The organism is Thermovibrio guaymasensis (assembly GCF_003633715.1).
In the GTDB taxonomy this organism is placed as follows: Bacteria; Aquificota; Aquificia; order Desulfurobacteriales; family Desulfurobacteriaceae; genus Thermovibrio; species Thermovibrio guaymasensis.
The window spans coordinates 1-57,362 of sequence record NZ_RBIE01000005.1; the positions used below are offsets into that span (position 1 = coordinate 1).

The window sequence follows — 57,362 nt, forward strand, 5'->3', positions numbered from 1 at the left end:
CCATTCCGAACTCGGAAGTTAAGCCCGCCAGCGCCGATGATACTGCCCGCGGGAGCGGGTGGGAAAGTAGGGCGGTGCCAGGCTTTTTTTATTTTCGTTTATAATTAAAAATTATGGCTGCTAGATTAATCACGCTATTCCTTCTTTTATTTCTCTTTCCTCTTAAAGCTTTTCCTCTTTCCCTCTATTTACCCTATAAGTATCCAGGGACTGTAGGCTACTTTAAGCTTGATTCCGATCTACCGGCAAAAGCCGTCTTAGGCTACAGGGGAAGAAAATGGTTTTTTAGAAACTTAAAGGGAAGTAAGGAGCTTTACTTTTCTATTCCCTATTTTGTCAAAGGGAATTTTACTTTGACCCTATATCAGGGGGATAAGAAACTGTTCCTCAGGACTTTTCCCATTTGGAAAAAGAGGTATAGGATATCAAGAATATGGGTAAAGGAGAGGCCTTTAAGGGGAAAGCTTTTAGAGAGGGTGAAGAGAGAGGGTAGGCTTTTAAGGAAAGTTCTTTCTGAGATAACTCCGAAGAAATTTAAAGAAACTCATCTATATCCACCCCTTAGGAGGCTTATCGTTACGACTCCTTTTGGAGCAAGGAGGATAATTAACGGTAAGAGGCGTTCAATTCATTGGGGAACAGATTTTAGAGCTCCAAGAGGTACTCCTGTTTATGCTTCTCTTTCTGGGAAAGTCGTACTTGCTCGGAACTTATACTTTACTGGAAATACTGTTATTATTGATCACGGATTAGGAGTTCACACCCTTTACGCCCACCTTTCAAAAATTAAAGTTAAAGAAGGTCAATCTGTAAGGGCCGGCCAGGTTATAGGAGAGGTCGGTTCAACTGGAAGGAGTACCGGACCTCACCTTCATTTTGGTTTTTACGTTCAGGGAGAGAGGGCTGATCCTATGATCGTTCTTAAGGAGAGACTTCAGTAGTGAGGGAGCTTTGAGAAAGGCAGTTTTCTTAGATAGGGATAATACTCTCATTTACGACCCAGGTTACATTCATGAGGTAGATAAGGTGAAGCTTCTTGATGGAGTAGGTGAAGGGTTAAAGCTCCTGAAAGAAGCAGGCTATTTATTAATTGTGGTTTCAAATCAGTCGGGAATAGGGAGAGGTTATTTTACAGAGAGAGAGTTTTGGGAAGTTAACTATAGACTTCAGGAGCTCCTTGAACACTTTAATGTCCAGATAGATGATTTCTTCTTCTGTCCCCACAGGCCTGGTGAAGGCTGCAAGTGTAGAAAACCCGGGACCCTTATGGTGGAAAAGGCCGTTGAAAAGTGGAAAATTGATGTGAAAGAGAGTTTTGTAATAGGAGATAAGGACATTGACGTTGAGCTTGCTTTTAGGGCAGGCTGTAGAGGGGGTATAAAGGTGGGAGTGCCTTGTTTTGAGAACTTCTTAAAGGCGGCTAGTTTTATAGTGGGGGAAAAGTGAAGCTTTACAGTAAGATAAAAACGAGGCCCGAAGATTTTGTAGTTGAGGAAGTTCCCCTTTTAAAACCGGAAGATGAGGGAAAGTACCATTTATTAGAACTTAAAAAGAGAGATGTATCCACTCTTGAAGCTTTAAGGATTATCTCCCGCCTTGAGAAAATTCCCCTTAAGGATATAGGTTTTGCAGGTCTTAAAGACCGTTACGCCGTAACTACCCAGTACTTGACAGTTCCTGTTGAGTATTCCCTTGAGGAGTCCTGTTACAAAATCGTTAGGAACAGGTGGGTGAAAGTTGATAAGGTCAACTTTGATAAGGAGATGGGCTTCTGCATTAAGCCTATTGGGAAAGTTAATAGGCCTTTAGGATTGGGGGATTTAAAGGGTAATAAGTTTACCGTGGTTGTAAGGAACTTTGAGAAGAACTTAAGGGAGAGGTTTTACAGGAACTATGAAGTGGTAAGGAGGTACGGTTTTCCAAACTACTTTGGAGAACAGAGATTTGGAAGCGTTAAGAGTAGGGATGATTTTGTTTTGAGATACCTTCTCAGAGGGGACTTTGATGGAGCTCTTAAGAGCTACTTTTTCGGTAAATCCCAAATTGACTTTTGGGGAGACTGGAAGAAGTTGTATAAGACTCTTTCTCCTGCTCTTGAAGAGTATGAGAAGGACCTCATAAGAGGACTTATGAGAGGCCTTACTCCTGAGAAAGCCTTTAGGATCCTTCCTAAAAACGTTAGACTTATGTTCAATTTTGCATTTCAGAGCTTCCTCTGGAATGAGTTTTTAAGGGAGTACGTTGAAGAGAAGTATCCCTTCGTTAGAGTTCCTTTCATAAATAAGTGGAAACTTTCTTACTTTTTGGAAGTTTACGATGTTGATTACCTGATTCAACTCCAGATTCCCTATACTGGTAGGGAGTTTCGGGTTAATGATGAAGTTTTAAAGGGCATAATGAAAAAGGTTTTTAGGAAGTACGGAATTAAAGAGGAGTGGTTTGACAAGGAAGTCGGTGGAATTATTGTTATGACAGATGGTTTAAGAAAAGCCGTTGTCTTTCCCGAAGGGTTTAAGATTTTGGAGAAGACGAAGAGGAGCATGAAGTTAACCTTCACGCTCCCACCAGGTTCATATGCAACTGTTCTTTTAAGGTTCTTACTTAAAGGTAAGATATGAGGGATTGAGCGTTATCTTCGGCTAGTATGTAGCTTTCAATTAACTCCTCTTTGCTGAGTTGGGAGAGGAGAGGAGGTAATTGTACGTTGTCGCCTTTTTCTAACTTATCGTAGACTTTCATAAGCTGCTTTACCTCTTCCTTAAGTCTTCCAAGTTTACTTTCAGGGTCGAGGAGACCGTAAATAACGGTTTCTGATACTCCGGCCCTTTCAAGGAGCTCTTTAATTTCATCTCCTACTTTTTCCCTGACGGGCTCAAGAATTCCGACCATGTAGGCTTCATCTTCGTACTCTGGGAAAAGCCTTTTTGCTAATTCTCTCATTAAGAAGGCAAATTTTAAGATTTCCTTAATTTCTTCCTTATTTGCTTTTTTTAGGAAAGACGAGGTTAAGAGGACAAATATGTAATCTTTTAAGTTCCTGTATCCTAAGTAAGCTATTGCTTGAATTATTGATCTAATTTCCTTTCTGAGTCCAAAGTAGGGAGAGTTTATAAACTTTAAAAGCCGTGCAGAGAGGTTAGGGTCCATGCTTATTATCTTAGCTATCTCTTCAAGCTCCTCACCGTCAAGGAGAGCTCTTATTAACCTTAGCATAACCTCCCTTTTTAGTTCTAAGCTCTCAATCTCAGACATGGATCCTCCTTTAGCTAAAAATTCTGGGTTCATTATAGCAGGTCAATAATCTTTTCGGCTTCTAAGGTTGCGCTTAGACAAATGTTTATTAAAAATTCTTTTTTAAACTTTTCAGTTTTTACGGAGATTTCAACTTCTTCTTTGTTGTTTAGTTTTTCACAGTAAGGAAGGAGCTTCTCCGCAAAAACTCTTAGGATTCCTAGAGGGCTTTTAGGGTCTTTGAGACCTTCAATTACAACTTTTGACACGTTCGCTTCCTTAAGCATTTTTAAGGTTTCCTCTTTATTTTCTTTATAAATAGGCCATAAGATTCCTACCATGAATGCCTCTTCTGCAAGTTCTGGCACACTTCTTTGGGCTGTTAATTTCATTATATAAGCAAAAGTAAGAAGTTTTAATATCTCCTCTCTAGGCTTATTTACTAAAATGGATGAGAGAAGAATTGAGAAGGCCACTTCCCTCAGTTTCCTGTATCCTAAGTATGCTACCGCGTCCTCAATAGAATCTATTTCTCTTTTTAAACTAAAGTAGGCAGAATTGACGAATTTAAGTAATTTAGCAGTGAGAGCTGGATCGGTAGAGATTATTTTGGATATGATTGAGAGTTCCTCCTCATCATTTAGAGCCTTAATTAACCTAAGGATGGTTTGCCTGTTGACTTTTTCCTCCATTTTGTTCTCCCAGCAAAATTAACAGGTTAGTTTTGTGTAGAAAAATCCATCTGTATCGTTTTTATGTGGAAACAGCCTTAATCCCCCATCCTTAAATTGATGTTTAAGTTCTTTAGGTAGGTTATTAAACGGTAAAGTTTTAAAGCCTTCTTTGAGGGCAAATTCCAGGTTATTTTCTCCCTCCTCCCTCTCTAAGGAGCAAACACTAAATAGAAGTTTCCCCCCTTCTTTTAGTAGATCCTTGGCTGCTCTTATTAGGCGGCACTGGACTTTCTGATTGTGTTTTATGAGCTCTATTGACTTGTTCCACTTACCTTCTGGGTGGCGCCTTATTACTCCAGTTGCAGAGCATGGAGCGTCAATTAAAATCCTGTCAAAACTCTTGTAGTAGCGTTTTATAAAGTCCTCATCCTTAGAAATGTCGGTTACAACTAGTTCCAGGTTCTCTACTCCCAACCTTTCGGCGTTTTTCTTTAACAGGTTCATTCTCTCTGGATTAACGTCAACTGCGACTATTTTCGCTCCGTTTTTAGTCAATGAGGCTATTGCAGTTGTCTTCCCTCCAGGTGCTGCTCCAACGTCCAGAATTAGTTCTCCCGGTTTAGGCTCTAAAAGGTAAGCTGCAAGGTATGAGGCAGGGTCTTGGATGTAAAAATAGCCCTCTTTGTAGCCTGGGAGCTCCTCAATTAAAACCCTACCCTTAACCCTAATCATATCTGGGATGAAAGGGTGAGGCTCAACTTCTATTTTCCTTTCCCTTAACACTTTTATGAGTTCTTTTTGGTCTATCTTTATCCTGTTTACCCTTAAAAAGAGGGGAGCTACCCTGTTTAGTCCTTCAAGGAGAGGTTGGAGCTCCTCCTTTCCATAAAAGTTTTCCCACCTCTTAACCATCCAGGTTTCAAAGGAGTAGAGTGTAGAGATCCTTTCGTAGTAGTCCTCTATCCTTTTAACTTCCCTTTTATAGTCAAATCCTACGAGCTTTTTTGAGACGGCGTTAACAAACCCTGCAGATTTCCTGTTAAGGAGCCTCTTTACTGCTTCTACAGTTTCATTTACTGCAGCGTAGGGAGGAACTCCCGTAAAGAAGAGTTGGTAGGCGATTAACCTTAGGGCATTTCTGACTATTGGACACTGTTTCTTTAACTTCTTTCCGGTTGCTCTCTCAACCGAGAAATCAAGAAGTTTTAAGTAGCGGACTGTTCCAGCGGTTATTTCCCTTATGAAGGCTCTATCTTGGGGATCAACCCCTGAAGTCTCCTTCTCTAAGTGCTCCCTTAACTTTTTGTCCTTCTCAAAGAGAGTTAGGATTTTTATTGCCTTTGCCCTTTCACTCCAGCCAGTCAACTTCTTCAAAGAGTTCCTCCCCTTTACTTACTGTCCTCTCTACAATCTCGGCAACCTCTTCAGGACTCCTATTTGTAGTGTCAATGTGAATTACTCTTTTAAAGTTTGGATTCTCAAAGGCTTCAGTTGCTATTACTGCTAACCTCTCTGCCTCTACGTTTTCCTCAACTTTCCTTTGGGAGTATGGCCTCTCCTTTAACCTTTCTCTAACAACTTCCGGCTCTGCCCTTAAAATTACAAGGTAATCTACAGGTATGTAGTGAGCAACTAGACCTTCTGCTATGAAACTTTCCTTTCCCTCAAAGAACTTCCTGAGTTTCTCAGGTTCAACCTCGTAAGCGTTCCTTTCTTTATCGTAGGATGAGTAAAGCCTCTCTTCTCTGATTAGCTTGCTCAGGTTATATAGGGGGAGGTTTAACCTTTTGGACAAGATCTTTCCTACAGTTGTTTTACCTACTCCGGGGGTTCCTGTAATTCCTATTCTCAATTTACCCTCTCAGAATTTCCTTTTTAACAAAATTAGCCTCTCTTCTGGTAATATTCCAGTTAACAAGGAGGTTAAGGAGGCTCCCTTGCCTAAGAGAACCGACCTAAAGAAGATTTTGATAATTGGTTCAGGGCCTATTGTTATAGGTCAGGCGGCTGAGTTTGACTACTCTGGAACTCAGGCTTGTAAAGCTTTAAAGGAAGAAGGTTATCAGGTAGTACTTGTTAACTCAAACCCTGCAACTATCATGACAGACCCCGACGTTGCCGATAGAACCTACATTGAGCCTTTAACCGTTGAGGTCCTTGAAAAAGTTATTGAGAGGGAGAGGCCGGACGCTCTCCTTCCGACAGTTGGAGGACAGACTGCCCTTAACCTTGCAGTTAAACTTCATGAAGCAGGTATACTGGAGAAGTACGGAGTTGAGCTCATTGGGGCAAAAGTTGAGGCTATAAAGAAGGCCGAGGATAGGGAGCTCTTTAAAGAGGCAATGCTGAGAATCGGCCTTGAAGTTCCCAAGAGCGGAGTTGCCCATTCCCTTGAAGAGGCCATGGAAGTCCTTGAGTACGTCGGCCTTCCTGCAATTATCCGTCCTGCATTTACCCTCGGTGGAGAGGGTGGAGGAGTTGCCTACAACGTTGAGGAGTTTAAGGAGATTGTTCGTAAAGGGCTTGCGGCTTCTCCTGTAAGCGAGGTCTTGATTGAGGAGAGCGTTTTAGGCTGGAAAGAGTTTGAGCTTGAGGTAATGAGGGACCTTAACGATAACGTTGTGATAATCTGTTCTATTGAAAACTTTGACCCGATGGGAGTTCACACTGGAGACTCAATTACAGTAGCTCCTGCCCAAACTTTAACGGATAAGGAGTATCAGCTCTTAAGGGATGCGGCAATTGCAATAATAAGGGAGATTGGCGTAGAGACCGGGGGTTCAAACGTTCAGTTTGCAGTTAACCCCGAAAATGGAAGGTTCATCGTAATTGAGATGAACCCGAGGGTTTCCCGTTCTTCAGCCCTTGCTTCAAAGGCCACAGGTTTTCCAATTGCAAAGATTGCTGCAAAGCTTGCAGTTGGCTATACCTTAGATGAGCTTCCAAACGATATTACTAAGAAAACACCGGCCTCCTTTGAGCCAGCGATAGACTACTGCGTTGTTAAGTTTCCAAGGTGGGCCTTTGAGAAGTTCCCCGAAGCAGACCCTACCCTTACGACCAGAATGAAGTCTGTCGGTGAGGTTATGGCCATAGGCAGGACCTTTAAAGAGGCCCTAAATAAGGCCATTCGTTCCTTAGAAATCGGAAGGTACGGTCTAAGTTTAAGGGGGGCTTCTGAGGTTTCAGATTCTGAGCTTGAGACAAAGCTTGCAGTTCCAAACGCCGATAGGGTTTGGTTTATAGCTGAAGCCTTTAGAAGGAATTGGAGCTTAGATAGGGTCTATGAGCTAACAAAGATAGACCGTTGGTTCCTCAACAACCTTAAACAGCTTATTGAATTAGAAGGGGAGCTTAAAAAACACACTATAGAAACTCTCCCCTCTGACCTTTTAAAGTGGGCTAAGAAATGGGGCTTTTCAGATAGGGAGATTGCCAATTTAGTAGGAGCTACTGAGAAGGAAGTTAGGGAGAAGAGGAAAGAGCTATCTCCGGTTCTCTACAAGACGGTTGATACCTGTGCTGGAGAGTTTGAGGCTTACACCCCTTACTACTACTCAACTTACGACGGTAGAGAGTGTGAGGCCAACCCTACTAACAGAGAGAAAGTTATAGTCTTTGGTTCTGGGCCAAACAGGATCGGTCAAGGAGTAGAGTTTGACTACTGCTGCGTTCACGCAGTTTGGGCTTTAAGGGACTTAGGGTATGAGGCCCACATGGTTAACTGTAACCCTGAGACCGTCTCAACTGACTACGACACTTCCGATAAGCTCTTCTTTGAGCCTTTAACCCTAGAAGATGCCCTTAACGTTGTTGAGAAGGAAAGACCGCTGGGAGTAATTGTTCAGTTTGGAGGTCAAACTCCTTTAAAACTTTCAGTTCCCCTTGAAAGGGAAGGGGTGAGGATCCTTGGAACTTCATCTGAAAGTATTGATATTGCAGAGGATAGGGAGAGGTTTAGGGAGTTACTCAACAAATTGGGCTTAAAGCAACCTCCTTCTGGTATTGCCCGTTCCCTTGAGGAGGCTGAGAGGATTGCCCAGGAGATTGGATTTCCAGTTTTAATGAGGCCTTCCTACGTTCTCGGCGGAAGGGCGATGAGGATCGTTTACTCTCTTGATGAGCTCCGCCAGTACATGGCTGAGGCAGTGGAGGTTTCTGAGGAAAAGCCGGTTCTGATAGATAAGTTCCTTGAGGATGCTGTAGAGTTTGACGTTGATGCTGTTGCTGACGGGGAGAGCGTTGTCATTGGTGGAGTGATGGAGCACATAGAGGAGGCTGGAATCCACTCTGGAGACAGTGCCTGCGTCCTTCCAACTTTCTCAGTCAGTAAAGAGGTTATTGAGGAGATTAAGGAGATAACGAGGAAAATAGCCCTTGAGCTGAAAGTTAAGGGTCTTATAAACATTCAGTTTGCAGTTAAGGATGATGAGATCTACATAATTGAGGTAAACCCGAGGGCTTCAAGGACTGTTCCTTTCGTTAGTAAGGCTACAGGAATTCCACTTGCAAAAGTTGCCACAAAGGTTGCAATGGGTAAAACCCTTAAAGAGTTGGGAGTTAAAGAGGTAGAACCAAAGTACTACTCCGTTAAAGAGGCAGTCTTTCCGTTTGACCGCTTTCCAGAGGTTGACCCTGTCTTGGGTCCTGAGATGAAGTCAACCGGTGAGGTTATGGGAATAGATAAGGATTTAGGAGTTGCCTTTTATAAGGCTCAGCTTGCAGCAGGTTCAAGGCTACCCCTTGATCCAAACTGCGGTAAGGTCTTTATAAGTGTCAAGGATAAGGACAAACCGAAGATTTACGGAATTGCAAAGAAACTTTCAGATATGGGCTTTAAGGTAGTTTCAACTGAGGGAACTTACAGGTTCCTAAAGGAGAGGGGAATTCCCGTTGAGCTTGTCTATAAGATCCAGGAAGGAAGGCGTCCCAACGTTGGAGACCTTATAAAGAACGGTGAAATCTGCTTGATAATAAACACCCCTACTGGAAGTAAATCAAAGAAGGACGCCTACAGTATAAGGCGCTTGGCTGTTAACTATAAGATTCCCTACTATACCACTGTAAGAGGGGCTCAGGCAGCCGTCATGGCAATTGAGTCTATGAGGAGAGAGAGGTTGTGCGTTAAACCACTTCAGGAGTACTACGGAGGTAAATAATGGCTGAAGAGAAAAAGGAGCAGCAACCTCAGGTTATTGTTGGAAGTATGCCCTACAGGGTTTCAATGGCTGAGGTTGATGCCTATGGAGTAATGTACTATTCAAGGTTCTTTGAGCTCTTTGAGAGGGGAAGAACAGAGCTCTTTAGGGCTTTAGGTATTGAATACAGAAAGGTTTTACAGCAGGAAGGTGTTTTAATGCCGGTTGTTGAGGCTGCTTGCCGATACATGGCGCCTGTGGTCTATGATGACCTTATAACCCTTGAGACTGCGATAACTAACATCGGAACAAGGGGAATAAGGTTTGATTATAGAGTTATAAGGGATGGGGCCGTTCTGGCCGTTGGATTTACCCAGCACATCTTTATTGACCCTCAGGGAAGGCCGGTTTCCTATGGAAAGAAAGTCTTTGAAATCCTTAAAGAGAAGGGGATAATAAAGGAAGGAGAGCTCCAGGATAAACCCCAGGAAGAGGCAAAGGAAGACATATCTAAGAAACTTAAGAAGCTCATTGTTGAGAGGGTTGAGGAGAGTAAACCTTCATCGGAGGATAACTAATAGGGGGCTTTGCCCCCTTTAACCAACGATAAATCTTATAGAGAATAGCTCTTTAAAGTCGTCTTTTACCTTGAATGATATTCTCTTCCTGATTCCTACTTTTCTCAAGTTTGAGTTTAAATCTTCAGTTATTGCGTTCGTTCCTCCTGTTCCGTTGAAGGTGAGGAACTTTACTCTACTTCCCTTTGGGATTTTGAAGGTCTTGCTGTCTGAAACTGTGACTTTCCTTCCGTTTATTAGGAGCTCTGCACTGTAGTAAACTTTCGGCTCTAGAAGTTCTTCAACGTTTTCAATTACCCAGTCTAAGGAAGGTTCTGTTTCAACTCCATGAACTTTAAAGAACTCCCTTAACATAAGGAGGTGAAACCTTACTTTGTGGTAAAGGTCAGGTAGCTGTTTTGATACCTCAAGGCACACTGCAGGGACGGAACACTCTTTGAGGCAGAAGTAGGTTAGTGATTTCCTCTGTTCAGGGTGTTTTGTGTTCTTACTAAAGGTGTGGGTGTTAAATACCGGTATTTTCCACTTCCTACGTTTAATTAACCTGTTTACCCTCTCTGAAACTAACCTAACTTCCCTTCCAAGCTCTATCTCGCCGTACCTCTCCTCGTCTATTACGATACATTGGCCCCAAGCTTTAGGGTTTAAGGAGTGGAAGCCGAATCCATCGTGTAACGTGAGGAGGAGGTCAGGTTTGTAGTCCTTGATTAGGCTTTTAAGCCTTTTAACTGCCGGATAGTCAGGGTCTTTAGGAGAGATAGAGGCGAACTTCCTGTTCATATCCCCATTGTAGCCCCTTTTGTTTGTAAGGATTGAGACGAAGTTTGTTCTTGGGGCTACTAAGATTTCCCCCTTCTTTACTTTGAGGTTCCTCAAAATCTCTGCTGCCTTGTAAGCTCCCGGTTCGTTCCCGTGGATTCCTCCAACTACTAAAATTCTTCCTCCCTTTTCCTCTCCGGTTATTAGACTTTCCTGGAAAGGTAAGGGAGGAAGCTCTATAACAGCGTTTACCCTACCTGCTAAAGCTTCTTCCCACTTTAAAATGGGTAAAAAAGAAGCAATTCCAAGGAGTTTTATAAATTCTCTTCTCCTATAATTTTCCATCTGTTCCCCTCTTTAATTATATAGAGGACTTTGTTGCTTATAGACCTGTAGTTGTTTGAATCGTATTTTACTTTTAACCTTACTACGTAGAGGTTTCCAAACTTTAAGAGCCTACCGTCCTTTACAGCCGTAATGTCTGAGAGCTTTATCCTTATCCACCTCTTGTGCCTTGAGATCCTTTTTTTATACCTTTCCCAGCTTCTGTAGTCTCCTCCCTTCCACACAAACTCCTTTGAGTAGCAGTTTAAGTAGGGTTTTATATCGCTGGTAGTTCCTTCCCAGGCTTTTTTCCAGTGGAGAATAAAGTTTAATATAGACCTCTGTTCTTTCAGGAACTCATTTCTTGAGGATAGTGATAGTTTTGAAACTATTACGACGGGCGTCCTTTTAGGGACTATTAGCCTTTTAACTTCCTTTAAGTATTCATTTTTTAAAACTATGCACCCGTTGGTGCTATGGGGAGGGCGGTTAGGGTTATTTGTTCCGTGTATCCATATTCCGTGGCCGTCCTTCTTTAGGATTTTCCTGTCTATGATGTTTGGATAGTTGAGGGGAAACGCTCCAAGCCCGTAGATTGGCGGTAAGTGAGACTTCCAGTAGAGGGGGAAGTAGATTCCTTCAGGGGTTCTTAGGTCCCCCTCTTCAAGCTTGTCTCCCGGCCTCTTTCCAGTTATACAGGGGAACTTCCTAACGATGAAGGGAGCTCCTTTAACCATCTTTACTACGTAAAGAACTTCGTTTGTCTTGTCAACGACTATTGCCGGTAGGTCCTTAGGGAGTTCCAAAATGTTCGTTATCAACTTTCCGCTGTAGAGCTTATCTATGAGTTCCTTAACTTTCCTGTCCTCTCCAGAGTAGCTCAGTAAAAGGATTTCAAGCTTAATCTTTTCTTCCTGAGGTAACTTCTCTATTTTCCTGGAGAGTTCGTCAGGGGATATCGTTCCTATCTCAGATAGGATTTGATTCAAGGTCTCACTATGGGCACCTATAAAAGTAAAAACTACTATGAGCAGTAAGTTTAAAATAGTTCTCATTCTTTTCCCCCTTGCCTTAGCTAGAGGGCTATTTTAAAAAATTTTTTCTAAATTCAATTGTACTTCACGTACAAATTAATTAAATTTAGTGTAAACCTGAACTAATAGCATGGGGAGGTTGTTTTGGAGCTCTCTTTTGAGTTTTCCATAGATTCTTCGGAGAAATTTCCTATAGTTAGGCGTCTTGAGACTGAAGCCTTTTTTTCAAAGCTACTTTCTCTCATAGAAGGCAGTAAAGGGCTTTCCCTTGAGCAGTTCAAGAAAGAGCTATCCAAACTTCTAAATTCCCTGTGGTTAGTGGAGGAGGAGAGTTTCTTCGTTTCTGAAAGTATAGAGGGAGAAATTGAAAAGGTAAACTTGTGTAAGCTTTCCTTTAAAAAGAGGGGAAATTCCCTAGAAGTTGAAATTAAGTTTGAATTAGTTGTTGGGGGGAATTCTTTAGAGTTTAGGGGTGTTTTCATTACGTCAAAGTACCTAAACGGTGATTTACTCTTTAAAGCTTTGAAAGAGGGGAACGAGGCCGATTTTGTTAAAGAACTTATATCTCAAGGGGAAAAGTTTGCCGTTTTAGTTGTTGATATTCAAGATTTTTCAAAGATAAACGATGTTTTCGGTATAGTTAACGGAGACAAAATTCTGAACGATGTTTTGAGGCGTTTAAAACATAAGTTTGAAGGTGAAAAGTGTAAGGTCTTTAGATCCTACTCAGACAAATTTATACTCGTTTGTAAAGATGGTAGAAAGGATATTTTGAATTTTGTTGAAGAGGTCCTTTCTGTCTTTAACCATCCCTTTGAGGTTAAAGGGGAAAAGGTTTATCTATCTGTTAATGTAGGGGTAGCCTTTTTCCCAGAGCACGGCAGGAACGTAATATCAAAGGCAGAAATAGCCCAGAGGGAAGCTTTAAAGAGAAAAAGGCCTTTTTTAATCTTCTCTGCAGAACTTGATGTTCCAAACAAGGTTATTGAAATTCTGACTAAAGTTAAAGATGACTTAAATGAAGGAAGGATTGAGGTTATCTTCCAGCCAAAGGTGGAACTTCAGACTTTTAAAATTGTTGGTGCTGAAGCTCTAATGAGATGCTCAGTTCCTCCTGCTGATGCGATTCCAGTAATAGTTGAGTACAGTCTTATGTACGATGTTGGAAGAAAGATTCTGGAAAAATCCTTTTACTACACAAAGCTCCTTGAGGAAAAGGGCTTTGGGGTTCCTATTTCTGTAAACATTTCATACGTTCAACTTGCAGATAGACAGTTTGTTCGCTTTGTTAAAAAACTCCTTAAGAAGTTCTCTCTTGAGGGGAATAGGTTCATTTTTGAGATTACCGAGTCGGAAGCCTCCCTTGATGATGAATGTATAGTAGAGACTATTTCCCAGTTGAGGAAGATGGGGATAGGAATCTCAATAGATGACTTTGGTATGGGATACTCTTCCCTTTCAAGGCTGAAGCTTTTAAAGGCTTGTGAGTTAAAAATTGATAGGGCCTTTATCAAGGACGTTGACAAAGACCCGGAAATTCTCGGTATTGTAAAGTTTGCCGTTGATGTAGCTTCGCTTCTTTCCATGAGAACCGTTGCCGAAGGTATAGAGAGGAAAGATCAGGTTCCAATTTTGAGGAGGGTAGGATGTAGTGAAGGGCAGGGATTTCTCTTTTCCCCACCCGTTGAGTTTAGAGAGTTTGTGGAGCTTTTAAAGAAAGGATATTTAAGGCCAAAGGGAGTTAAGTAATTGAGGAGATTTCCCTTACAATCTCTTCAACGTCATCTTTCCTAACTTCCTTCCTTGTGGCAAAGTCCTCAACCCTTCCAGAGAGCCAAAAGAGGTACTTGGCGCCTTTAAAGTCCTTCCTCACTTTTCCCCTCATTACTGGTCTAAAGTAACCTATTGGCCTGCTCCAGAGAGTAACGTCTTCTGAACCGCAAACTTCACACTCTGTTTTCCTTCCGACCATCTTGTGGCCACAGGAGTTACATGTTGTTAAAAAGGGAGTTTTTGTTAAGTATTGAATTGGAAAGTTCTTTATTATTGAAAAGATTAACCTTTCCTGTTCTTCAGGCTTCATCTCCTCTGCGGTGAACAGGTGCATGATACTTCCGCCTGTAGCGTAGCTCTGGAAGTGAGAGTTTACGTCAATCTGCTTAAGGAGATCTCCTTCCTGAAAAGGAGCTTGAAACCCTGATGTTAGGAAGACCTTGCCACTATTTGGATCTCCGTTTACAAAGATTCTGGCTTTAACTCTCTTCTTACTAACAGTATTCATCTTCAACCTCCACCCTTTCAAAGAGATCTTCCCCAAACTTTGTTATTGCTTCCTTAACGAACAGGTTCAGGTAGGGGTCTTTAGAGATTTCTGGTTTCCTTTCGCCGTTGAGTATCTCTGCAACTGCGTTTGCAAAGGATATGTCCTTCTCTGCCATTTTGCAGGCAGCGTTTTCGCTGGGTGCGTATTCCAGGGAGTAGAGGACCCTGTCCTTTTCCATGAACTCGTGGAGTTTTTTATACAAGTACTGAGCAATCTGATGGGCGTAGTCCTTTGCCTCTTCGTTAAAGAGTCCACCTTTAAAACCTGCATTTACCATTCCTTCGTGGACTCCAACTACCGAGAAGATGTTAAAGAGCGATTTATCGTCCTTTTGGTAGAAGGAAAGGTAAGGAAAGAGGTCGTTCCAGTGTTTTCTTAGCCACTCTCTCTTCCTCTGGAGGGCTTTTGCTCCAACTTCCATTGTGTAATCAATCATCCTCTTTAAGAACTCAAAGTCGTCTTTTGCTAAAAAGAGGAGCCTGTTCATATTAATTGCGTAAACTCCTACTCCACCGACGCCGCTTCCAGAGTGAAACGGGTTTGAGCCGGTTACTGCCTCTACCTGGGAAATGTCAAAGAGCATTCTACAGCAGTTACTGTAGATCATTCCCTCGTCAAAAGGTTTTATGAATGGGTTTTTCTCTTTGTACTTTGAAGGTTTTGTGAAGGGTTCCTTAAGGTAGTTCTGAACGTAGAACCCTCCGAAGAATTCGCTCTCTTTAAGCAGTAGTTTCCAGGCTGGGTTGTTGCTGTCAAAGTCTTCAGTTATGTTTACCGTTATCAGCGGGAAGGTGAACGGGTTTCCGTCTGCATCTCCCCTTCTCATTGCCTTTATAAAGGCGGTGTTGATCCTGTCAAAGTAGTGGGAAGGGATTTTTTCATAGGTTATATTCAGTAATTTTCCTGCGTAGACTACCGGTTCGTACCTCAGACGGCTGTTTGGTTTTCCAAAGTCAAGTGTAATGTTTGAAAATGGAGAGTTTCCACTTCTAAATGGAAGGTTTATGTTGTAGAGGAATTCCTGCCACAGGTTTTCAAGCTCATAGTCGGAGTAGCTCTTCTTTCCCTCTTTTTCCAAGTAGTACAGGTAACCTGCAGCTACGGTTGATAGGTCGTTAAGGGAAGTAGCTCCGGAAACCTCCTGAGCTATGAGGCATATTAAGTTTGCACACTGCATAAAGAGAGTTTCCAGTCTCTTTGGAGGAGCCGCCTTCCTTTCGTTCTTTGCGTTGCTTTGAAGTCCATGGTATGCAATGTCCTTTGCGGATAATCCTATACAGTAAGCAGATAGCCTGTAGGTCTGGTGGTGGTATGCCCACCCCTCTTCATGGTGTATTCTCACTGGAAGGCCTTTATAGATAATGTCAAATAGGTAGTCTTTCATTACTTCGCCAACTACAACGTGCTCAAGGACGGGAACTCCTCTAACGAAGTTAGCGTTGTTCCTTGAGATGTCGTCGTTGTCTATGAAGAGCTCTATCAGTTTGAAGTACTTGTTCATTACTCCTCCACGGGGTAGAACGGGTTAACCTGATGTGGAAAAGATTTTAGCTCCTTCCTTATCAGCTCAATTTCTGATTCGGTAAGGAGAGGGTATTTAACAGTTCTGAAGATGGTGTAAGGCAAAGTGTATCTCTTTATTATTTCTATTGTAATTCTCAGTTTCTTTGAATAGTTATAAACTGCCGAAGGTTCTAAATCTTCTCTTGAAAAGAGAATCCTCATAAAGCGTTTTAGCTGGTCGGGGGTGTAGTCATCTAGGAGTGGAATTTTCACGTCAACGGCTAGTCCATCTATTAACCTATTTTTTATCAGTTTTTCAACCCTTTCTGGGCAGGTTCCGTTTGTATCAACCCTCACGGGGAAGTTTTCTTCCTTGATTACTCTTAGCCCTTCTTCAAGCCTATCTTCTAAGGTAGGTTCTCCTCCTGAAACTATTACCAGTTCCACCCCTAGGAGTTTTAGCATTTTAAGTTTTTCCCTCAGTTCTTTTTCGGTGAAGAACTCTTCTTCTCCTTTGAAATAGTGACGGTTGTGGCACTGGTAGCAGTTGAGGTTGCACTGGTGAATCTTTGTATAGAGGGCTGCTGAAAAGACGCCGGGATGGTCTTTAAAAGTTGTTGGAATTTCAACCTTCAGGAAGGGAGTTTCCATTTTCTCTCTCTCAAAAAGTTCATAAAGAATAATAGTGAGTTCCTGAGAAAAAGTGGAGGCCGGGAGGCCTCCCCGGGAGGATGGTCTTGTTTGTTATTGTTTTTCTTCCCTTAACTTAAGGGCAAGTTTAATCAGGTTCCTTAAAGCCGGAATTACCTCTTCCCATCGCCTCGTCTTAAGTCCGCAGTCTGGGTTTACCCAGAACTTCTCTTTTGGGATTACCCTGAGCGCTCTCTTGACTATCTCTTCCATTTCCTCAACTGAAGGTACGTAGGGGGAGTGGATATCCCAGACTCCAAGGCCTATTTGCCTATCAAAGTTAACCTTTTCAAAGGCCTCCACTATGTCGCCCTTAGAGCGGGTTGCTTCAATGGATATAACGTCAAAGTCCATCAAGAGTATGTACTCTATAATCTCGCTAAACTCAGAGTAGCACATGTGGGTGTGGATTTGTGTTTCAGGCTTTACGGAGCTGTGGCAGAGTCTGAAGGCTTTAACTGCCCAGTCAAAGTACTCTTTCCACTCCCTCTTCTTAAGGGGTGCCTTTTCCCTTATTGCCGGTTCGTCTATCTGGACGATTTTTATTCCCTCTTTCTCGTAATCTGCTATTTCATCCTTAAGGGCAAGGGCAATCTGGTAGGCAACCTCCCTTAAGGGTAGGTCCTCTCTCACAAAGCTCCAGGCTATTATTGTAGTTGGGCCGGTAAGCATTCCCTTTACAGGCTTTTGGGTTAAACTTTGGGCAAAGCCAATTTCCTTAACTGTCATCTGGCCGTCTCTCTCTACGTCTCCGTAGATAATCGGAGGTCTATAGCACCTGGTTCCGTAGGAAATTACCCAGCCGTTGCCGGTTGTCGCAATTCCCTTCATCTTTTCTGCAAAGTACTCCACCATGTCGCTCCGTTCAAACTCACCGTGGACCAGAACGTCAAGGCCGAGTTCCTCCTGAATCTGAATTGCCTTTGCTATTTCACCCCTGATGAAGGTGTCGTAGTCCTCCTGGGAGAGTTTCCCCTTTTTCCTTAAAAGCCTTATCCTTCTAACTTCTTCCGTTTGGGGGAATGACCCTATTGTTGTTGTCGGAAAGAGGGGGAGTTTCAGAGCTTCCTTCTGAACTCTCTCCCTTTCAGGGTAGGCCGGTTTCCTTATGAAGTCCTCCTCTTTAAGGGCTGCCACCCTCTCCCTAACTCTTTCAATTCTTCCGAAGGGGATTTTTAAACCTTCTACCCACTCCTCTGCTCTCTCAGTTTCCCCTTCTAAGACTTCGACCAGTAGGTTTAGCTCTTCCAATTTCTCCTGAGCAAAGGCGACTTTCTTTAAGAGTTCCTCAGGAAGAGTTGCTCCGGAAAAGCTTACCGGCAGGTGGAACAGGGGGGCTGCGTTGGTTATTACGGTATTAAACTTCCATTTCAGCTCCTTTAATTTCTCAGCCGTTTTAAATAGGTCGTTCCTCCATACGTTTCTCCCGTCAACTACTCCCGCAAAGAGCCTTTTATCGCTCTCAATCTCCCTTAGCTGTTTTAAGTTCTCTCCACCGTCGTGGATTAGGTCAATGCCGATTCCCTTGACTGGAAGTTCAAAGAGTTCCTTTAGATTATCTATACTGCCGTAGTAGGTAAAGAGGTTTACTGGAATTCCCGTCCCTGCAAGCTCTTCGTAGGCCTCCTTTAAAACTTCCCACTCCTCCTTTGAGAGCTCCAGAGCAAGTGCAGGCTCGTCAACGTGGAGGCTTTTAAACTCCATCTCTTTAACGAAGCGGGCCGTTAGGGCTGCAACCTCTTTAACCCTCTCTTTAAATTCCTCTTCCTTGACTCCCCTGGAGAGCTTTACAAAAGTGAAAGGTCCAATTATGTAGGCGTTTGAAGATCTCCTTTTCCACTTTGGGTAGGGAAGGTCTGAAAGGGATAGTTCCTTTCCGGTGAAGTCTGGGACGAGGTAGTGGTAGTTAGTGTTAAACCACTTTCTCATGTGGAGGGCATTTTTCCCTCTACACAGCTCAAAGTACTCTTGAAGGGACTTTGCAGTGTAGAGACCGAAGAGGACTGCCTGGTCAACCATGTGGTCGTACAGCGTCATCTCTCCGGTTGGATGGCCGTCAACTTTACTGTAGGCTTCTTCCCTCTTCCTGTCTAGCTCCTCAATTCCCTTAAGGAGTTCCTTTTCAGAGAGCTTTCCGTCCCAAAAGCCCTCTACCAGTCTTTTGAATTCCCTGTTTTTCCCCAGTCTGGGGAAACCGTAAGCGTAGGTTTTCATTTTTCTACCTCCTGCGGCGTTTTTTTAAACGCCTGCAGGCGGTTCTTGAAGCGGGAAAAAGAGGAGGCAAAAGAGAAAAAAAAGCCCCTTCTTCTTTCCCGCGTCCCGAACCCCCGCAGGACGCGAAGGGGCAGGTGTTTCACCTGCCCATCTCGGGCCGGTCTCCCGGCTCGCAGGCTTTTTGAAGCTGTAAACCTTCCCAGGGTGGAGGCCTTTAACCTTTCCACCCCAGTGGTTTACAGCCCTTTATTAATGCCTGCTCACGGTTGCGAGGACAGCGCCGGACTTTCACCGGACTTCCCGTTCACCCGAGACAGGCTAATTTTAGGAAAATCTTCCCGTTAGGAAAAGGGAAGTTTTCTGTAGAGCTTTTCAAGCTGAAGCCAGAAGAAGGCCATTAAGCCAACTATTGCTATTATTTCCTAGAGGAGGAAAGAATCCGACATACTCTTTCCTCACAATTAGGTTAGCTCTTTAGATGATCCTATCTATTTTGTCGTAAAACTCCTCAAGGATGTACCAGATAAAACCAAAGAAGACTATTAAGAGGAACAGGTCCCTGAGGCCCAACGTTTCCCCCCGCTGTTATTTTGGAATTTTGCGCGTATAATAATACCACAACTATATAGGATGGGGTCTAGTTTGGAAGTTAAGGTAGAGGCAGGTAGGGTCTATATTAAGTTAAACTCTGAGGAAGAGGCTTTTATAACCTTTGGAGTAGACGACGAGAAAAAGGTGTTGGTTGTTAGTACTACTTACGTTCCTGAAAGCCACAGGGGTAAAGGAATTGCAGGTAAGTTAACTGCCAAACTCGTTGACTATGCCCAGGAGAACGGTTATAAGATCTATCCTCTCTGTTCCTACACTCTCAAGTACCTCCAGAGGAACAGGCCTGATCTTCTAGTGGAGTAGTTCATGGAGGTTGTTGTAACTACCGATAGAAGGCCTACTCCCGAGATGATAGCTGAGGCCCAAAGGCTTTCTTCTGAGCTTGGAGCTCCCTTAGTTAAGCGTCGCCACAGGACCCTTTCATCTATAAAGAGGGAGTATAAGAGGCCGGTCTTAGTTGTTGGAAAGGACCTTAACCTAACCCTTCACACCCTTAAGGGACAGAAGCTCTTCTTTCACCCCGGTCTTTTTAAGATCAGGCTGATTAACTACCTTGAAAGTGGAAAGGAGTCAATGGTTGAGGCTATGGACTTAAAGGAGGGTGAGACTGTCCTTGACTGTAACCTCGGCCTTGCTCAGGACGCACTCATGGCTGCCTTTGTAAGTAAAATGCCTGTGGTCGGTCTTGAGAAGGAACCTGTAATCTATGAGATTGTTAAGAGGGGGCTTGAGACCTTTAAGCCTAAAGGGAGGTTAAAGGTTGCAGAGTTTGCCTACTCTCTAGTTAGGCCTGTTCTAGCCGATAACTATCAATTCCTAAAGGCCCAGCCTGATAAATCTTACGATATCGTCTATTTTTCCCCGATGTTTGTAAAGCCAAAGTGGAAGGACGGCGTTATGATGCCCTTTAGGGAGGTTGCTCCGAAGGACTTCGTTTCCCCGGAAGTCCTCAGAGAAGCTGAAAGGGTTGCAAGGAAGAGGGTCGTTATAAAGGTAAACAAAGGTGTTAAGGAGCTCTTTCCTTTCCTCTCCGACTACTTATCTCTTCCTTCCTCAACCAGGATTGAGTACCTCTATAAGGAAGTTTAACTTCTTGATAATAGAGGTTAAATGTTGTATTCCCCTTTGAAGGAAGCCCTGTGGGTCCTAAGGTTTTTTTCTTTCTTTGGTTAAAAATCTTTTCTTATTTAAGAAGATAAGTTTTGCACTTTAGTTCAAATGTTTAATATGGGTTGTAAATCAGCCCTTTCAAACGGACTGCCTTGAGTTTTAACCCTTTACAGTAGTTAAATACTTCTATCTTCAGCAGGGAGGAGTGATGAATAGGATTACCGTGGTAAAGAGGAAAGGAACTAGAGAACCTTTAAACATTGAGAAGATCAGAAAAGTTATTAACTGGGCTGCTGAAGGTTTAGATCTCAATCCATTGAAACTTGAGGCAAAGCTAAAACTTCACTTCTTTGATGGAATTACGACGCGTCAAATTCATGAAGCTGTTATAAATACCGCTCTCCAGCTTACAACTCCTGAGGAGCCAGACTGGAGGATACTTGCCGGAAGGCTCTTCATCTTTAACCTCTACAAAGAAGTGGCAATCAGAAGGGGAACAAGTAAGCTGGCCTACGTTGGGGGAGGAAGAGAGTACTTAAAGGTTGTGAGGGATTTAGTTAGTAAGGGGCTTTATATTCCTGAGATCCTTGAAAGTTATACGGAGAGTGAAATTGTTGAGGCGGGGGATTACCTAAAGCTTAAGTATGACTTCCTCTACGACTATGCCGGAGCTAACCTTTTAGCAAAGAGATACCTCTGCATCTACGAGGACTTCCCCATAGAGCTCCCTCAAGAGATGTACATGACGATTTCCCTGATGCTTGCAAAGAACGAGCCGAAGGAGACGAGGCTTAAAACTGCTAAGAAGTTCTATGATCTCATAGCCGGAAAGAAGCTCTCACTTGCCACTCCGATTCTCATTAACCTCCGCCGTCCCAACGGAAACCTCTCTTCCTGCTTCATCACCGCAATGGACGATAACCTTGACTCAATTATGTACACTGCAAACCAGGTTGCCCAGATTTCAAAGAGGGCGGGAGGCGTTGGAGTTAACCTTTCAAGAATTAGGGCTCAGGGTTCCTGGATAAAGAAAGTCTTTGGGGCAAGCGGCGGAATAGTTCCCTGGGCAAAAATCCTAAACGACGTTGCAGTTGCAGTGAACCAGGAAGGTAAGAGGGCAGGGGCTGTTACTGTAGCCCTTGACGTCTGGCACCTTGATATTTACGACTTCTTGGAGCTCAAAACCGAAAACGGAGACTTGAGGAGAAAGGCCTTTGACATCTTCCCTCAAGTAGTAATCCCTGACCTCTTTATGGAGAGGGTGAAGTTCAACCAGGAGTGGCTTCTGGTTGACCCTTACGAGGTTGAGAGGAAATTCGGCTACAGACTCTACGAGCTGTGGGGAGACGAGTTTGAAAAGGCCTACATTCATATAGAGGCCGAGGCCGACAGGCTAAAACTAAAGAAGAGGGTAAGGGCTAGGGAGCTCCTTAAAGAGATTTTGAAAACGCAGGTTGCAACTGGTCTACCCTACATCTTTTTCAAGGATACCGCCAATCGGCTAAATCCTTTAAAGCACGACGGCTACATAGGGAACGGAAACCTCTGTATGGAGAGTTTCTCAAACTTTAGGCCTTCTAAGGGCTTTAAAACCTATATGAGGGACGGGAAGATAGTCAGCGAAATTGAGGAGCCTGGCCTCGTCCACACCTGCAACCTCCTCTCAATAAACCTTGCAAACATAGAAAACGACGCCGAGCTTGAAGATGCGGTGAGGACTGCAGTAAGAATCCTTGACAACACTATAGAGCTAACCTCTCCCCCGATCCTTGAGAGTAAGCTCCACAACGACCGTTACAGAACTATAGGTATTGGAACTCTTGGCCTTGCCGACTACCTTGCAAAGAGAGAAATTCCCTACGGAAGGCAGTCATTAAAGGTTATTGACGAGCTCTACGAGAAAATTGCCTACTACGGAATTGATGAGAGCGTCAACCTTGCCAAGGAGAGGGGAGTCTTCCCTGCCTACGAGGGTTCAGACTGGAGCAAGGGAATAGTAATAGGTAAAGACGCTGAATACTTAAGCGAAAAGACTACCTTAAAAGAGAAGTGGCTGGAACTCTTAGCCAAGCTTAAGAAGTACGGAATTAGGAACGGTCAGCTCTTTGCTATTGCTCCAAACACCAGCTCTGGCCTTTTACAGGGAGCAACCCCGGGAGTCCTACCTCCCTTTAGCCGATTTTACATAGATAAGAACCAGAAGCAGGCGGTTCCGATTTGTCCCCCTTTCATTAAGGAGAGGTTCTGGTTCTACAGGGAGAGCAAGTTTATGAACCAGAAGGAGGTTATAGACGTAATATCAATGATTCAGAAGTGGGTTGACAGCGGGATTTCAATGGAGCTCCTTTTCAACCTAAACCTTGGAATTAGGGCTAAGGACATCTACGAAACCGTCCTCTACGCCTGGGAGAAGGGTATTAAGACGATTTACTACGTTAGGACCGTTCAGAAGGACAGCCAGGGAGCCCTCAAGAAAGAGGAGTGTATTGCCTGTGCCAATTAACTTAAGGGGCCTTAGGGCCCTTCTATCCTAACTACTCTCCAACCTAAGTGTTCAATTAACTCTTTTTCGTGTGTAATTAGTAGAACCGGTATTTCGGTTTCCTTCAAAAATGAGGAGAGTATCTGAAACCTCTTCCTATCAAGTCCGAGGGTCGGTTCGTCAAGTATTAAAACTTCAGGATCCATAGAGAGGACGGCAGCAACTGAGACTATCCTCTTTTCACCTCCAGAGAGCTTATGGGTAGGCCTTTCCCTTAGGTGTTCTATCTGAAACGTTTTGAGGAGCTCCTTAACGATTTCCTCTACCTCTTCCCTTTTCTTTCCAAGTGCAAGGGGAGCGAAAGCAATTTCCTCCTCAACTGTTGGACAAAAGAGCTGTTCGTCGGGATTTTGAAAACAGTAGCCTATTTTCCTCCTTATCTGATTAAAGTCCTCCTCTCCTTTTAACTCCTTTCCCTTAAAGAGTATCCTTCCCCTATCAGGCCTTATAAAGCCCATTATAGTTTCGGCCAAAGTTGTCTTTCCGCTTCCGTTGTCGCCTACTATAAGTACCTTTTCCCTCTCTTTTATTGAGAAGTTGACTCCTTTAAGGACTTCTCTACCTTCAACCTTTACCCACAGGTCTTCAACCCTTAAAACTTCCATACTACTACCGCTCCGTAGGCTACTGTTAAGGCTAGAAAGATAAAGTCTTTAGGTGAAGCTTTAAAGTGTCTGTAGACGGGGAAGTAACCGGAAAACCCCCTGCAGAGCATTGCCCTGTAAACCCTCTCAGACTTAAGGAAACTATAGGTTAGGAGGTTACCTATCAAGTTTCCGTAGGTTTGGTAGGTGAACTTATCGGTTCTCGCCTTAAAACCTCTGCTCTTTGCAGACTTTACCGCAGCCGTGTACCTGCTCCTTACTTCGTGTAAGTACCTGTAGGTTAGGAAGGCTATCTGAAGGAGTGAGTTTGGAACTTTAAGGTGGTGGAGGGCGTGGAGGAGCTCAAAAGTTGGAGTTGTACTCAGTAAGGAGAGGGAGAGAAGTAGGATGAGGTTTGACCTTAAAAAGACCTCAAGGGCAACTTCTGGTGAACCTAACAGGAGCTGGGAAAGGACTACTAAGAGGAGGAAGGAGTCGGCAAAGAGGAGGATTTTCCAAATTCTTTTAAAGTTCTTAAAGAGGGGTAACGAGAGGAAAGTTACCAGAGGGAGGAAGGAGATAGTCTCCCTGATTGAGGAGAGAGCTATAAGCCACGCTAAAATTAAAAATGAGACGATCTTAAACCTGGGGTCAACTTTCTCAACCACCTCTCCTCCTGCTAAGAAGAACTGCTCCTCCAAAAATACCCAGGATCCAGCCGATTCCTCCTATAGCGTCCCTTAGGGAAGGCTTTGAGTTCTCCTCTTCAATTTTTAAGAGCTCTTCTTTTATAGGTTTAAGTTCTTCCCTTATAACCTCCCTGAGTTCCTGTGTATCCTTCATATTTCCTTTTATGTTTTCCTCTTTACGTTCTCCGTTAACTTTAAACGTTGCTTCGGCTCTGTGCCCGAGTTCTGCAAGTACAACGGCTTTGTAGGTTCCCGGTTTTTTCAGTGTAAAGTGGAGTTCCCCCTCTTTATTTGTTCTCCCTTCAAACACAGCCTTTCCTAAGGAGTCGTAAACCTTTACATCTCCGCCCTTTACCGGCGTTCCATCGCTAAAGTAGGAGGAGAGCTCTATTTCATTCCCGCTAACGTCAACAAAAAGGCTTACTTTATGGGCAAAGCTAACTGAAGGTATTAAAAGGAGTAGAGAGATTAGGGCTAACCTTTTCATTTTACCTCCAGCAGTTCGGGGGCGTTTTTGAGGAGGAAGACTAAGGAAAAGGAGTTTATTACTGCTTCAACGCTGGCAACTGGTAGGTGGGCAAGGAATGCAAGGGTTGCCGTTGAGCGAAAAGAGTTTCCGCAGCTTAAAAGCTCAAGGCTCAGTAAAAGTCCCGATGTAAGAACTACAGAGAGGGCCCCTAAGGTCCCCGCTCCTATCAGCTTTAGCTTTGTAGGCCTCTTAAGGAGAGGCTTTGTTAAGTAGTAGGCTGTGAGAGCCCCGCTAGCCATGTTAAAGGTATTAACTCCCAAAACTGTGATTCCTCCAAACTGGAAGAGGAGGGCCTGAAAGAGTAGGCCAACGAAGATTGCCGGATAAGCAGACCATCCTAAACAGATTCCTATCAGTCCATTAAGTAGAAGGTGGACGCTTGTTATTCCGACCGGAACGTGAATTAGGGAGGCGACGAAGAAAACAGACGATAGTAGGGCCACAAAGGGAAGCCTTTCTTGATTCGTTTTCTTCATTCCTATCCAGAGGCCTAAAGTGGTAGCTACCCAGCCTGCCGAAAGTAGCCACCCAGGTAAGACACCTTCAGATATGTGCATTACTTAACTCCTTTAGGTTTCTCGTAGGCTTTAACCCAAATTACTGCATCAAGTTCAACCGGGTAAATCTTTCCGTCCTTGTACTTCCTTTTACCTCCGTAGCCAATTGCTGAAAATCCCCACCAGCCTGCCCAGGGGATTGTGTAGTAAAAGTAACCGTCCTTATCAGTTTTTACAGTTTGTTTAATGAAAGGTGATGCAGGAACTTCTATTCCTTCTTCGTTTAAGTGTTCAACCTCTACGGTGATATTTGGGGCAGGCTTTCCGTTTATGTAAACTCTCCCAACGAAAGTGTTTCCTTCCCAGATTCCAAAGGGTCTGGTAAGTGGAACTATTTCCGCCTCAAGGCCTACTGGTTTATCCCAACCCCTTTCAACTCCGTAGGCCTCAACGTACACCTTCGTAACCTGTTTTATGAACTTCTCCTCAGCCGGTTCAAAGTAGTAGTTTGGAACTACGAAGAACTGATAAACTCCGGGCCTTTTCAGCTTGAACTCTGCGGTGTAGTAAGGAACTTTAACTTTGCTTCCCCTTTCTGCAGGAACTTCTTCCCTTTTCCAGTTTAGAGGAATTGCTCTTCCGTTAACGAAAGCTCCGCTTTTAACCGGTTTGAATGGCATGTTGGGTCCGCCTTCCATCGGGTGAGTAAAGATGGCTTTAACTTCTATTTTCTTTGCGCTACTTCCTTCAACTATGTCAGTTGAGGGTTTCAGGAGGAGAAAGTGGGCTTGAGCTGAGAGGGGAATTAAGGCTGCGGTTAAGGCTGAAAGGGTCTTCTTCATTTCGCCCTCCTTGTATTAAATTTCTTTTAGATTTTATTACAAGATCAGTTTAAATATCAATAAATTTCTGAAAAAAAGCTTCATGAATCTGAGTTTTTTGATACCAACTATCTTTTAAAATTACCTCTTAAAAGGAGGTCTTTTACTGTGAACTGGTTTATGGAGTTTTTAGCTACCGGATTTTATTCGGGTAAGCTCCCAAAGATGCCGGGAACCTGGGGCTCAATCTTTGCTGCCGTCCTTGCGTACTTTCTATGGCCGAGTAATCCTGACTTTCAGGTATTGGTTATTCTGATAACCTTCTTTCTAAGCGTAGTCTCCTCCGACTATCTTGCACGTAAGTTGGGAGATAAGGACCCTGACCAGGTTGTAATAGATGAGGTTCTCGGAGTGGAGATTACCTTTTTCTTACTGAATCCCCAAGGGGACTTAGAGCTTACCTTGGCCGGTCTAATACTATTTAGAATTATTGATATAATGAAACCGTTTCCGATTCGTCTGTTTGAAAGGCTCCCCGGAGGTTGGGGAATTACCGTAGATGACGCTGTTGCTGGAGTTTTAGCCAATATTCTCCTTAGAGTTATCGGAGGTTTCCTTTAATGTTTAAGAAGGTTTTGGTCGCTAATAGGGGTGAAGTTGCAACGAGGGTGATAAGGGCGTGTAAAGAGCTGGGAATTCAAACTGTAGCTATCTACTCTGAGGCCGACGTTAACTCCCTCCACGTTAAGAAGGCAGATGAGGCGTACCTCATTCACGGAGATCCTATAAAAGCTTACCTCAACTACTATAAGATAGTTGACATAGCAAAAAGGGCTGGAGCTCAGGCGATACATCCCGGATACGGCTTTCTGTCTGAAAGGGCCGACTTTGCCGAGTACGCTAGGAAGCACGGAATTGAGTTTATAGGTCCTTCCGTTGAGCACTTAAAGGTCTTTGGAAGTAAGATTGAAGCAAAGAAGCTAATGAAGGAGCTCGGAGTTCCTGTTGCTGAGGGGAGCGATGAGCCGGTTTCGGACCTTGAAGAGGCAAAGAGGATAGCAAGGGAAATCGGCTATCCCGTGATGATAAAAGCTGCTCACGGTGGCGGTGGTAGAGGTTTGAGGGTTGCAAGGAGTGAAGGGGAGCTTATCTCCCAGTTTCAGATAGCTGTAAAGGAGGCTGAAGCTTCCTTCGGTAAGGGGGAGGTATTCATTGAAAAGTTTATTGAAAACCCGAGGCACATTGAGATTCAGATAGTTGCCGATAAACACGGAAACGTGGTTCACCTTGGAGAGAGAGACTGTTCTCTTCAGAGGAGACACCAGAAGGTCCTTGAGATAGCCCCATCTCCCGTTCTTACGAGGAGGCAGAGGGAGAAGCTTGGGAAGATTTGTGTTGAAGCTGCGAGGAAGATTGGTTACTACGGCGTCGGAACTTGGGAATTCTTGATGGATAAGTACGGTAACTTCTATTTTATGGAAGTCAACCCCCGCCTTCAGGTTGAACACACTGTAACTGAGGAAGTTACAGGAATAGACATAGTTCAGGAGCAGATAAGGATAGCTGCGGGAATGGGACTCTCCTTCTCTCAAAAGAGCGTTCAAATTAACGGCTTTGCAATACAGTTTAGGGTAAATGCAGAAGATCCGAAGAGGGATTTCGTTCCAGTTCCGGGAACCATTACCGCTTACTACTCTCCTGGTGGAATAGGAGTAAGGATAGACGGTGTGGTTTATAAAGGTTATACGATACCTCCTTACTACGACTCAATGGTAGCTAAGCTGATAGTGAGGGGTAGAAGTTGGGATGAGGTTATAAGGCGTTCAAGGAGAGCTCTCGGTGAATTCGTCATTAGGGGAGTTCCAACTACTATTCCCTTCTTTAAGAAAATTCTCAACGACCCTGAGTTCGTTAAGGGGCAGTTTGATACCTCATTTATAGATAGGAAGATTAAGGACTTTACCTTTATTGAGGAAACAGACCCTGAAGTCCTTGCGCTTGCAATATCTGCAGCGATTGCTGCACACCACGGACTGTAATACTTGGAGGAGTGAATGGGAAGGAAGATTCAGTTTACGGATGTAACCTTAAGGGATGCCCATCAGTCCCTCTTTGCTACTAGAATGAAGACGAGGGATATGGTTGATATAGCTCCCGTCATAGATAAGGCAGGCTTTTGGTCTGTTGAAATGTGGGGCGGGGCAACCTTTGACGTCTGTCTCCGATTTTTACGGGAGGACCCTTGGGAGAGGCTGAGAGTCTTAAGGAAGTTAATGCCTAACTCCCGCCTTCAGATGCTCTTAAGGGGACAGAACTTAGTAGGTTATCGCCACTATCCGGATGACGTCGTTAGGGCCTTTGTTAGAAAGGCTGCAGAGAACGGTATAGACGTTTTCAGGATTTTTGACGCCCTCAACGATTTAAGGAATGTTGAGGTTGCAGTTGAGACTGCGAAGGAGATGGGAAAGGTAGTTGAGGGGGCCCTCTCTTACACGATAAGTCCCGTTCATACCGAGGACCTATACATAGAGTTGGCCCTCCAGTTTAAAGAGATGGGAGCAGACATAATTGCAATTAAGGATATGGCAGGTCTCCTCTCCCCTGAAAAGGCCTATTCCTTAGTTAAGGCTTTAAAAGAGGAGGTCGGCCTTCCAGTTCACGTTCATACCCACTGTACCAGTGGCCTTGCTGAGATGGCTCAGCTAAAGGCTGCCGAAGCCGGAGCGGACATTTTTGACGTTGCAATTTCTCCTATGGCTTCAGATACCTCCCATCCGGCAGTTGAAACTATGGCCTATGCCTTTGGAGAGTTTGGGTTTGAGATAGGCCTTGATAAGAAAGCCTTAAAGAGGATGGCTCAGCATTTTAAAGAAGTTAGGAAGAAGTACAAGAAGTACGATATAGACTTTAAGGGAATTGATGCTGCCGTTCTTGAACACCAGATACCCGGTGGAATGATCTCTAACCTTATAAATCAGCTTAAGGAGCAGGGAGCTCTTGATAAACTAGAAGAAGTCCTTGAGGAAGTTCCAAGGGTCAGGGAAGACTTTGGTTATCCTCCCCTCGTTACTCCAACGAGTCAAATAGTCGGAACTCAGGCGGTTCTCAACGTTCTTGCCGGCGAACGCTACAAGATGATCACTCAGGAGACGAAGAACTACGTTAAGGGGCTTTACGGAAGGCCTCCTGCTCCTATTAAGGAGGAGATTATAAAGAAGGTTTTAGGAGACGAGGAGCCTATTACCTGCCGCCCTGCAGACCTCCTACAGCCTGAACTTGACAAGTGCAGGGAAGAGATTAAGGACCTTGCAAGGAGCGAGGAGGACGTTCTCTCCTACTGCCTCTTTCCCAAAGTTGCTAAGGAGTTCTTTGAGTGGAGGGAGAAGGTTGAAAGGGGAGAAATTCCCGCCATTTCGGAAGAGGACCTTCACGATATGGAGGAGGAAGAAAGGAAGTGTCCTCAGCCCCTTGCTCCAACAGAGTTTATAGTTAACGTTCACGGCGAGAGTTACCACGTTAAGATTGCGGGAGTCGGTCACAAGAAAGAGGGTAAGAAGCCTTACTTTATAAAGATTGACGGAAGACTTGAAGAGGTTGTTGTTGAGCCTCTCGTTGAGGTTGTTCCAACAGGTGAGGAAGTTGAAATTGCTGGGGAGCTTACCGCTGCCTCAAAGAGGCCGAGGGCCTCAAAGGAAGGTGACGTTACTTCTCCAATGCCTGCAAAGGTAGTTGAGATTAAGGTTAAAGAAGGCGATAGAGTTAATGAGGGTGATGTAGTTGCCGTTGTTGAAGCAATGAAGATGCAGAATGAGGTTCACGCTCCAATTGCTGGGGTTGTAAAGGCTATCTACGTTAAACCGGGTGATAACGTCAATCCAGATGAAGCTATAATGACGATTGAGCCTGAATAGTTGATTTTTTTAACATTACTCCTATATTAATTCCTGCGTCGGGGCGTGGCGTAGCCTGGTAGCGCGCTGGCATGGGGGGCCAGAGGTCGCCCGTTCAAGTCGGGTCGCCCCGACCATTTAAAATTACCGTTCTTTAGTATATAATCGTTCCATTATGAGACTTCTCATAAATCTATTTCTGACGACCTTGATGTTTTTCTTCTCTTCAAGTTACACCTATTCGTCCATAAAGTGTGGATGGGTTACAAAAGGGGAATTTTATAAACCTTTCGTTGTCTTAAACCGTCCTTCAAATAAAATTGTTCTCTTTGTAACCTCAGACGGTAGAGTGTATAAGGGCAGGTGTAGAAAGAAAGGAGTTAATAGGTGTACGATCTACCCTGGTAAGAGGTTCAGAACAAGAGAGTCGGTAAAGTATATAATCCTGAGACTGGGGTGTTCTGCTCCGGAGATTGTCGGTAATGGGGTTATAGTTGGTTTCTAAGGTTATTAGTTATGCTACTTTGGGAATTGATGGAGTTAAGGTTGTAGTTGAAGTTGACTCCTCAAGGGGACTCCCTTCAGTAGCAATTGTTGGTCTTCCAGATAGCGCTGTTAAGGAGAGCAAGGAAAGGGTAAGGGCTGCTGTAGTTAACTCCGGCTTTCCTTTTCCTCTAAGGAAGATTGTGGTTAACCTTGCTCCTGCAGATTTGAGGAAAGAGGGAACAGTTTATGACCTGCCTATAGCTTTGGGGATTCTTGCTTCCTCTGGAATCCTCAGCGGGGAGAAGCTTGGGAATTACATTATTGCCGGCGAGCTCGGGCTTGGTGGTGAGCTCCACCCGGTAAAGGGAGTTCTCCCTGCTGCAGTCTTAGTGAAGGAACTGAGTTTAAAGGGGTTAATCATTCCAGAGGATAACGTTGAGGAAGCCCTTTTAATAGAAGGGATTGATGTAATTCCTGTAAAGAGTTTGAAGGAGGCGGTTAATTTCCTCAATGGAGAGGTTGAGATAGAGCCGGCTAAGGGGAGTTCCCTACCTTCAAATCCTTCTTACTCTGTTGATATGGCAGATGTTGTAGGACAGTTTCAGGCAAAGAGGGCCCTTGAAATAGCTGCAGCAGGGAGGCACAACGTTTTTATGGTAGGTCCTCCAGGTTCTGGGAAGACGATGCTTGCAAGGAGGCTTCCTACGATAATGCCTCCGATGAGTTTAGAGGAGGTTATTGAAACCAGCCGAGTATACTCTGTTGCAGGCTTAACTTCTGAAGTTCCAGTAGTTCAAAGGCCTTTTAGGGCTCCTCACTCTACTTCCTCAGATGCAGCAATCATCGGAGGAGGAAATGCGGTTAAGCCGGGAGAAGTAAGCCTTGCCCACAACGGAGTCCTCTTTATGGACGAATTCCCAGAGTTTAAGAGGAGCGTTTTAGAGGCTTTGAGGCAGCCCCTTGAAGATAGAGTAGTGACAGTTTCAAGAGCCTCTGGTTCTTACACTTTTCCTGCCGATTTCCTCTTAGTTGCAGCAAGTAATCCCTGTCCCTGCGGTTTCTACGGCTTTTCAGACGGTAAAAACTACTGCCGGTGCTCTCCCGTCCAGATAAAACGCTATCAAGCAAAGCTTTCAGGCCCTATAATGGACAGGATAGATCTGAAAGTCAGCGTTCCTGCCGTTAAGCCGGAAGAGTTTAAGGACTCAAAGTCTGAACCTTCTGAAAGGATAAGGGAAAGGGTTATTAAGGCTTATGAAATTCAGAAGAGGCGCTTTAAGGGTTTAAGAATTTCCTTTAACGGCCAGATGGGTAGGAGGGTGATAAAGAAGTTCTGTAAGCTTGATTTTGAAGCTGAGGAGCTCCTAAATCGTGCCGTTTCCTCTCTAGGCCTTTCGGCCCGGGCTTACGACAGGGTTTTAAAGGTTGCAAGGACAATTGCGGACCTTGAGAGCTCCGACCTTATCTCCTTCCACCACATAGCCGAGGCTTTGAGCTACAGGGAAGTTTAACCTTGTTACACGTATTTTGTTCTTGTTCTTCAAGACGGTTATTTATGGGGTTCCCGTGTTTTCCAAGTCCATACTCTTTTACAAGGGAGGATATGTAACTTTCTAATTCTGAAAATAGTTCTGGAAAGTTCTCCTGAGTACAATAACGAATGCCACGATTATTTAGGCAACGTAGGAACTTCTTGTTAAATTCAATGCATTTATCTCCAAAATAGAGGAATTCTTCGCAAATAAAAACCCTATTTCCCCAGATGTCTTGGATTATAGCTCCATATTTTTCCTTTAATTTTTCATTCTTGAAAAATTCATCTACTTTAGAGACTGGGATATATGCTTCTTCATCTGGGATAGATTTAATGTCATGATCGTGTCCTCTTATCCATTTCCAACTATTATTTTCTATATAGTAAACATTGTCTCCTTGAAGGTTTGAAGGTGAATACTTTTTATTTTCAAATCTTGGATCATGGAAATATGAATCTAGGTCTAAAACCTCGCATACTTTCCCAGCATAAATTAAACATTGTTCAATCTCTAGGTGATAACCAGCCTTTTTTCTCTCTTCAGCTAGAGTTGTACCTTCTACTCCAATAATCCAATCTTCTTTTCCTATGTTTGCTCTTTGGTGATTTGGAGTACATGTAGCTAAAGTAAGGTAGTTTCCAAAAGGATTTGGAGCAAAACCAGTGTCCGATGTCATTTTATAGAGAAGAAATTTTTTTATGATTTTTAATCCTAATTTCTAGATTTAAGCAATTTTACTAAATCGTTGAAGTTATCTGATGGGTACTTTTCAAGGAGAGCTCCCAGTAGCGTTATTGCTAGCATCGCCTCTCCCACAACTGCCGCCGCCGGAACGGCACAGACGTCAGAGCGCTCAATTGAGGCCACAAAGGGCTCTTTCGTCCTTAGGTCAACGCTCCTTAAAGGTTTGTAGAGGGTCGGAATAGGCTTCATTGCAGCCTTTACGACGATGGGCTCTCCGTTTGTCATTCCCCCCTCAATTCCTCCTGCCCTGTTTGTTAACCTATAAAAGCCTCTTTCCTCAGAGTAGAAAATCTCGTCGTGAACTTTTGAGCCGGGAAGTTTTGCCGCTTCAAAGCCGAGGCCAATTTCAACCCCTTTAACTGCTTGGATTGACATTATCGCCTGGGCTATTTTTCCGTCTAAACGCTTATCCCACTGGGTGTAACTTCCAAGTCCTACCGGAACGCCGGTTGCGTAAACAACGAAAATCCCCCCTAAGCTCTCTCCCCGTTCTTTAGCCTCGTCAATTTCCCTTTTGAACCTCTCCTCAACCTCTTTGTCTAGAACTGGTATTCTTACCTCAGACTTTTCTGCGTTCTCAAAGAGCTCCCTAAATTCTCTACCCTCTATTAACTCCCTTGGAACTTCTGCTGAGCCTATTGAGATTACGAAACTTCCAATCTCTACACCTAACCTCCTTAAGATATCCTTACACAATGCCCCTGCCGCTACCCTTCCGGCGGTTTCCCTTGCAGAGGAGCGCTCTAGGACGTTTCTAACGTCGCTAAAGCCGTACTTTAAAACTCCCGTTAAGTCTGCGTGGCCGGGCCTTGGCCTTGTAACCGCTTTCTCCGGCGGGAGCTCCCCCGGTTCCGGTTTCATTATCCCTTCCCAGTTCTTATAATCTCTGTTCCACACGGCCATTAAAATTGGAGAGCCTAAGGTCTTTCCAAGCCTAACTCCGCTTAAGAACTCAACCCTGTCCTTCTCAATCTTCATCCTTCCGCCTCTGCCGTATCCCTTTTGGCGGCGGGCCATTTCAAAGTTAATGAAGTCAAAGTCTATCTCAAAGTTGGCAGGTATTCCCTCAAGGTAGGCAAAGATTCCCTTTCCGTGGCTCTCTCCGGCCGTGTAAAACCTTAGCATCTAAGTTCCTCCAGTAATTTTTGACAAATTTTAGCCGTTTCTTATTGACACTTCAATTAAAAAGTCCTATCTTACCTATCGCAGTGCGCCCGTAGCTCAGTAGGATAGAGCGCGAGATTCCTAATCTCGAGGTCGCAGGTTCGAATCCTGCCGGGCGCACCATTTTTTTTATTCCTTGACAAAAACAGAAAAACCCATACAATTCCCCTGCACTTTCATAACTTGGGAGGTTCATTATGGCAAGCCTTGACGAGCTCATGAGGGCTGTTCAGGAGAAGTACGCGAAGAAAGAAATTCCCGATTTTAGGGTTGGAGACACCGTTAGAGTTCACGTAAAAGTCAAAGAGGGCGATAAAGAGAGGGTTCAGGCCTTTGAAGGCGTCGTTATCAGGAAGAGGGGAAGCGGGACGGATGCTACTTTCACAGTAAGGAAAGTATCCTACGGAATTGGAATTGAGAGGACTTTTCCCCTTTATGCTCCAGTTGTTGAGAAGATTGAGGTCCTCAAGCGCGGTATCGTAAGAAGGGCAAGGCTCTACTACCTCAGGGAGCGTAAAGGAAAGGCTGCCCGTATTAAAGAGAAGAAGGAGTGGATGACAAAGAAGTAATCCTTGAGATAGAGAGGAACCTCTGGAATAAAGGCTACTCTCTCGTAGCGGGGATTGACGAGGCGGGGAGAGGGCCTCTTGCCGGGCCTGTTGTGGCAGCGGCAGTGGTCTTCCCCAAAAACGTCAATCCTTTTTTATTTAGAGATTCAAAAAGGATTTCTCCTTCTAAAAGGCTCTCCTTGTTTAGAGAGATTTACTCTGAGGCTTTAGCAGTAGGTGTAGGCTTTGCAGACTCTAAAGAGATAGACCAGCTTAATATATACAGGGCAACAGTTCTTGCTGCCGAAAGGGCAATTTCTGAGCTCCCCTTCACCCCCGACTTCCTCATAACTGATTACCTGAAGATTCCCTCCTTTTCAAACAGGATTCTTCCCATACCAAAAGGTGATGAAAGGAGCTTTTCCTGTGCCTGTGCAAGCGTAGTTGCTAAAGTTGTCAGGGATTTTATAATGGAAGAGCTCTCAAAGTTGTTTCCAGGTTACGGTTTTGAGAGGAATAAAGGCTACCCTACAAAGGAGCACTGTGAAGCAATAAGGAAACTAGGGATAACCCCTATTCACAGGAGGAGCTTTGGGAGGGTCAAGGGAGAGAGGGAGAATGGGGGAGGAGATTGCATCCCGGCTACTACAGAGGAAAGGCTATCGTATTATCGCCAGAAACTTTACGAGCTACTGGGGGGAGATTGACATAGTAGCTCTTGAACCTGAAACGAAAACTCTAGTCTTTGTAGAGGTAAGGCTTAGGAAGAACTCGGATTTCGGCCATCCGTTGGAGACAATTGATTCAAGGAAAGTAGAGAGAATAAAGAAAACAGCTCTCCTCTTCCTTGAAAAGAACCCTACTAACTGGGAAAGCGTAAGGTTTGACGTTATAGTCATTTTAGGTGAGGAAGTTATCCATATACCTAACGCTTTTTAATTTAATCGTTGATATAATTTGCCAACCGTCTATATTAAGAGCAGGTTTAACCGTAGTAAGGAGGTTTTGTTTTGGCTAAAGTAAGAGTACACCAGCTTGCGAAAGAGCTGGGAATTCCTTCAAAGGAGCTCCTTCAGAAGTTAAGGAACGAACTTGATATGCAAGTTAAGAGTATTCACTCCTCCCTAGATGAAAAGCAGGTTATGCTCGTTAAGGAGTTTATAAAACCTATTGAGGTTAAAGAGGAAAAGCCTGCTCCTGTTAAAGAGGAAAAGGTAGAGAAAAGGGAAGAGGTTAAGTTAGAAGAGAAGGTTGAGGCTGTTAAGACTCAACCTGTTGAAGTTCAAAAAGAAGCTCCTTCACCTAAAGGAGAGGTGAAGAGAGAAGAGAAGGTGGAAAAGAGCGAAGAAAGGGAGAGGAAGAGAGAGGAGAAGAGGCGCTCAGACGTTAGAATCCTATCTCCTGAAGAGCTTGCAAGGAGGAGAAGAAGGAGGAGGAAGCCCCAGCGTAGAGAAGAGGCAAGGGAAAGAGGAGAGAAGAAGGAAAGGAGAGATAGGAGAGGAAAGCCTCCCGTAAGGAAGGAGAGGTTTAAGAAAGAAGAGGAGAAGGTAACTAGAGAACAGCTTGAGAAGTTGGTTGCCTCTACTAAGGAGAGCACCCAGAAAGAGAAGGAAAAGCCAAGGACTGAAGAGGAGATCCGTGCTCAGAAGAAAAGAGAACAGAAGGAACTTGAGGACCAGAAGCGCTTTGAAGAGCTCATGAGGAAGATTGAGGAGAAGAACAGGGCTAAGAAGAAAAAGAGGAAGAAGAAGAAAGAGGAAGTTAAAGAGGAAGTTCCTTTTGAAGAGCTTAGCGAAGAGGAGCAGCTACAGAGGTTAATTGAAGAGGAAGAGAGGGCAAAGACCGTTATTATCCCCGAAGTTATCTCCGTTAGGGAATTTGCGGAGAAATTGGGAGTTGAACCTAACCAGCTACTTCAGGACCTTATTGCCCTTGGTAAGTTTGTTGCTATAAATCAGCCTATAGACTTTGAGACTGCTAAGAAGGTTGCCGAGAAGTACGGTAAAGTTGTTAAGCTTGAAGGTGCTGAGGAGGAAGAGGCCGTTCTTGAAGCTGAGCTTGAAGAGACCCCCGACAGGGAAGAGGACCTAAGACCGCGTCCTCCTGTAATTACAGTCATGGGACACGTTGACCACGGTAAGACAACACTCCTTGACTACATAAGGAATACAAAAGTTGCTGAAAGGGAAGCAGGTGGAATCACTCAGCACATTGGTGCTTCAGTAGTTGAAGCCGATACAAGTGAAGGCAAGAAAACTTTAGTGTTCCTTGATACTCCTGGCCACGAAGCCTTTACGGCGATGAGGGCAAGGGGTGCTCAGGCTACGGATATTGTTGTCCTTGTAGTAGCCGCCGATGACGGTGTTATGCCCCAGACTGTTGAAGCTATAAACCACGCAAAGGCTGCTGGAGTTCCGATAATTGTTGCGATTAACAAAATTGATAAGCCTGGGGCTAACCCAGATAGAGTTAAACAGGAACTTACACAGCACGGCCTTATACCTGAGGATTGGGGTGGTGATACTGTAATGGTCCCCGTCTCTGCAAAGACCGGACAGGGAGTTGACGAACTTCTTGAGATGATTGCCCTTCAGGCTGAACTTATGGAGCTAAAGGCCAATCCAAATAAGCCTGCAAGGGGTGTAGTCCTTGAGGCCAAGCTTGATAAGAAGAGGGGACCTGTTGCGACCTTCTTAGTTCAGAGTGGAACCTTAAAGGTTGGTGATGCTGTAGTTGCAGGCCTTTACGCTGGAAAGATAAGGGCAATGTTTGACGATAAGGGCCGCCAGGTGAAGGAGGCCGGTCCCTCTATGCCGGTTGAGGTTTTAGGCCTTGAAGGCGTTCCTATGGCCGGTGATAAGTTCTACGTGGTTGAGAGTTTGGAAAAGGCAAGGAAGATTGCCGAGAAGCGTCAGGAGCTTGCCAGAGAGTCTGCCCTTGAGAAGGAAAAGAGGGTTTCCCTTGAAGACCTCTTCTCAAGGATGCAGTCTGGGGAGGTTAAGGAGCTTAACATCGTCCTTAAGGCTGATGCTCAAGGTTCAATAGAGGCAATAAGGAAGTCCCTTGAGGAACTTTCTACAGATGAGGTTAAGGTAAACGTTATCCACGCAGGAGTTGGACCGATAACTGAGAACGACATTATGCTTGCCGCAGCTTCAAATGCGATTGTTATAGGGTTTAACGTCCGTCCCGATAGTGCTGCAAGGCAGGCAGCTGAGAGGGAGAAGGTAGATGTCAGGACTTACAGGGTTATTTACGACATAGTAGACGAAGTTAAAAAGGCTATGTCGGGTCTCCTTGAGCCTGAGGAGAAGGAAGTATACCTCGGCTCGGCAGAAGTTAGGGCAACCTTTAAAGTGCCTAAGGTCGGAACGGTTGCCGGCTGTTACGTGAGGGACGGTGTAATCAGGAGGAATGCAAACGTAAGGCTGGTAAGGGACGGAGTTGTAATTTACGATGGAAAGATTGCTTCCCTTAAAAGATTTAAAGAGGACGTTAGGGAAGTTCAGGCAGGTTACGAGTGTGGAGTTGGCCTTGAGAACTTTAACGACATCAAAGTAGGTGATATTATTGAGTGCTATACTATTGAAAAGGTTGAGAGAGAAGTTTAATGGAAAGGGCAAAGAAGGACTTAAAAGAGACTTTTGAACATTATTTAAATCAAGGTCTAAGCGAGGGTGAGGCCCTAAAGAGAACCGTTGAAGAGGTAAAGGAGAGGCATTCGGAAAAGGCCTTTAAGGGAGCTCTCTCGGAGTTTCTGAGGGAGCTCCTTTCATCCTACAAACCTGAGAACCTTACAGAGGCAGACCCTCTCCTTACATTTGTTGAATCCCTTTATCAGGAGTATGAGTTCTTGAAGCCCAAGTTAGAGGCCTTCTTAAAGAAATTAAGGGGGGATTAGCACTTTGCTCCTTTCCCTTTGTCCAAATCCTTGTCTTGACGTTTACTACTATACAGGCGTTTTAAAGGAAGACGATACAAACAGAGTGAATAATCCCCTTATCTCTCCCGGCGGTAAGGGAGTAAATGCTGCAAGGGTCGCAGCAAGGTTCTGCTCTGACGTCTTCCTTGCACTTCCTCTGGGAGGATGCATCGGAAATTGCGTTAAAGAGGGGCTTGAGAAGGAAGGGCTCTCTTTAATAGTTGTTGAAACGAAGTCTGAGACCAGAGTTAACACCATTCTTGAGCAGAGGGCTAAGGGGAAGCACATACTCATAGCTTCAAGGGGAGCTCCACTATCAGGTGAGGAAATAGAGAAGTTAAAGTACTCTATCTGTGTGGAGTGTTCCCCTAAAGTCTTAATCCTTGGAGGGAGCGTTCCTCCCAACTTACCCTCTACGTACTACGCTGAAATTGTGGAACGTTTCAAGGGAACCGATACGAAGGTTATAGTTGATGCCGATGGAGATCTGCTGAAGAACGCCATAGAAGCCGGTCCCTTTGCCGTTAAACCGAATAAACACGAGCTTGAGAGGTTTGTAGGTCATCCTCTCTTAAGCCTTGAGGAGATAGTTTCTGCAGCCAGGGAGATATCTAAGTATGGAGTTAAAGTAGTTATAGTCTCCCTTGGAGAGCACGGCGCAATTGCCCTTTATGGAGATGAGGTCTTTAGGATTATTCCTCCTAAGGTAGAGGTGAAGAACACCGTCGGGGCTGGTGATTCAGTTGTAGGAGGGTTTGCCTGTAAGCTATACTTAGACTCTAAAGTTGAAGAAGCTCTGAAGTTTGCAATTGCGTGTGGAACGGCTACTGTAGTTGAGGAGGGAACGAAGCTCTGTAGGCCAGAGGTGGTTGATGGATTAGTTAAAAGAACAAGAATTTTTACTCTATCTCTCTAAACAAAATTTTAGGTTCTGAGATGATTAATAGTGGGGAAAAAAAAGAAAAGAAGGCTTTCGCTATTGGTGTTATTTCTGTAATAACTTTTTTGTTCTTAATTTCATTTGGTTATTACAACTATGCTTTTAACTTAAGGAAGCTCGGTATCTTTGAACTTGTTAGCGGATTAGCTGTACTTTTAAACTTTATTGCTTTTCTCTATACAAGAAAATATTCTCTTCATTCTTCAATTTTTCTCTTTATTATCAGTATAGTTCTTTCCGTTTTGATCATTACAGGAGGCATCCATAATACTGGAATTTTCTGGATTTACCTATACCCTGCTTTAGTTTTGGTTTTAAAGGACTTTAAAAAGGCAGTTTTGTGGAATATTTACTTTGTTGTTCTGTTAGTTTTAATTGTTGTAGCAGATTCTCTATATTTTATTGAACTTCCTTACGATAAAACTACCCTGAGACAGGCAATTTTCGTTTACTTTTCCCTTTTGCTTCTTTCCTATTTTCAGTTTAAGTTCTACGCAGAACTTATAGATGATATGAAAGTACTTGCAGTCCGCGATCCTCTTACTGGTCTTTACAACAGGGCGTTTGCTTTCTCCTACCTTTCTCAAGAAATTGAGAAGCTTAAAAGAGGGGAAGTGAAAAACGTGTGTGTTGCCTACATAGACCTTGATAACTTTAAGTACGTTAACGATACTTTCGGCCATTCGGTAGGAGACAGCGTTTTAAACGATATAGGGGAGCTCCTTAGTAGACACTTTAGGAAGGAAGACGTTGTAGCCAGGATAGGAGGTGATGAATTTATCGTGATTTTTACAAATTGCGATAGGGAAAAGATTATCGAAAGGCTTGAACTGCTTAGGGAGGCGATAGAGAGGAAGTTTCAAAGGTTTGGTATTTCGATGAGTTTCGGTATAGCCGAGGCTCCTACGGACTCACTTCTTTCAAGTTTCCTAATTAGAATGGCAGATGAAAGGATGTACAAGGATAAAGGGGCAAGGAAAAAGGAAAGAGTTGGAAGTATAGATAAAGCCCCGGAAGGGGCTTCAGACCTTTAAATTTCGTCCCAGCCTTCAACTGCGCTTGCCTGGTTGTAGCTGGTAACGGTGGCCTCAAAGAAATTTGCCTTAACGTTACCCTCACCGCCGGTATCGGCAATTCTTTCTAGGTGTTCGTAAGGGTTGGGTCTATCGGGGAAGATTGGTTCTAGTCCGAGGGCCTTTAACCTTTTATTGGCTATGTAGTAGGTGTAGTCCTCAATAGACTTCTCGTTCATTCCCAAAATTTTGTTCCCTATTACTTTCTTGCTGAACCTCTGTTCCTGTTCAACGGCGATTTTAAACATCTGATAAATTTTGTCCTTTGTTAAGTACTTCTTGAAGCCCTCGTCTGTTAAGTCCTTCATAAAGTGTTCAAATAGGATCACGTGGGTGAGCTCGTCTCGGTTAATGTACCTGATTATATCTGCAGTTCCCTGCATTAAGTTCCTTGAGGCTAAGTTGTAGAAGAACATAAATCCGTTGTAGAAGTAGAGTCCTTCAAGGAGGTAGTTTCCGATTAGTACCTCTCCGTAGTTTTCCATTGTTGGCTCTTCAAGGAACTTCTGGTAGATGTCGGCTATGTACTTGTTCCTCTCAAAAAGGATTGGGTCCTTCTTCCACCAGTAGTAGACCTCTTCCCTCTTCTCAGCAGGAACTACGCTCTCAATCGTGTAACCGTAGCTCTGTGAGTGGATAGCTTCCTGATAGGCGTGGATTGAGAGGTCAATCGTGATTTCGGGAGCTTTAACGTAGGCTGCAATGTTTGGAATGTTCGTTGTCTGGATTGAGTCAAGGAAGACGAGGAAAGAGAGGATCTCGTCGTAAGCCTGCCTTTCGTCGTCTGTTAGCTCCTTGTAGTCCTGAACGTCCTGTGTAAGGTCAACTGTTTCGGGTATCCAGAAGTTGGCCATCATTACCCTGTAAAGCTTTGGAGCCCACTCGTACTTAATTACGTTCAAGTTAAAGATGTTTGTTGTATCCCCGTGGAGAATTCCCCTCTTTGCCGGATCGTCGTTCCCGTTTGGGTTAAATATCGGACGGGGCTTCATTAACTCCTTCCTTATGTCAGACATTCTTCCTCCAGAATTGTTTTTCCTCTTTTGATGGCCTATCAATTATAAGACTCTTTTGGAGGTAGTTAAGTTGACGCTCTTTGAGAAGTTCTTCGAAGGAAGGGAGTTCATTTGGAAGCCAGGACTTGAGAGGGTAAGTTCAGCCGTAAGGGAATTTGGAGGGAAGGAATACCCTTCAGTAATTGTTGCAGGAACTAACGGTAAGGGGAGCACTGCCCTTTTAACTGCCGAGGCCTTAATGAAACAGGGCTTCCGTGTAGGTCTGTTTACTTCTCCCCACGTTTACAGGTTTAACGAAAGAATCAGAGTAAACCTTAAAGAAGTTAGCACTGAAGGGCTTGATGAAGCCTTTAAGGGTATTAGACCTTTAGTTGAGAGGTTTGAGCTTACATACTTTGAGGCTTCCCTCCTTTTAGCCCTTGAAGTTTTTAAAAGGGAAAGTGTTGACTGTGCAGTTTTTGAGGTAGGTCTTGGAGGGAGGCTGGATGCGACTAACGTTCTGGAACATCAGGTTGGACTTTTAACTAAGGTTTCCCTTGACCACAGAGGTTGGTTAGGGAATAGTCTTAAGGAGATTGCCGGGGAAAAGGTTGCAGTTTTGAAGGAGGGTATGGTTGGAGTATCACTTAGTAACCCTTCTGAAGTTTTGAGGGTTTTAAAGGATAACTTTAGGGGAGAACTCCACCTCTACGGAAAGGACTTTTGGGCTGAAGGGGTAAGAGTGGGCCTTAAGGGAACAGAGTTCTTCTACATGGGGCAAATTCCCATAAGTTTGAGTTTAGTAGGTGACCACTACGCCGAAAACGGGTGTGGGGCTATAAGGGCGGCTCAGGTTTTGACTGAGAGGTTTTTGGGGAAGAAGTTCCTTATTCCGAGGGAGTTTAGTTCACTTCTTCCGGGAAGGTTTGAGGTTTTTAGAGAGGCTCCTCCCTTCATCTTTGATGGGGCCCACAACGGCCAGGCCCTGAGAGCTCTCTTTAATACCTTGAAAGAGCTCGGAATAAAGGCTTCGGTAATCTTTGGAGCTTTTAAGGACAAGGAGCTTGAGGACAACCTGAAGGAGATTAAGTCTTACCTTGACTACTCGGGAGGAGATTTCTTCTCAGTATCCCTTCCTCCTCCCCGGGGCCTTTCTGCACAGGAGCTCTTAGAGAAGGCCAAAGAGTTAGGTTTAAAAGGAAGAATCCTTAAAGAGGTAAGGGTTTCAGATTTTAAAGATCCTGTAGTTCTAACCGGTTCTTTCTACGTTGGAGGTTTAGTTGAGAGAAGTTAAGTTCCTTTGGAAGAAAAGAGAGGCTGAGGACTTTATAGTTAAAGAGATTTCTGAGTTTGAAATTGATGAGGAAGGAAGCCACTACCTCTACCTCCTTGCAAAGAGGAATTACACAACGAGGGAAGTTTCAAAGAGGTTTAACCTTTCCTATGCAGGTATGAAGGATAAATTTGCATTGACCTTTCAGAAGGTATCTTCCTCAGAGTTTTTAGGGAATTTAATTTCAGAGAAAGAAGACCAAAGGTGGTTTATTCTAAAGTTCTTAGGGAAGATTAGAAGGAAAGTTAAGATCGGACAGCTAAAGGGTAACAAGTTCGCCGTAAAGGTTGAAGGTTTTAACTTTAAAGAGAGGAAAGCCTTTATAAACTACTACGACGTTCAGAGGATAGGTGGAAACTGGTTTAGGGGAAAGGAGCTCCTTAAGAGGCTCCTTGATAAACCGAGAAGGAGGTTAAAGTGGAGTGAAAACCTCCTCCTTGACTCTTACCTATCTTACCTTTGGAACAGGAGTTTGGAGCTCTACCTCATTGATAGGTTTACAGGCTATTACATTTTTGACGGAGAGGAAAGGTTCTTCATACCTGAAAGTTTAGAAGAGAGAATTGATGGACTTCCGAAGTTCTGGACTGTTCTGGGCTATAAGAAAAAGCTCCTAACTTCTGCTCTTTACTACCGGGAGGTTTTAAAAGGGGAAGGGTTCAGTCTAGATGAAGTTTTGGAGGGCTTGAGGGCTTTGGGAATTAAAGGGGACTACCGTATGACCTACGTCCTTGTTAAGGACTTTAAAGTAATTGGGAAGTACGCCTTCTTTTTCCTTCCCAAGGGATCTTTTGCTACCATGTTCTTAAAACACATTCAGGCGGTTTAAAGTGGAGGGAACGGTAGAGAAACTTTACTCCTTTATATCTCCCTGTAGGCTCTGTCCTAGGGAGTGTTTATCAAAGAGGAGTGAAGGGGAACTGGGTTTCTGTAGGGTTACCGATGAACCTATGGTTTCATCCTTTGGCCCCCACTTCGGAGAGGAGCCCGTTTTAGTAGGCTACGGGGGGAGCGGAACTATCTTCTTTACAGGTTGCAACTTAGGGTGTGTCTTCTGTCAAAATTACCAAATTTCCCACCTTATGGAAGGGGAGTACATTTCACTTTCAGACTTAGCCGATATTATGCTCCACCTTCAGGAAAGGGGGTGCCACAACATAAACCTGGTTACTCCAACCCATCAGGTTCCCCAGATATTTGCAGCCGTTGATGAGGCAAGGGGTAAAGGCTTAAAACTTCCAATAGTTTATAACTGTGGAGGTTATGAGAGCCTAGAGGTGCTAAGGGAGCTTGAAGGGCTCGTTCAGATTTACATGCCAGATTTTAAAACCTTAAGCAGGGAGTTTGCAGCCAAGTACTTAAAAGCTCCAGATTATCCAGAAGTCGTTAAAGAAGCCCTCCTTGAAATGCACAGACAGGTAGGGGACCTTGAGGTTAACGAGTTTGGAATAGCGAAAAAGGGCCTGATTGTTAGACACCTTGTAATGCCAAACTGGGCTGAAGACAGTAAGGCCGTCTTAAAGTGGATTGCGGAAAACCTTGGGAGGAATACCTATACAAACGTTATGGATCAGTACTATCCCTACTACAAGGCCTGCGACTATCCTGAGATATGCAGGAGGATAACGCCTGAGGAGTTTGAAGAGGTTTACTCCTTCGCTAAGAGGTTGGGATTGAGGCTTGCAGTTTAGGAGGTTTCTGTGCTTAAGATAGAGAGGGAAGTTATCCTTGCTCCTATGGCAGGTTACACTCACTCGGCCTTCAGGCGTCTTGCCAGGGAGCTGGGGGCAGATAGAACCTACTCGGAGCTCATGAACGCAACCGGAATTATCCATAGGGGAGATGAGAGGGAGCTCTCCTACTTCACCGATTTAGAAAGGCCCATTCACCTTCAAGTTTACGGCAGGAATCCCGAAGAGGTGGCCCAAGCTTCAGAGATTCTCGTTAAGAAGTACAGGCCGGATGCGATAGACATAAACTTTGGGTGTTCAGTTAAGAAGGTCCTAAAGGCAAAGGCTGCAGGTTATCTCCTTCAGTTCCCAAAGGAAATGGGCAGGATCGTTGAGGAGACAGTTAAGGCCTTAAAACCCTATAAAGTTCTGGTAACCGCCAAGATAAGACTCGGGTTTTACGAGGACAACTTAGAGGAGATTGCAGAGAACCTCCTGTCTGCTGGAGTTTCTGCAATAGCCCTTCACGGAAGGACCGCTAAGCAAGGTTTTTCAGGTAAGGCCAACTGGGATAGAGTAAGGGACCTTAAAGAGATGGCTGGAAAGGTTCCGGTGATAGGAAGTGGTGATGTGAGGGACTGGAAAGAGGTGGACGTAAAGTTTGAAGAAACAGGTTGCGACGGTATAATGATTGGAAGGGCTGCAGTTTCAAATCCCTGGATATTTAAGGAGTACAGGGAGAAGAGGGACATTGAAGTTAAACTTCCCGAAAGGGTTGACTTTATCCTTAGGGAACTTAGTATGATGTGGGAGTTCTTTGAGAGGGAGAGGGCTTGTAAAGTGATAAAGGCCCACATTACTCAGTTATTTAAAGGCATAAGGGGAAAGGCCAAGCTGAACGACTCTGTTATGAGGAGTAAGAGCTGTGACGAGCTTATAAGCAACCTTTTAAGGATAAAGGAGGAATTTTCGCCTTAACCACTTTACAAATTTACCTACCTTTGATAAATTTCCACTTGCCTTTTGCCACCGGTGAAACAGTAATGGGAGGTCTTAAATGCCACTAGATAAGGATGTAGTTCAGGAAATCGTTAAGAAGTACGGGTTCCACGAGAAAGATACAGGTTCTCCTGAGGTTCAGATTGCTATTCTTACAGAGAGGATTAAAAACCTTACTGAACACTTTAAAGAGCACAAGCACGATAACTACAACAAGAGGGCCCTTCAGAGATTAGTAGGTCGCAGGAAGAAACTCCTTAAGTACTTGAGGGAAAAGGACTTTAACAGGTACAGGAACATCGTTCTTAAGCTCGGTCTCAGGAAGTAATCTTTCGGGGCTTTCTGCCCCTTTCCTTCTCTCCCGCCCTTTCCTTCCCTGTGATATTATTCCTTAATCTGTATTAAATTTCTAATTAAGAAAAACACAATTTTTGGAGGTTTTCTATGCCAATATCCGAAGTTGCAGTTGAAGTTGGAGGTCGTCCTCTGCGTTTTCAGACGGGAAAAGTCGCTAAACAGGCCGACGGTTCTGTTGTCGTTTCTCAGGGCGATACTATGGTCTTAGTTACTGCTGTTATGAGCGATGAGCCGAGGGAGGATATAGACTTCTTTCCCCTATTGGTAGAGTACAGGGAGAGGGCTTACGCTGCAGGTAAGATTCCTGGTGGTTTCATAAAGAGGGAAGGAAAGCCTACGGACGAAGAAGTTTTAAAGTCTAGGGTTACTGATCGTTCAATTAGACCTATTTTTCCTAAAGGCTTTAGGAATGACGTTCAAGTTGTCGCCTTCGTAATTTCCGCCGATCAGGAGAACGATCCGGCAGTTCTGGCTATAAACGGAGCATCTGCTGCCCTTCACATCTCAAGAATTCCTTTTGAAAAGCCAGTCGGAGCAGTTAGGGTTGCCCGGGTTAAGGGAGAGTGGAAGATAAACCCTTCCTATCAAGAGCTCCAAGAGGCAGATATTAACCTTATTGTTTCAGGAACCGAGGACGCCGTCGTTATGGTTGAAGGGGGTGCAGATCAGGTTCCTGAAGAGGAAGTCCTTGATGCAATTATGATTGCCCATGAAGAAATAAAGAAGATCGTTAAAGCTCAAGAAGAGCTCCGCCAGCTTGCAGGAAAACCTAAGTACCAGTTTGTTGCACCTTCACTTGATGAGGAGACGAAGGAAAGGATAAAACAGTGGGTCTTTGAGAGGATTGAACCTGTTATTACCATATCTGATAAGCACGAGCGAAGGGAGAAGTTAAGGGAGCTTAAAGAGCTTATGCTTATAGAACTGAAGATCCCTGAAGAGGATCACGCCCTTGCCAAGGAAGTGTTTAACGAGGCTGAGAAAGAGTTTGTAAGGAAGATGGTTCTTGAGAAGGGAATTAGGATTGATGGAAGGAAGCCCGATGAAATTAGACCAATTACGATAGAGGTTGGACTACTGCCGAGGGCCCACGGTTCAGCTCTCTTTACGAGGGGTCAGACCCAGGCCCTAGTTACTACAACTTTGGGAACTCCTGAAGAGTACCAAATCGTTGAGGGCCTTCTACCTGAAGAGCAAAAGAGGTTTATGCTTCACTACAACTTCCCTCCATTCTCAGTTGGTGAAATTGCCCCTATGAGAGGGCCTGGAAGGAGGGAGATTGGACACGGAGCCCTTGCAGAGAGGGCCCTTGCTCCTGTGATTCCTCCGGAGGAGGAGTTCCCCTACGTTATAAGGATCGTTTCGGACATCTTAGAGTCAAACGGTTCTTCCTCAATGGCAACAGTCTGTGGAGGTTCCCTCTCCCTTATGGACGCTGGAGTTCCTATAAAGGCTCAGGTTGCAGGTATTGCTATGGGCCTCATTATGGAAGGGGATAAGTTCGTTGTCCTTTCTGACATTCTCGGGGATGAGGACCACCTTGGAGATATGGACTTTAAGGTGGCTGGAACGAGGAAGGGCGTTACGGCAATCCAGATGGACTTGAAGGTTAAGGGTATAAGCAGAGAAGTCCTCTCAAAGGCACTTGAACAGGCACGGAGGGGAAGGCTCTACATCCTTGATAAGATGGATGAAGTTATAAGTCAACCGAGGAAAGAAATTTCCCCTTACGCCCCAAGGATTGTTACGACTAAGATTGAGCCTGAGAAGACGAGAGACCTTATCGGTCCCTCAGGTAAGACCATTAAAACGATAATAGATAAGGCCGGGGTTAAGATTACGATTAAGGAGGATGGAACGGTTCTAGTATCCGCTCCTTCAGAGGAGGCAGCGGCACAGGCCTTGAAGATGATTGAGGACGTTACGAGGGACCTTGAAGTTGGAAACACTTACCTAGGAAAGGTTACGAGGGTTGAAAACTACGGAGCCTTTGTTGAGCTTGCTCCCGGAAAGGTCGGCCTTATACACATATCAAAACTCCCTCCTGAGGTTAGGGAGAACATATTTGAGCACATTAAGGTCTCCGATGTCATTCCTGTTAAAATCGTTGAGTTTGATCAGATGGGTAGGCCTAAGCTTAGCCGCATAGACGTTACTCCCGAGGAAGAGAAGAGGTTAAGGGAGCAGGGAGGTTTCTACTCTGAGCCGGAGAAGGACAATGAGTAGTTGGGCTTGCGGTTGGGTCTTTTTAAAGGGAACGGAGATAGAGTTTAGTGAGGATTTCCTTGACGTTGCCGTTAAGCTCTATAACCTGCTAGGTGGGGAGTTAAAGAAGGAAGGGAGCTCCTTTAAGCTCCTCCTTCCTTCCCTACCAAATTTGGAAGAGGTTAACCTTGACTTCGTTAGGGGCCTTTTGGAGGCTGGAGGAGTTTTTGGTGAGGGAACCCTCTTCATTCCGAAGGTAAGGGGCTTTGAGGAAGAGCTGAGGGAGCTCCTAAATCCCTTTAACCCTTCAGAAACTGAGGAAGGGTTTTACTTTACGGGTGAAGGAGCTAATCTCTTAGCCCATGCCCTTTACGATGAAGAGAGCCAGGAGCGTTCGGAGCTCTTCTTTGAGAAGTTCCTTAAGTTTATAGCTGGGAGTGATTGGGAAAGGACCTTCTTTAAGTACTCTCTTGAGGGGGGAGCCCTTCCTCCCTTTAAAAAGAGAACTTCAGACAGTGGATTTGACCTTCACCTTGTTAAACTCATAAAGAAAGAGAGAAACCTCTACTTCTTTGATACAGGAGTTAGGGTTTCTCCTCCTCCCGGTTACTACTTTGATCTAGTTCCTCGTTCTTCAATCTTTAAAAGCGGTTTCATCCTTGCAAACTCCGTTGGGATAATAGATATGACTTATAGGGGGACGATTAAAGTTCCTCTGATTAAGATTAATCCTGGGGCTCCAGAGCCTCAACTTCCGTGGAGGGCCGTTCAGCTCATACCAAGGCGATTCTTCCCGCTTGAAGGAAAAGAGGTTAAAACCCTTGACCCTACGTTAAGGGGAGAGGGAGGATTTGGAAGTACTGGGTAAACCTACTCGGTTTCTTCCTATTCTTATTATTCTCTTGATATACTTCTTTAAACTACCAAATCAGGAAAGGGATGGTATTTCGAAAAAATTCCTTTAGTATTGGTATTCCCGATATAGACGGGGAACGTGAGTTATTATTGAAAATCTTCAAAAAGGTTTTAGAAGCCTTAGATCATGGAAAAAAAGATCACGTTTTTGCCTTAATTAAGGAGAAGTTTATTCCTCTTATAGAAAAATACAGAGAGCGTGAAGAAAGCTTAATGAGGAAGATCGGTTATCCGGATCTTGAGAAGCATAAAGAAGAACATGAGAATTTGCTTAAAAGGTTGCGTTTACTCGCAGATCTTGAAGATTTGGATCAATTAAGAAAGGAGTTAAGTTTTTTTTGTTTTAGGGTCGTGAGACATTTGTTGAAAGAAGATATGAAATTTAGGAGATTTTATAAGAAAAATTTTTCAAATAAAACGACTTTAGATTCTGAGTTAGAGAGGATTTTTGAAGAACTCCTTTTAACAAAATCCAGGGATTTTACTAAATATGTGAAGGACGAGTTTCATGTGGCAGAAATTGTAAGAAAACAGGTAGAAATAACGAAAGATTTCTTGTATTCATCACAAGATAAGAAAATTCAAGCTATTAAATCTTATATCTTATCTGTTTTTGAGAATCATGCAAAGTTAGGAATTTGCCTCGATGATTTAGTAGATTTTATTGAAAACCTCTCAAAGAAAATTTTAAACTTGCATAAGTTGGGAATTTTGGAAGGAATTCCTGAAAGGAGAGTGGATGATTTTATTTCTTTTTTAAAACAAGCAGCCTATAGGAAATATTTAGAGAATAATCTTGAGTATTTAAATCGTGTTTCTCGTTTTAAATTTAAAGAATTGGATAAGGAGTTTGAAGTAATTGGGCAAGTTTTAGAAAGTTTGTATAATCATTTTATTTCTGATGAGATAAAAGAATTTGATTTGGATTTATACGATTTTAGTAAAATAGAAAATTATCTACACAGTTTGAAGTTTATGCTTCAAAGCTATGTTGTCAATAATTATGCCAATTTGTTAATAGTTTCTTATTATAGATTTTTAGATAATCTCCAGGAGTTAGTGTCTGATTTAAAGAGTAAATCTTTTGAAAAAGCCTTTTTCTTAACAACTTCCCTAATCAAGGAAGTTGATGTTTTTGGTAGTTTACTTTTCTATGTTAAGAGTTTATGGCAAAAAAATCCTCAGGACCTTTTGTTTAAGTTGCTTGCTGATCCAGTCAATGTTGATAAAGTTGTAGGTGTTATTTTTCTGAAAGGACCTAGTACGACAACTTCTAGAAATATTTTTCTGAATTTCTGTGAGAATTTACATGGAAGTATTCCTGAATCACTAAAATCGAATTTACTTTTTTTTGAATTCATCGATTTTAAAAAAGATGTTTATAGAGGTTACATAATAGCTTATCCGCTTAAAGAAGAAGAAAAGAAGTATAGGCAGATTGTTTTATCTATTTTTACCGAGGCTAAAGAAAAAACAGAGAAGAATTTGTTAATAGGAGATATAGTTGATGATTACATTAGTTTGGTTTTCTTAGATATGAAGAAGTTGTTAGAAAATTTTAAGTTTGATGAGGCAGCAGTTTCTCTGTTTATTGAAGAATTAGAGATTTTTTTAAAAAGTGAGCAAGAGAACAGAACGCTAACAGAAAAGGATTATGAAAAATTAATATCTTTAGTTAAGATTGATTTGGAAGTTTTAAAATTTTTTAAAAATAAAAAGGATCTAGATTTTCTTCTGCTGTTCTGTCAACCTATCTTTGAGGCAAATAGTGGTTCTATTATAGGCGTAGAAGTTCTATCTCGCATAAAATTAGGAAATAATTTAGTCTCAGCTGGGAAATTTATTAACGTTATAAAAAGAGAAAAGTTAATGACTGATTTTGATTTATTAGTATTGGAGAAGTTGAGATCGCTTATAGAGGGAATTTGTAAGCCTAGGGATTTTAAAATTTTCTTGAACTTATTTCCATCTTCGTATTTCGATCCTACTATTCATCGGTCTCTCGAAGAACTTAAGGAACTTGCTAAGGAGAAGACGGGAGGACTTGTTTTGGAGGTAACCGAACAGGAGAACTTTGACTTTACGCAGATGGTAAATTACTTAACTAAGTACGAAGTAGACATTGCTTTAGATGATTTTGGAAGTGGATATGCTAACCTTGATAAGTTTTTAACTATGATTAGGTATGAAAAAACAAAATTTCTAAAACTTAGTTCTGCATTTTCAAAAAATATAAGAGATCCTATTACTCGGGGAATTGTAGAAAGTGTTTGTAGTATGGCAAGCAAGTTGGGAAAGTATGTTATCTTTGAAGCTATAGAGGATAAGGAAACTTTAGAAGAGGTGATGAAAATTTCTGAAAAAATTCCTGGTTCTATTCTTATCCAAGGTTTTTACTTAAGTAAACCTAAACCTTTAGTCGATTTTTTAAAGTATTCCTCCAGTTAGGGAGAGAAAATTGATTCCCCTAAAGGATATTAATCCTAGTAGGACTACGCCGGTTGTTACTATTTTAATAATAATAATCTGTTTTTTTGTTTTTCTCTACGAAGTAATTCTTCCTCCTGATTTAAGGAAAGTCTTTATTTCAATGTTTGCTGTAATTCCATACGAGATAACCCACGGAGTTGACATTCCTCCTCCAGATCCCCTTACTCCTTACGGAAACCTCGTTTCTTACCAGTACCTCCACGGTAGTTGGATGCACATTTTAGGAAACATGCTCTTCCTTTGGGTCTTTGGTGATAACGTTGAGGATAAGCTTGGTAAATTAAAGTATTTTATTTTCTACACTGTTTGCGGAATAGTTGCTGCGCTTATTCAGGTTCTAGTTTACCCGAACTCTAACATACCTTTAATAGGAGCTTCAGGAGCAATAAGTGGAGTTCTGGGAGCTTATGCAGTTCTCTTCCCGAGGGCTCAGATAATTACCCTCGTTTTCATTTTCTTCTTAGTTGATATAGTTGCCGTTCCGGCTGCCGTCTGGATTGCTGCTTGGTTTACGATTCAGTTTATTAGTGCTATGGTTTCGGCTACTCACCTCTCGATGGGAGGCGTTGCCTGGTTTGCCCACATAGGAGGTTTCATAGCGGGCATTGTTTTAGTTAAGCTCATGAGAGTCAAGTAGAGTGTTGAAATTTTACGTTTTCACCTATAAGTTTAATTGCAAATAATTTGCATTTGGAGGAAAAGTTGAATAGGGAGAAGCTGTACATATTTGATACTACTTTGAGGGATGGAGAGCAGACTCCCGGGGTTAATCTAACGGTAGATGAAAAAGTTCAAATAGCTAAGCAGCTTGAGAGGCTCGGGATTGACGTTATAGAGGCCGGCTTTGCAGTTAGTTCTCCAGCCGACTTTGAGGCTGTTAGGAGAATTGCAAAGGAAGTAAAAAACTCTACCGTCTGTTCCCTTGCAAGGGCAGTTGAGCTTGATATAAAAACGGCCTGGGATGCTTTGAAGGAGGGAAACAGGGTAAGGATTCACACTTTCATAGCTACCTCTGATATTCACTTAAAGTACAAGTTGAAGATGAGCCGTGAAGAAGCTCTAAAGAGGGCCGTTAATGCTGTTAAACTGATTAAGGAAATAAGCGAGGGAAGGGCGGAAGTTGAGTTCTCTGCCGAGGATGCAGGAAGGACGGACCTTAAATACTTGTGTGAGGTTGTAGAGGCCGTAATAGAGGCAGGGGCTCAGGTAGTGAACATTCCCGATACTGTAGGTTATGCCATTCCTGACGAGTGGTACGAGAAGATCCTCTACATAAAGGAGAACGTACCAAACATAAAGAAAGCGATAATTAGCGTCCACTGCCACAACGACCTTGGTCTTGCAACTGCAAACTCACTGATGGCGGTTAAGGCAGGTGCTCGTCAAGTTGAGTGTACTGTAAACGGAATTGGTGAGAGAGCGGGGAATGCTGCCCTTGAGGAAGTTGTTATGGCCATTAAAGTTCGTTCTGATCAGTTTCCCGTCTACACAGATATTGACACCACTCAAATTTACAAGACTTCTCAGCTTGTAAGCAGGTTAACCGGCGTTCTGATTTCAAAGACTAAACCGATCGTTGGTGATAACGCTTTTGCTCATGAATCTGGAATTCACCAGCACGGAGTTCTTGAGTGCCCTGAAACCTACGAAATTATGAGGCCATCCGACATAGGTTTAACGGAGAGTAAGATCGTTTTAGGTAAACACTCAGGAAGGCACGCTTTTAAGAAAAAGCTGGAAGAGATGGGGGTGGAGCTCTCTCCTGAGAAGTTTGAAGAGGCTTTTAAGAAGTTTAAAGAACTTGCCTCAAGGAAGAAGGAGATTTACGACGTTGACCTTGAGCTTATAATTGAAGGCCTTGAAGGGGAGAAAGAGAGGACGTATCAGCTCCTATACAACCAGGCAGTTAGCGGCGAAGGAGTAATTCCCTCTGCAACTGTAAAGATAAAGACTCCGGAAGGAGAGAAGTTGGGCCTTGCAGTTGGCAACGGACCTGTTGATGCAACTTACAGGGCTATTAAGAACGCTTTAGGATTGGGGGACGAAATTCAGCTAAGGGACTTTAAGATTAGGGCCTTGACTGCCGGAACTGATGCTTTAGCAGAAGTTTTTGTAACGATTGAAGGCGACGGTTACAGGGTTAGCGGTAGAGGAGTTGACCCTGATATTGTCAGGGCCTCAGCCCTCGCCTTTATAGAGGCCCTCAACAGACTTGAGAGGAGAAAGTTAAAGAAGAAGGGCGTTTAACCGGGGCTTTGCCCCTTTTTCTCTCTTCCCTGAATAATTAACTCCTTATAGAAGAAATAAAACCTTTTAAAACGTTTATCTGTTCTGAATTCCGAATATTTTTAAGGTATTTCTTGAAATTTAAATTTATGAAACTATAATTTTCTTAAGGGTTCTAAAGGGGAGGTTATGAAAAGGGTTTTAAGGTTCTTTTTCCTTTCGGACTTGAGAATAAATCTTTCCTATCCTTTGAGAATGGGAATCCTTTACTGGCTCGTTGCCCTCTCTTTACTTGTTCTTTCTTACACCGTTTTAAAAAGTCAGATTTCAGATTCACACCTCGTACTTAGACTTTTGAAAGAGCTCTTTATCTATGAGCTTGTTTTAGGTTTTATTCTCTTCCTCATTACATCTATCTACGCTGTTGTTTCCTCTTCAGATTATAGGAAGATTCAGAGGTTTGCTGATGAAATTGCAAAGGGGAACTTTGAGTTCAATCCTGAGCTCAGTCCTATTGCCGATAAAGACCTAATTAGTATGAAGGAGTCTTTGAATAAGCTCCGAAAGAGTCTTATAATTTCAAGGGAGCTCCTAAAGAAACGATCTGAGAAGATTTAGAAGGACTCCCTTTCTCTTGCCCTTTCCCTCTTTCTCCATATTATTTTCCTTGACAAACTCTTTTCCCTTTGCTTATATTCAGCCCGTCAAACTATATCAGGAGGAGTAGTATGCCCACAATTAACCAGCTGGTTAGGAAGGGGCGCGAGAAGAAGGTTAAGCGCTCAAAGGCCCCTGCTCTACAGGGTAACCCTCAGAAGAGGGGTGTTTGTGTAAGGGTTTTCACGACTACACCTAAGAAGCCAAACTCAGCCCTTCGTAAAGTTGCAAGGGTGAGGCTTTCAAACGGTATTTCCGTTACAGCTTACATTCCCGGTATCGGTCACAACCTTCAGGAACACTCAGTTGTTCTTGTAAGGGGTGGAAGGGTTAAGGACCTTCCAGGTGTTAGGTACAAAATTATCCGTGGAGCTCTTGATGCTGCCGGAGTTGAAGGAAGAAGGCAGTCCCGTTCCAAGTACGGAACAAAGAGACCTAAAGATCAGAAAAAATAATTAGGAGAGGAAAGCGATGCCCAGGAAAGGACCAGTTCCACCAAGGGAAATTCTCCCAGACCCTGTCTACGGTGATAAGCTTGTAGCAAAGCTTATAAACAAGGTAATGAAGGACGGTAAGAAGAGTAAGGCTGAGAAAATCGTTTACGGTGCTTTTGACATTATCAGGGAGAAGTTGGGAGAAGACCCTCTCAAGGTCTTTCACAAGGCTGTAGAGAACGTAAAACCTTTAATGGAAGTACGTCCACGCCGTGTTGGTGGTGCAACTTATCAGGTTCCGATGGAAGTAAGCGAAAGAAGACAAATGCACCTTGCCCTTAAGTGGCTCGTGGACGCTGCACGTGCTCGTTCTGAGCGCGGAATGGTTAACAAGCTTGCAAACGAAATCATTGACGCTTACAACGAAAGAGGTGGGGCCTTCAAGAAGAAGGAGGATACCCACAAGATGGCTGAGGCTAACAAGGCCTTTGCTCACTACAGGTGGTAATTAACAGTAATTTAGGAGGATGCCTTGAGCAAACAGCAGGCTCTTATTAAGAAGATTAAAGTTCCCCTTGAAAAAGTTAGGAATATCGGAATTATTGCCCACATTGATGCCGGTAAGACAACAACTACCGAGCGTATTCTTTATTACACCGGCCGTATCCACAAAATTGGTGAGGTTCACGAAGGTGCGGCCGAGATGGACTGGATGGAGCAGGAGAAGGAGAGGGGTATTACAATTACCTCCGCTACAACTACCTGCTTCTGGAGAGACCATAGGATTAACATCGTTGACACTCCCGGACACGTTGACTTCACAATTGAAGTTGAACGTTCCCTAAGGGTTCTTGACGGTGCTGTAACGATCCTCTGTTCAGTAGGTGGTGTTCAACCTCAGACTGAGACTGTTTGGCGTCAAGCAGACAAGTACAGGGTTCCCCGTATTATCTTCGTTAACAAGATGGACAGAATAGGTGCCGACTTCTTCAAGGTAGTTGCCGACGTTGAAGAGAAGTTAGGTGCTAAGCCCGTTCCTGTTCAGATTCCTATCGGCGCCGAGGATGAGTTTAAAGGCGTAGTTGACCTTATCACAATGAAGGCAATTGTTTGGGAAGAGGAAACCCTCGGAGCAAAGTACCACTACGAAGAGATTCCAGAGGACCTCAAGGACCTTGCCGAAGAGTGGCGTGAGAAGATGCTTGAGGCTATTGCCGATGTTGATGAAGAGATAATGATGAAGTACCTTGAGGGCGAAGAGATTACTGAAGATGAAATTAAAGCTGCCCTCAGGAAAGGAACAATTGAGCTTAAGTTCTTCCCAATGCTCTGTGGTTCAGCGTTTAAGAACAAGGGTGTTCAGCCCCTTCTTGATGCGATCGTAGATTACCTTCCATCTCCGCTTGACATTCCACCGGTTAAAGGGATTAATCCAAAGACCGGAGAGGAGGAAGAGAGACCTGCTTCTTACGACGCTCCATTTGCTGCACTTGCCTTTAAGATCCTTACAGACCCATACGTAGGCCAGCTTACCTTTATTAGGGTTTACTCCGGACTTATGGAGTCAGGTTCTTACGTTTACAACGCTACAAGGGACAAGAAAGAGAGGCTTGCAAGGATCCTCCGTATGCACGCGAACAAGCGTGAGGAGATTCCAGTTCTAGGTGCTGGAGATATAGCTGCAGCCGTTGGTTTAAGGGAGACTTACACTGGAGATACTCTCTGTGACCCTGAACACCCTATTCTCCTTGAAGCAATGGAGTTCCCAGAGCCGGTTATCTCTATTGCCGTTGAGCCTAAGACTAAAGCTGACCAGGAAAAGCTTTCAATAGCTCTCCAGAAGTTGGCTAAGGAAGACCCATCCTTTAGAGTGGCTACTGACCATGAAACAGGTCAGACGATTATCTCCGGTATGGGAGAGCTCCACCTTGAAATTATCGTTGACCGTCTAAAGAGGGAGTTTGGAGTTGAGGTTAACGTAGGTAAGCCTCAGGTTGCTTACAGGGAGACTATTAGGAGCGAGGTTACTCAAGAGGGTAAATTCATCAAGCAGACCGGTGGTCGCGGTCAGTACGGACACGTATGGCTCAAGATTGAGCCCCTTGAAAGGGGTAAAGGATTTGAGTTCCACGAGACAATTAAAGGTGGAGTTGTTCCTAAGGAGTACATCCCAGCTGTTGAAGCAGGCGTTAGAGAGGCAATGGAGACTGGAGTAGTTGCCGGCTATCCAATGACCGACATCAAGGTAACCCTCTTTGATGGTTCCTACCACGAGGTTGACTCATCAGAGCTTGCTTTTAAGATTGCAGGCTCCATTGCCTTTAAAGAGGGTGCTAAGAAGGCTAACCCTGTTCTCCTTGAGCCTATTATGGAGGTTGAGGTTACAACCCCAGAAGAGTTCATGGGAGACGTAATCGGTGACCTTAACAAGAGGCGTGGTAGGGTTCAGGGAATGGAAGCCCGCGGAAACGCTCAAGTTATTAGAGCTCTCGTTCCACTTGCCGAGATGTTCGGATACGCTACAGATTTACGTTCAATGACTCAAGGTCGTGCTACCTACATTATGAAGTTCAGCCACTACGAGGAAGTTCCTCCAAACGTTGCTGAGCAGATAATAGGCGAGAGGAATAAGTAACGGTCTGGCCCCTCTGGGGCCTCTTTTAACCCTTTACATTTTGGGCTCTTTGCATATAATACCAGCCTGCAAGAGTAGGTCTTTTAAAACTCAATACGGCTATTTATAGGAGGATAGAGATGGCAAAGCAGAAGTTTGAAAGGACGAAGCCCCACAAGAACGTGGGAACAATTGGCCACGTTGACCACGGAAAAACAACCCTCACAGCAGCGATCACCCACTGCCTATCCTTAACAGGAAAGGCCCAAGAAGTATCCTACGACCAAATTGACAAAGCCCCAGAAGAGAGGGAAAG

At 43.8% G+C, this 57,362-nt stretch carries 54 protein-coding genes, 2 tRNA genes, 1 rRNA gene and 1 riboswitch; of the genes, 39 read left to right on the forward strand and 18 right to left on the reverse strand.

The genetic code is table 11. The features are described 5' to 3' along the window. The 4 genes from rrf to truD (C7457_RS07875) all read left to right on the forward strand — a co-directional run. Positions 1-83: ribosomal RNA gene (gene rrf / locus C7457_RS07860) — 5S ribosomal RNA — on the forward strand; the annotation flags it as partial. Positions 84-353: 270 nt separating this feature from the next. Next, positions 354-941: a M23 family metallopeptidase gene (locus tag C7457_RS07865; protein WP_245939620.1), complete on the forward strand. Its 588-nt coding sequence runs from the start codon at positions 354-356 to the stop codon at positions 939-941. A 10-nt stretch (positions 942-951) separates the two neighbouring features. After that, entirely contained in the window at positions 952-1,446 is a 495-nt protein-coding gene (locus C7457_RS07870) for a D-glycero-alpha-D-manno-heptose-1,7-bisphosphate 7-phosphatase (RefSeq protein ID WP_121171773.1), read from the forward strand. After that, complete coding sequence (gene truD / locus C7457_RS07875; protein WP_121171775.1) at positions 1,443-2,618, forward strand: tRNA pseudouridine(13) synthase TruD; 1,176 nt, start codon at positions 1,443-1,445, stop codon at positions 2,616-2,618. The genes C7457_RS07870 and truD (C7457_RS07875) overlap by 4 nt, the downstream gene beginning before the upstream one ends. Here the strand turns inward: truD (C7457_RS07875) and C7457_RS07880 are convergent. The 4 genes from C7457_RS07880 to C7457_RS07895 are packed head-to-tail and all read right to left on the reverse strand — an operon-like array spanning position 2,602 to position 5,757. Next, complete coding sequence (locus C7457_RS07880; protein WP_121171776.1) at positions 2,602-3,252, reverse strand: HDOD domain-containing protein; 651 nt, start codon at positions 3,250-3,252, stop codon at positions 2,602-2,604. The genes truD (C7457_RS07875) and C7457_RS07880 overlap by 17 nt on opposite strands. Before the next feature lie 32 nt (positions 3,253-3,284). Continuing rightward, positions 3,285-3,923 (reverse strand): HDOD domain-containing protein, encoded by a 639-nt coding sequence (locus C7457_RS07885; protein ID WP_121171777.1) that lies wholly within the window; start codon positions 3,921-3,923, stop codon positions 3,285-3,287. Positions 3,924-3,941: 18 nt separating this feature from the next. After that, positions 3,942-5,279 (reverse strand): 16S rRNA (cytosine(967)-C(5))-methyltransferase RsmB, encoded by a 1,338-nt coding sequence (gene rsmB / locus C7457_RS07890; RefSeq protein WP_245939621.1) that lies wholly within the window; start codon positions 5,277-5,279, stop codon positions 3,942-3,944. Further along, the gene (locus C7457_RS07895) at positions 5,254-5,757 is read right to left on the reverse strand and encodes an adenylate kinase family protein (RefSeq protein WP_121171778.1); all 504 of its coding nucleotides are present in this window, start codon (positions 5,755-5,757) and stop codon (positions 5,254-5,256) included. The genes rsmB and C7457_RS07895 overlap by 26 nt, the downstream gene beginning before the upstream one ends. Before the next feature lie 85 nt (positions 5,758-5,842). Between C7457_RS07895 and carB the strand changes: the two genes are divergently transcribed. Together carB and C7457_RS07905 are read left to right on the forward strand one after the other, a co-directional pair. Beyond that, the gene (gene carB, locus C7457_RS07900) at positions 5,843-9,064 is read left to right on the forward strand and encodes a carbamoyl-phosphate synthase large subunit (RefSeq protein ID WP_121171871.1); all 3,222 of its coding nucleotides are present in this window, start codon (positions 5,843-5,845) and stop codon (positions 9,062-9,064) included. Continuing rightward, the gene (locus C7457_RS07905) at positions 9,064-9,621 is read left to right on the forward strand and encodes an acyl-CoA thioesterase (protein WP_121171780.1); all 558 of its coding nucleotides are present in this window, start codon (positions 9,064-9,066) and stop codon (positions 9,619-9,621) included. Before carB ends, C7457_RS07905 begins: the two co-directional genes overlap by 1 nt. A gap of 18 nt (positions 9,622-9,639) precedes the next feature. Here the strand turns inward: C7457_RS07905 and C7457_RS07910 are convergent, their stop codons facing one another. Beyond that, positions 9,640-10,725, reverse strand: a complete 1,086-nt coding sequence (locus C7457_RS07910) for a M14/M99 family metallopeptidase (RefSeq protein ID WP_121171782.1) — start codon at positions 10,723-10,725, stop codon at positions 9,640-9,642. Beyond that, positions 10,695-11,759 (reverse strand): L,D-transpeptidase family protein, encoded by a 1,065-nt coding sequence (locus C7457_RS07915; RefSeq protein WP_121171784.1) that lies wholly within the window; start codon positions 11,757-11,759, stop codon positions 10,695-10,697. The genes C7457_RS07910 and C7457_RS07915 overlap by 31 nt, the downstream gene beginning before the upstream one ends. 123 nt (positions 11,760-11,882) lie before the next feature. Here C7457_RS07915 and C7457_RS07920 point away from each other — a divergent pair, with 123 nt between their 5' ends. Beyond that, a complete protein-coding gene (locus tag C7457_RS07920) occupies positions 11,883-13,487 on the forward strand; it encodes a putative bifunctional diguanylate cyclase/phosphodiesterase (RefSeq protein WP_121171786.1) in 1,605 nt (534 codons plus the stop codon). Here C7457_RS07920 and nrdD (C7457_RS07925) read toward each other — a convergent pair. The 4 genes from nrdD (C7457_RS07925) to metE all read right to left on the reverse strand — a co-directional run bounded on the left by nrdD (C7457_RS07925) (position 13,480) and on the right by metE (position 18,468). Next, positions 13,480-14,019, reverse strand: coding sequence for an anaerobic ribonucleoside-triphosphate reductase (gene nrdD / locus C7457_RS07925; protein WP_121171788.1), 540 nt, complete (start codon positions 14,017-14,019; stop codon positions 13,480-13,482). The genes C7457_RS07920 and nrdD (C7457_RS07925) overlap by 8 nt on opposite strands. Beyond that, entirely contained in the window at positions 14,006-15,562 is a 1,557-nt protein-coding gene (nrdD, locus tag C7457_RS07930; RefSeq protein ID WP_121171791.1) for an anaerobic ribonucleoside-triphosphate reductase, read from the reverse strand. Before nrdD (C7457_RS07930) ends, nrdD (C7457_RS07925) begins: the two co-directional genes overlap by 14 nt. After that, positions 15,562-16,215, reverse strand: a complete 654-nt coding sequence (locus tag C7457_RS07935) for a radical SAM protein (protein ID WP_121171792.1) — start codon at positions 16,213-16,215, stop codon at positions 15,562-15,564. Before C7457_RS07935 ends, nrdD (C7457_RS07930) begins: the two co-directional genes overlap by 1 nt. A 93-nt stretch (positions 16,216-16,308) precedes the next feature. Beyond that, positions 16,309-18,468, reverse strand: a complete 2,160-nt coding sequence (metE, locus tag C7457_RS07940) for a 5-methyltetrahydropteroyltriglutamate--homocysteine S-methyltransferase (protein WP_121171794.1) — start codon at positions 18,466-18,468, stop codon at positions 16,309-16,311. A 138-nt stretch (positions 18,469-18,606) separates the two neighbouring features. Next, a riboswitch (cobalamin riboswitch) is annotated at positions 18,607-18,795 on the reverse strand. Between the two features lie 315 nt (positions 18,796-19,110). Here metE and C7457_RS07945 point away from each other — a divergent pair. The 3 genes from C7457_RS07945 to C7457_RS07955 all read left to right on the forward strand — a co-directional run bounded on the left by C7457_RS07945 (position 19,111) and on the right by C7457_RS07955 (position 22,690). Continuing rightward, positions 19,111-19,380 (forward strand): GNAT family N-acetyltransferase, encoded by a 270-nt coding sequence (locus tag C7457_RS07945; protein ID WP_170137393.1) that lies wholly within the window; start codon positions 19,111-19,113, stop codon positions 19,378-19,380. A gap of 3 nt (positions 19,381-19,383) precedes the next feature. Further along, complete coding sequence (locus C7457_RS07950; protein WP_121171799.1) at positions 19,384-20,166, forward strand: class I SAM-dependent methyltransferase; 783 nt, start codon at positions 19,384-19,386, stop codon at positions 20,164-20,166. Positions 20,167-20,395: 229 nt separating this feature from the next. Then, positions 20,396-22,690, forward strand: a complete 2,295-nt coding sequence (locus C7457_RS07955; RefSeq protein ID WP_121171801.1) for a ribonucleoside-diphosphate reductase subunit alpha — start codon at positions 20,396-20,398, stop codon at positions 22,688-22,690. Between the two features lie 11 nt (positions 22,691-22,701). On the opposite strand, the gene C7457_RS07960 is transcribed toward C7457_RS07955, so the two are convergent. Genes C7457_RS07960 through C7457_RS07980 form a run of 5 tightly spaced genes read right to left on the reverse strand, consistent with a single transcriptional unit; the run spans position 22,702 to position 25,870 of the window. Further along, positions 22,702-23,334 carry an energy-coupling factor ABC transporter ATP-binding protein gene (locus C7457_RS07960; RefSeq protein WP_121171803.1) on the reverse strand — a complete coding sequence of 211 codons (633 nt, stop codon included), beginning with the start codon at positions 23,332-23,334 and terminating at the stop codon, positions 22,702-22,704. Then, the gene (locus tag C7457_RS07965; protein WP_170137394.1) at positions 23,322-23,981 is read right to left on the reverse strand and encodes an energy-coupling factor transporter transmembrane component T family protein; all 660 of its coding nucleotides are present in this window, start codon (positions 23,979-23,981) and stop codon (positions 23,322-23,324) included. Before C7457_RS07965 ends, C7457_RS07960 begins: the two co-directional genes overlap by 13 nt. Beyond that, positions 23,974-24,489, reverse strand: a complete 516-nt coding sequence (locus tag C7457_RS07970; protein WP_121171809.1) for a hypothetical protein — start codon at positions 24,487-24,489, stop codon at positions 23,974-23,976. Before C7457_RS07970 ends, C7457_RS07965 begins: the two co-directional genes overlap by 8 nt. Next, positions 24,486-25,088 (reverse strand): cobalt transporter CbiM, encoded by a 603-nt coding sequence (cbiM, locus tag C7457_RS07975; RefSeq protein ID WP_121171811.1) that lies wholly within the window; start codon positions 25,086-25,088, stop codon positions 24,486-24,488. Before cbiM ends, C7457_RS07970 begins: the two co-directional genes overlap by 4 nt. Then, positions 25,088-25,870 (reverse strand): DUF4198 domain-containing protein, encoded by a 783-nt coding sequence (locus C7457_RS07980; RefSeq protein ID WP_121171813.1) that lies wholly within the window; start codon positions 25,868-25,870, stop codon positions 25,088-25,090. Before C7457_RS07980 ends, cbiM begins: the two co-directional genes overlap by 1 nt. 147 nt (positions 25,871-26,017) lie before the next feature. Between C7457_RS07980 and C7457_RS07985 the strand changes: the two genes are divergently transcribed. The 6 genes from C7457_RS07985 to C7457_RS08010 all read left to right on the forward strand — a co-directional run bounded on the left by C7457_RS07985 (position 26,018) and on the right by C7457_RS08010 (position 31,736). Then, positions 26,018-26,470: a phosphatidylglycerophosphatase A family protein gene (locus C7457_RS07985; protein WP_121171815.1), complete on the forward strand. Its 453-nt coding sequence runs from the start codon at positions 26,018-26,020 to the stop codon at positions 26,468-26,470. Further along, the gene (gene accC, locus C7457_RS07990) at positions 26,470-27,888 is read left to right on the forward strand and encodes an acetyl-CoA carboxylase biotin carboxylase subunit (RefSeq protein ID WP_121171817.1); all 1,419 of its coding nucleotides are present in this window, start codon (positions 26,470-26,472) and stop codon (positions 27,886-27,888) included. The genes C7457_RS07985 and accC overlap by 1 nt, the downstream gene beginning before the upstream one ends. 15 nt (positions 27,889-27,903) lie before the next feature. Beyond that, a complete protein-coding gene (gene oadA / locus C7457_RS07995) occupies positions 27,904-29,760 on the forward strand; it encodes a sodium-extruding oxaloacetate decarboxylase subunit alpha (protein WP_121171819.1) in 1,857 nt (618 codons plus the stop codon). 39 nt (positions 29,761-29,799) lie between these two features. After that, positions 29,800-29,876 (forward strand) — tRNA-Pro (locus C7457_RS08000). Positions 29,877-29,950: 74 nt separating this feature from the next. Then, complete coding sequence (locus C7457_RS08005) at positions 29,951-30,244, forward strand: hypothetical protein (protein WP_121171821.1); 294 nt, start codon at positions 29,951-29,953, stop codon at positions 30,242-30,244. After that, positions 30,234-31,736 carry a YifB family Mg chelatase-like AAA ATPase gene (locus C7457_RS08010; RefSeq protein ID WP_121171823.1) on the forward strand — a complete coding sequence of 501 codons (1,503 nt, stop codon included), beginning with the start codon at positions 30,234-30,236 and terminating at the stop codon, positions 31,734-31,736. Before C7457_RS08005 ends, C7457_RS08010 begins: the two co-directional genes overlap by 11 nt. Here the strand turns inward: C7457_RS08010 and C7457_RS08015 are convergent. Together C7457_RS08015 and aroC are read right to left on the reverse strand one after the other, a co-directional pair. After that, on the reverse strand, positions 31,687-32,436 hold the full coding sequence (locus tag C7457_RS08015; protein ID WP_121171825.1) for an Nmad2 family putative nucleotide modification protein: 750 nt from the start codon (positions 32,434-32,436) through the stop codon (positions 31,687-31,689). The two genes, C7457_RS08010 and C7457_RS08015, sit on opposite strands and share 50 nt — an antisense overlap. A gap of 35 nt (positions 32,437-32,471) precedes the next feature. Continuing rightward, positions 32,472-33,629 carry a chorismate synthase gene (gene aroC / locus C7457_RS08020; protein WP_121171827.1) on the reverse strand — a complete coding sequence of 386 codons (1,158 nt, stop codon included), beginning with the start codon at positions 33,627-33,629 and terminating at the stop codon, positions 32,472-32,474. Between the two features lie 85 nt (positions 33,630-33,714). On the opposite strand from aroC, the gene C7457_RS08025 reads away from it, so the two are divergent. The 8 genes from C7457_RS08025 (at position 33,715) to C7457_RS08060 (ending at position 40,112) form a co-directional block, all read left to right on the forward strand. Further along, positions 33,715-33,791 (forward strand) — tRNA-Arg (locus C7457_RS08025). A gap of 95 nt (positions 33,792-33,886) precedes the next feature. After that, positions 33,887-34,237, forward strand: a complete 351-nt coding sequence (rplS, locus tag C7457_RS08030) for a 50S ribosomal protein L19 (RefSeq protein WP_425480016.1) — start codon at positions 33,887-33,889, stop codon at positions 34,235-34,237. Next, entirely contained in the window at positions 34,219-34,923 is a 705-nt protein-coding gene (locus C7457_RS08035; RefSeq protein WP_121171831.1) for a ribonuclease HII, read from the forward strand. Before rplS ends, C7457_RS08035 begins: the two co-directional genes overlap by 19 nt. Continuing rightward, the gene (locus C7457_RS08040; RefSeq protein WP_121171833.1) at positions 34,835-35,155 is read left to right on the forward strand and encodes a YraN family protein; all 321 of its coding nucleotides are present in this window, start codon (positions 34,835-34,837) and stop codon (positions 35,153-35,155) included. The genes C7457_RS08035 and C7457_RS08040 overlap by 89 nt, the downstream gene beginning before the upstream one ends. A 71-nt stretch (positions 35,156-35,226) precedes the next feature. Then, positions 35,227-37,827, forward strand: coding sequence for a translation initiation factor IF-2 (infB, locus tag C7457_RS08045; protein WP_121171835.1), 2,601 nt, complete (start codon positions 35,227-35,229; stop codon positions 37,825-37,827). Next, on the forward strand, positions 37,827-38,117 hold the full coding sequence (locus tag C7457_RS08050; RefSeq protein ID WP_121171837.1) for a hypothetical protein: 291 nt from the start codon (positions 37,827-37,829) through the stop codon (positions 38,115-38,117). The genes infB and C7457_RS08050 overlap by 1 nt, the downstream gene beginning before the upstream one ends. Positions 38,118-38,121: 4 nt before the next feature. Beyond that, entirely contained in the window at positions 38,122-39,054 is a 933-nt protein-coding gene (locus C7457_RS08055) for a 1-phosphofructokinase family hexose kinase (RefSeq protein ID WP_170137395.1), read from the forward strand. Between the two features lie 20 nt (positions 39,055-39,074). Beyond that, a complete protein-coding gene (locus C7457_RS08060) occupies positions 39,075-40,112 on the forward strand; it encodes a GGDEF domain-containing protein (RefSeq protein WP_121171841.1) in 1,038 nt (345 codons plus the stop codon). Here C7457_RS08060 and C7457_RS08065 read toward each other — a convergent pair. Then, complete coding sequence (locus tag C7457_RS08065) at positions 40,109-41,143, reverse strand: ribonucleotide-diphosphate reductase subunit beta (RefSeq protein WP_343202893.1); 1,035 nt, start codon at positions 41,141-41,143, stop codon at positions 40,109-40,111. The genes C7457_RS08060 and C7457_RS08065 overlap by 4 nt on opposite strands. A 94-nt stretch (positions 41,144-41,237) precedes the next feature. Between C7457_RS08065 and C7457_RS08070 the strand changes: the two genes are divergently transcribed. From C7457_RS08070 to C7457_RS08140, 15 genes are all read left to right on the forward strand, one after another. After that, positions 41,238-42,440: a bifunctional folylpolyglutamate synthase/dihydrofolate synthase gene (locus C7457_RS08070; RefSeq protein ID WP_170137396.1), complete on the forward strand. Its 1,203-nt coding sequence runs from the start codon at positions 41,238-41,240 to the stop codon at positions 42,438-42,440. Continuing rightward, positions 42,427-43,308, forward strand: coding sequence for a tRNA pseudouridine(13) synthase TruD (truD, locus tag C7457_RS08075; RefSeq protein WP_121171846.1), 882 nt, complete (start codon positions 42,427-42,429; stop codon positions 43,306-43,308). Before C7457_RS08070 ends, truD (C7457_RS08075) begins: the two co-directional genes overlap by 14 nt. 1 nt (position 43,309) lies before the next feature. Next, the gene (locus tag C7457_RS08080) at positions 43,310-44,170 is read left to right on the forward strand and encodes a radical SAM protein (protein ID WP_121171848.1); all 861 of its coding nucleotides are present in this window, start codon (positions 43,310-43,312) and stop codon (positions 44,168-44,170) included. A gap of 9 nt (positions 44,171-44,179) precedes the next feature. After that, complete coding sequence (locus tag C7457_RS08085) at positions 44,180-45,127, forward strand: tRNA dihydrouridine synthase (protein WP_245939622.1); 948 nt, start codon at positions 44,180-44,182, stop codon at positions 45,125-45,127. Positions 45,128-45,206: 79 nt separating this feature from the next. Next, on the forward strand, positions 45,207-45,476 hold the full coding sequence (gene rpsO / locus C7457_RS08090) for a 30S ribosomal protein S15 (RefSeq protein WP_121171849.1): 270 nt from the start codon (positions 45,207-45,209) through the stop codon (positions 45,474-45,476). A 116-nt stretch (positions 45,477-45,592) separates the two neighbouring features. Then, entirely contained in the window at positions 45,593-47,731 is a 2,139-nt protein-coding gene (locus C7457_RS08095; protein ID WP_121171851.1) for a polyribonucleotide nucleotidyltransferase, read from the forward strand. After that, the gene (locus C7457_RS08100; RefSeq protein ID WP_121171853.1) at positions 47,724-48,578 is read left to right on the forward strand and encodes a dUTP diphosphatase; all 855 of its coding nucleotides are present in this window, start codon (positions 47,724-47,726) and stop codon (positions 48,576-48,578) included. The genes C7457_RS08095 and C7457_RS08100 overlap by 8 nt, the downstream gene beginning before the upstream one ends. Before the next feature lie 71 nt (positions 48,579-48,649). After that, the gene (locus tag C7457_RS08105; protein ID WP_121171855.1) at positions 48,650-51,073 is read left to right on the forward strand and encodes an EAL domain-containing protein; all 2,424 of its coding nucleotides are present in this window, start codon (positions 48,650-48,652) and stop codon (positions 51,071-51,073) included. Between the two features lie 10 nt (positions 51,074-51,083). Then, on the forward strand, positions 51,084-51,752 hold the full coding sequence (locus C7457_RS08110; protein ID WP_121171857.1) for a rhomboid family intramembrane serine protease: 669 nt from the start codon (positions 51,084-51,086) through the stop codon (positions 51,750-51,752). A 65-nt stretch (positions 51,753-51,817) separates the two neighbouring features. After that, on the forward strand, positions 51,818-53,362 hold the full coding sequence (locus C7457_RS08115) for a 2-isopropylmalate synthase (RefSeq protein WP_121171859.1): 1,545 nt from the start codon (positions 51,818-51,820) through the stop codon (positions 53,360-53,362). 168 nt (positions 53,363-53,530) lie between these two features. Then, a complete protein-coding gene (locus C7457_RS08120; RefSeq protein WP_121171861.1) occupies positions 53,531-53,959 on the forward strand; it encodes a histidine kinase in 429 nt (142 codons plus the stop codon). Positions 53,960-54,069: 110 nt separating this feature from the next. Beyond that, entirely contained in the window at positions 54,070-54,453 is a 384-nt protein-coding gene (rpsL, locus tag C7457_RS08125) for a 30S ribosomal protein S12 (protein WP_121171863.1), read from the forward strand. A gap of 16 nt (positions 54,454-54,469) precedes the next feature. Continuing rightward, the gene (gene rpsG / locus C7457_RS08130; RefSeq protein WP_121171865.1) at positions 54,470-54,940 is read left to right on the forward strand and encodes a 30S ribosomal protein S7; all 471 of its coding nucleotides are present in this window, start codon (positions 54,470-54,472) and stop codon (positions 54,938-54,940) included. Positions 54,941-54,964: 24 nt separating this feature from the next. Next, entirely contained in the window at positions 54,965-57,067 is a 2,103-nt protein-coding gene (fusA, locus tag C7457_RS08135) for an elongation factor G (RefSeq protein WP_121171867.1), read from the forward strand. Between the two features lie 119 nt (positions 57,068-57,186). After that, a partial coding sequence (locus tag C7457_RS08140; RefSeq protein WP_245939619.1) for a GTP-binding protein occupies positions 57,187-57,362 on the forward strand: 176 nt, incomplete at its 3' end.

Coding starts and splice junctions, on each gene's coding strand:
- C7457_RS07880 (WP_121171776.1), bottom strand. CDS start 3,252: ATGTCTGAGATTGAGAGCTTAGAACTAAAAAGGGAGGTTATGCTAAGG.
- C7457_RS07885 (WP_121171777.1), bottom strand. CDS start 3,923: ATGGAGGAAAAAGTCAACAGGCAAACCATCCTTAGGTTAATTAAGGCT.
- C7457_RS07905 (WP_121171780.1), top strand. CDS start 9,064: ATGGCTGAAGAGAAAAAGGAGCAGCAACCTCAGGTTATTGTTGGAAGT.
- C7457_RS07910 (WP_121171782.1), bottom strand. CDS start 10,725: ATGGAAAATTATAGGAGAAGAGAATTTATAAAACTCCTTGGAATTGCT.
- C7457_RS07915 (WP_121171784.1), bottom strand. CDS start 11,759: ATGAGAACTATTTTAAACTTACTGCTCATAGTAGTTTTTACTTTTATA.
- nrdD (WP_121171788.1), bottom strand. CDS start 14,019: ATGAATACTGTTAGTAAGAAGAGAGTTAAAGCCAGAATCTTTGTAAAC.
- nrdD (WP_121171791.1), bottom strand. CDS start 15,562: ATGAACAAGTACTTCAAACTGATAGAGCTCTTCATAGACAACGACGAC.
- C7457_RS07935 (WP_121171792.1), bottom strand. CDS start 16,215: ATGGAAACTCCCTTCCTGAAGGTTGAAATTCCAACAACTTTTAAAGAC.
- metE (WP_121171794.1), bottom strand. CDS start 18,468: ATGAAAACCTACGCTTACGGTTTCCCCAGACTGGGGAAAAACAGGGAA.
- C7457_RS07950 (WP_121171799.1), top strand. CDS start 19,384: ATGGAGGTTGTTGTAACTACCGATAGAAGGCCTACTCCCGAGATGATA.
- C7457_RS07955 (WP_121171801.1), top strand. CDS start 20,396: ATGAATAGGATTACCGTGGTAAAGAGGAAAGGAACTAGAGAACCTTTA.
- C7457_RS07960 (WP_121171803.1), bottom strand. CDS start 23,334: ATGGAAGTTTTAAGGGTTGAAGACCTGTGGGTAAAGGTTGAAGGTAGA.
- C7457_RS07970 (WP_121171809.1), bottom strand. CDS start 24,489: ATGAAAAGGTTAGCCCTAATCTCTCTACTCCTTTTAATACCTTCAGTT.
- cbiM (WP_121171811.1), bottom strand. CDS start 25,088: ATGCACATATCTGAAGGTGTCTTACCTGGGTGGCTACTTTCGGCAGGC.
- C7457_RS07980 (WP_121171813.1), bottom strand. CDS start 25,870: ATGAAGAAGACCCTTTCAGCCTTAACCGCAGCCTTAATTCCCCTCTCA.
- accC (WP_121171817.1), top strand. CDS start 26,470: ATGTTTAAGAAGGTTTTGGTCGCTAATAGGGGTGAAGTTGCAACGAGG.
- oadA (WP_121171819.1), top strand. CDS start 27,904: ATGGGAAGGAAGATTCAGTTTACGGATGTAACCTTAAGGGATGCCCAT.
- C7457_RS08005 (WP_121171821.1), top strand. CDS start 29,951: ATGTTTTTCTTCTCTTCAAGTTACACCTATTCGTCCATAAAGTGTGGA.
- C7457_RS08015 (WP_121171825.1), bottom strand. CDS start 32,436: ATGACATCGGACACTGGTTTTGCTCCAAATCCTTTTGGAAACTACCTT.
- aroC (WP_121171827.1), bottom strand. CDS start 33,629: ATGCTAAGGTTTTACACGGCCGGAGAGAGCCACGGAAAGGGAATCTTT.
- rplS (WP_425480016.1), top strand. CDS start 33,887: ATGAGGGCTGTTCAGGAGAAGTACGCGAAGAAAGAAATTCCCGATTTT.
- C7457_RS08040 (WP_121171833.1), top strand. CDS start 34,835: ATGGGGGAGGAGATTGCATCCCGGCTACTACAGAGGAAAGGCTATCGT.
- C7457_RS08050 (WP_121171837.1), top strand. CDS start 37,827: ATGGAAAGGGCAAAGAAGGACTTAAAAGAGACTTTTGAACATTATTTA.
- C7457_RS08060 (WP_121171841.1), top strand. CDS start 39,075: ATGATTAATAGTGGGGAAAAAAAAGAAAAGAAGGCTTTCGCTATTGGT.
- C7457_RS08065 (WP_343202893.1), bottom strand. CDS start 41,143: ATGAAGCCCCGTCCGATATTTAACCCAAACGGGAACGACGATCCGGCA.
- rpsO (WP_121171849.1), top strand. CDS start 45,207: ATGCCACTAGATAAGGATGTAGTTCAGGAAATCGTTAAGAAGTACGGG.
- C7457_RS08095 (WP_121171851.1), top strand. CDS start 45,593: ATGCCAATATCCGAAGTTGCAGTTGAAGTTGGAGGTCGTCCTCTGCGT.
- C7457_RS08100 (WP_121171853.1), top strand. CDS start 47,724: ATGAGTAGTTGGGCTTGCGGTTGGGTCTTTTTAAAGGGAACGGAGATA.
- C7457_RS08105 (WP_121171855.1), top strand. CDS start 48,650: ATGGTATTTCGAAAAAATTCCTTTAGTATTGGTATTCCCGATATAGAC.
- C7457_RS08120 (WP_121171861.1), top strand. CDS start 53,531: ATGAAAAGGGTTTTAAGGTTCTTTTTCCTTTCGGACTTGAGAATAAAT.
- rpsL (WP_121171863.1), top strand. CDS start 54,070: ATGCCCACAATTAACCAGCTGGTTAGGAAGGGGCGCGAGAAGAAGGTT.
- rpsG (WP_121171865.1), top strand. CDS start 54,470: ATGCCCAGGAAAGGACCAGTTCCACCAAGGGAAATTCTCCCAGACCCT.